Origin of the sequence: Intestinimonas sp. RTP31139st1_F5_RTP31139_211217 (assembly GCF_040226735.1) — a bacterium.
In the GTDB taxonomy this organism is placed as follows: domain Bacteria; phylum Bacillota; class Clostridia; order Oscillospirales; family Oscillospiraceae; genus Intestinimonas; species Intestinimonas butyriciproducens.
The window spans coordinates 1-46869 of the sequence record NZ_JBCOAQ010000005.1 but is presented as its reverse complement, the minus strand read 5'-3'; the positions used below and the strand labels follow the sequence as shown (position 1 = coordinate 46869).

42 protein-coding genes and 1 riboswitch are annotated in these 46869 nt (G+C 60.3%); of the genes, 14 read left to right on the top strand and 28 right to left on the bottom strand.

From position 1 onward, the window contains the following. Positions 1-108: 108 nt before the first annotated feature. A complete protein-coding gene (locus ABUA09_RS05700) occupies positions 109-2103 on the bottom strand; it encodes a fructose-bisphosphatase class III (RefSeq protein ID WP_033117058.1) in 1995 nt (664 codons plus the stop codon). A 291-nt stretch (positions 2104-2394) separates the two neighbouring features. Between ABUA09_RS05700 and ABUA09_RS05695 the strand changes: the two genes are divergently transcribed. From ABUA09_RS05695 to ABUA09_RS05680, 4 genes are all read left to right on the top strand, one after another. Further along, positions 2395-3429, top strand: a complete 1035-nt coding sequence (locus ABUA09_RS05695) for a LacI family DNA-binding transcriptional regulator (RefSeq protein ID WP_195607628.1) — start codon at positions 2395-2397, stop codon at positions 3427-3429. A 133-nt stretch (positions 3430-3562) separates the two neighbouring features. Beyond that, positions 3563-4561 carry a UDP-glucose 4-epimerase GalE gene (galE, locus tag ABUA09_RS05690; protein WP_058117542.1) on the top strand — a complete coding sequence of 333 codons (999 nt, stop codon included), beginning with the start codon at positions 3563-3565 and terminating at the stop codon, positions 4559-4561. Beyond that, entirely contained in the window at positions 4558-6051 is a 1494-nt protein-coding gene (gene galT / locus ABUA09_RS05685; RefSeq protein ID WP_195969856.1) for a UDP-glucose--hexose-1-phosphate uridylyltransferase, read from the top strand. Before galE ends, galT begins: the two co-directional genes overlap by 4 nt. Positions 6052-6260: 209 nt before the next feature. Next, positions 6261-8282 carry an oxidoreductase gene (locus tag ABUA09_RS05680; protein ID WP_227151741.1) on the top strand — a complete coding sequence of 674 codons (2022 nt, stop codon included), beginning with the start codon at positions 6261-6263 and terminating at the stop codon, positions 8280-8282. Positions 8283-8358: 76 nt separating this feature from the next. Here ABUA09_RS05680 and ABUA09_RS05675 read toward each other — a convergent pair whose 3' ends face one another. Genes ABUA09_RS05675 through ABUA09_RS05635 form a run of 9 tightly spaced genes read right to left on the bottom strand, consistent with a single transcriptional unit; the run spans position 8359 to position 18628 of the window. Then, a complete protein-coding gene (locus tag ABUA09_RS05675; RefSeq protein WP_227151740.1) occupies positions 8359-9387 on the bottom strand; it encodes an ABC transporter substrate-binding protein in 1029 nt (342 codons plus the stop codon). A gap of 38 nt (positions 9388-9425) precedes the next feature. Further along, entirely contained in the window at positions 9426-10190 is a 765-nt protein-coding gene (locus ABUA09_RS05670) for an ABC transporter ATP-binding protein (RefSeq protein ID WP_033117064.1), read from the bottom strand. Continuing rightward, entirely contained in the window at positions 10191-11285 is a 1095-nt protein-coding gene (locus tag ABUA09_RS05665; protein WP_227151739.1) for a FecCD family ABC transporter permease, read from the bottom strand. Positions 11286-11298: 13 nt separating this feature from the next. Continuing rightward, entirely contained in the window at positions 11299-13191 is a 1893-nt protein-coding gene (locus ABUA09_RS05660; protein ID WP_349949197.1) for an ABC transporter substrate-binding protein, read from the bottom strand. A gap of 49 nt (positions 13192-13240) precedes the next feature. Then, positions 13241-14263 (bottom strand): ABC transporter substrate-binding protein, encoded by a 1023-nt coding sequence (locus ABUA09_RS05655; RefSeq protein WP_208319032.1) that lies wholly within the window; start codon positions 14261-14263, stop codon positions 13241-13243. 45 nt (positions 14264-14308) lie between these two features. Next, positions 14309-15178 carry a radical SAM protein gene (locus ABUA09_RS05650; protein WP_279203004.1) on the bottom strand — a complete coding sequence of 290 codons (870 nt, stop codon included), beginning with the start codon at positions 15176-15178 and terminating at the stop codon, positions 14309-14311. Next, a complete protein-coding gene (locus tag ABUA09_RS05645; RefSeq protein ID WP_075703684.1) occupies positions 15166-15951 on the bottom strand; it encodes a nucleotide-binding protein in 786 nt (261 codons plus the stop codon). The genes ABUA09_RS05650 and ABUA09_RS05645 overlap by 13 nt, the downstream gene beginning before the upstream one ends. After that, entirely contained in the window at positions 15948-17129 is a 1182-nt protein-coding gene (locus ABUA09_RS05640) for a nitrogenase component 1 (protein WP_195607624.1), read from the bottom strand. Before ABUA09_RS05640 ends, ABUA09_RS05645 begins: the two co-directional genes overlap by 4 nt. Then, positions 17126-18628 (bottom strand): nitrogenase component 1, encoded by a 1503-nt coding sequence (locus ABUA09_RS05635; RefSeq protein WP_033117069.1) that lies wholly within the window; start codon positions 18626-18628, stop codon positions 17126-17128. The genes ABUA09_RS05640 and ABUA09_RS05635 overlap by 4 nt, the downstream gene beginning before the upstream one ends. 135 nt (positions 18629-18763) lie before the next feature. Continuing rightward, a riboswitch (cobalamin riboswitch) is annotated at positions 18764-18950 on the bottom strand. A gap of 136 nt (positions 18951-19086) precedes the next feature. Between ABUA09_RS05635 and brnQ the strand changes: the two genes are divergently transcribed. Further along, positions 19087-20385 (top strand): branched-chain amino acid transport system II carrier protein, encoded by a 1299-nt coding sequence (gene brnQ, locus ABUA09_RS05630; RefSeq protein ID WP_058117552.1) that lies wholly within the window; start codon positions 19087-19089, stop codon positions 20383-20385. Between the two features lie 148 nt (positions 20386-20533). Here brnQ and ABUA09_RS05625 read toward each other — a convergent pair whose 3' ends face one another. The 8 genes from ABUA09_RS05625 to ABUA09_RS05590 all read right to left on the bottom strand — a co-directional run bounded on the left by ABUA09_RS05625 (position 20534) and on the right by ABUA09_RS05590 (position 29804). Then, positions 20534-21214 (bottom strand): dihydrofolate reductase family protein, encoded by a 681-nt coding sequence (locus ABUA09_RS05625; RefSeq protein WP_195614288.1) that lies wholly within the window; start codon positions 21212-21214, stop codon positions 20534-20536. A 136-nt stretch (positions 21215-21350) separates the two neighbouring features. Beyond that, positions 21351-22334 (bottom strand): hypothetical protein, encoded by a 984-nt coding sequence (locus ABUA09_RS05620; RefSeq protein WP_058117554.1) that lies wholly within the window; start codon positions 22332-22334, stop codon positions 21351-21353. A gap of 111 nt (positions 22335-22445) precedes the next feature. Beyond that, positions 22446-23792 (bottom strand): MATE family efflux transporter, encoded by a 1347-nt coding sequence (locus tag ABUA09_RS05615; protein WP_349949196.1) that lies wholly within the window; start codon positions 23790-23792, stop codon positions 22446-22448. A 30-nt stretch (positions 23793-23822) separates the two neighbouring features. Then, on the bottom strand, positions 23823-24632 hold the full coding sequence (locus ABUA09_RS05610) for a hypothetical protein (protein WP_279202993.1): 810 nt from the start codon (positions 24630-24632) through the stop codon (positions 23823-23825). 4 nt (positions 24633-24636) lie between these two features. Next, positions 24637-25161, bottom strand: a complete 525-nt coding sequence (locus tag ABUA09_RS05605; RefSeq protein WP_033117074.1) for a GNAT family N-acetyltransferase — start codon at positions 25159-25161, stop codon at positions 24637-24639. A gap of 5 nt (positions 25162-25166) precedes the next feature. After that, positions 25167-26504: a 2-hydroxyacyl-CoA dehydratase gene (locus ABUA09_RS05600; protein WP_279202991.1), complete on the bottom strand. Its 1338-nt coding sequence runs from the start codon at positions 26502-26504 to the stop codon at positions 25167-25169. 6 nt (positions 26505-26510) lie between these two features. After that, positions 26511-26699 carry a GNAT family N-acetyltransferase gene (locus tag ABUA09_RS05595; protein WP_195614282.1) on the bottom strand — a complete coding sequence of 63 codons (189 nt, stop codon included), beginning with the start codon at positions 26697-26699 and terminating at the stop codon, positions 26511-26513. Positions 26700-26843: 144 nt separating this feature from the next. Beyond that, entirely contained in the window at positions 26844-29804 is a 2961-nt protein-coding gene (locus ABUA09_RS05590) for an acyl-CoA dehydratase activase (protein ID WP_052082574.1), read from the bottom strand. A 332-nt stretch (positions 29805-30136) separates the two neighbouring features. Here ABUA09_RS05590 and ABUA09_RS05585 point away from each other — a divergent pair, with 332 nt between their 5' ends. Further along, positions 30137-30739 (top strand): DUF1700 domain-containing protein, encoded by a 603-nt coding sequence (locus ABUA09_RS05585; RefSeq protein ID WP_058117561.1) that lies wholly within the window; start codon positions 30137-30139, stop codon positions 30737-30739. After that, positions 30736-31344 carry a hypothetical protein gene (locus ABUA09_RS05580; RefSeq protein WP_208319037.1) on the top strand — a complete coding sequence of 203 codons (609 nt, stop codon included), beginning with the start codon at positions 30736-30738 and terminating at the stop codon, positions 31342-31344. The genes ABUA09_RS05585 and ABUA09_RS05580 overlap by 4 nt, the downstream gene beginning before the upstream one ends. 101 nt (positions 31345-31445) lie before the next feature. Here ABUA09_RS05580 and malQ read toward each other — a convergent pair whose 3' ends face one another. Next, complete coding sequence (gene malQ, locus ABUA09_RS05575; protein WP_349949195.1) at positions 31446-32921, bottom strand: 4-alpha-glucanotransferase; 1476 nt, start codon at positions 32919-32921, stop codon at positions 31446-31448. 156 nt (positions 32922-33077) lie between these two features. On the opposite strand from malQ, the gene ABUA09_RS05570 reads away from it, so the two are divergent. Continuing rightward, positions 33078-33332, top strand: a complete 255-nt coding sequence (locus tag ABUA09_RS05570) for a GrpB family protein (protein WP_075703702.1) — start codon at positions 33078-33080, stop codon at positions 33330-33332. Positions 33333-33398: 66 nt separating this feature from the next. Here ABUA09_RS05570 and ABUA09_RS05565 read toward each other — a convergent pair whose 3' ends face one another. Genes ABUA09_RS05565 through ABUA09_RS05555 form a run of 3 tightly spaced genes read right to left on the bottom strand, consistent with a single transcriptional unit; the run spans position 33399 to position 36603 of the window. Then, positions 33399-33923, bottom strand: a complete 525-nt coding sequence (locus ABUA09_RS05565; RefSeq protein WP_116721752.1) for a DUF4358 domain-containing protein — start codon at positions 33921-33923, stop codon at positions 33399-33401. Next, positions 33920-36463, bottom strand: coding sequence for an ATP-dependent Clp protease ATP-binding subunit (locus tag ABUA09_RS05560; protein ID WP_279202511.1), 2544 nt, complete (start codon positions 36461-36463; stop codon positions 33920-33922). Before ABUA09_RS05560 ends, ABUA09_RS05565 begins: the two co-directional genes overlap by 4 nt. After that, positions 36421-36603, bottom strand: a complete 183-nt coding sequence (locus ABUA09_RS05555; protein WP_129868840.1) for a hypothetical protein — start codon at positions 36601-36603, stop codon at positions 36421-36423. The genes ABUA09_RS05560 and ABUA09_RS05555 overlap by 43 nt, the downstream gene beginning before the upstream one ends. A gap of 158 nt (positions 36604-36761) precedes the next feature. On the opposite strand from ABUA09_RS05555, the gene fdxA reads away from it, so the two are divergent. Beyond that, positions 36762-36932: a 4Fe-4S ferredoxin gene (gene fdxA / locus ABUA09_RS05550; RefSeq protein ID WP_033116835.1), complete on the top strand. Its 171-nt coding sequence runs from the start codon at positions 36762-36764 to the stop codon at positions 36930-36932. 113 nt (positions 36933-37045) lie between these two features. Here fdxA and ABUA09_RS05545 read toward each other — a convergent pair whose 3' ends face one another. From ABUA09_RS05545 to ABUA09_RS05520, 6 genes are all read right to left on the bottom strand, one after another. Further along, entirely contained in the window at positions 37046-38383 is a 1338-nt protein-coding gene (locus ABUA09_RS05545) for a GntP family permease (protein ID WP_033116836.1), read from the bottom strand. A gap of 39 nt (positions 38384-38422) precedes the next feature. Next, positions 38423-38857 (bottom strand): MaoC family dehydratase, encoded by a 435-nt coding sequence (locus ABUA09_RS05540; RefSeq protein ID WP_033116837.1) that lies wholly within the window; start codon positions 38855-38857, stop codon positions 38423-38425. Between the two features lie 6 nt (positions 38858-38863). After that, positions 38864-40429 carry an acyl CoA:acetate/3-ketoacid CoA transferase gene (locus ABUA09_RS05535; protein ID WP_279202472.1) on the bottom strand — a complete coding sequence of 522 codons (1566 nt, stop codon included), beginning with the start codon at positions 40427-40429 and terminating at the stop codon, positions 38864-38866. A gap of 42 nt (positions 40430-40471) precedes the next feature. Next, positions 40472-41254 carry an enoyl-CoA hydratase/isomerase family protein gene (locus tag ABUA09_RS05530; protein ID WP_033116839.1) on the bottom strand — a complete coding sequence of 261 codons (783 nt, stop codon included), beginning with the start codon at positions 41252-41254 and terminating at the stop codon, positions 40472-40474. Positions 41255-41267: 13 nt separating this feature from the next. Next, positions 41268-42413, bottom strand: coding sequence for an acyl-CoA dehydrogenase family protein (locus tag ABUA09_RS05525; RefSeq protein ID WP_033116840.1), 1146 nt, complete (start codon positions 42411-42413; stop codon positions 41268-41270). 246 nt (positions 42414-42659) lie between these two features. Beyond that, positions 42660-44045 carry a sigma-54 interaction domain-containing protein gene (locus ABUA09_RS05520; protein ID WP_033116842.1) on the bottom strand — a complete coding sequence of 462 codons (1386 nt, stop codon included), beginning with the start codon at positions 44043-44045 and terminating at the stop codon, positions 42660-42662. 374 nt (positions 44046-44419) lie between these two features. Between ABUA09_RS05520 and ABUA09_RS05515 the strand changes: the two genes are divergently transcribed. The 5 genes from ABUA09_RS05515 (at position 44420) to ABUA09_RS05495 (ending at position 46675) form a co-directional block, all read left to right on the top strand. Further along, a complete protein-coding gene (locus tag ABUA09_RS05515; RefSeq protein ID WP_264464843.1) occupies positions 44420-44551 on the top strand; it encodes a hypothetical protein in 132 nt (43 codons plus the stop codon). Positions 44552-44773: 222 nt separating this feature from the next. After that, positions 44774-45223: a GNAT family N-acetyltransferase gene (locus ABUA09_RS05510; RefSeq protein ID WP_033116843.1), complete on the top strand. Its 450-nt coding sequence runs from the start codon at positions 44774-44776 to the stop codon at positions 45221-45223. A gap of 59 nt (positions 45224-45282) precedes the next feature. Then, the gene (locus ABUA09_RS05505) at positions 45283-45546 is read left to right on the top strand and encodes a hypothetical protein (RefSeq protein WP_033116844.1); all 264 of its coding nucleotides are present in this window, start codon (positions 45283-45285) and stop codon (positions 45544-45546) included. A gap of 55 nt (positions 45547-45601) precedes the next feature. Next, positions 45602-46096 (top strand): ATP-binding protein, encoded by a 495-nt coding sequence (locus tag ABUA09_RS05500; RefSeq protein WP_033116845.1) that lies wholly within the window; start codon positions 45602-45604, stop codon positions 46094-46096. 123 nt (positions 46097-46219) lie between these two features. Continuing rightward, complete coding sequence (locus tag ABUA09_RS05495) at positions 46220-46675, top strand: RNHCP domain-containing protein (protein ID WP_033116846.1); 456 nt, start codon at positions 46220-46222, stop codon at positions 46673-46675. Positions 46676-46869 lie beyond the last annotated feature (194 nt).

The window sequence follows — 46869 nt, the reverse complement described above, 5'->3', positions numbered from 1 at the left end:
CTGCCCTGGCAGCGGCCCCTCTTTGTCTCTTGGCGGCGTTTGAAATGCTTCCGGCGACAAACCGGGCAGCGCTGGAAAGCGCAGGCCCTAAACGTGGGAGGAGGCGTCTCAGCCCTTGTGGTCCTCCTTCACCTCGCCCATCTTGTAGGCTCGGAGGAGGGCCTTCAGGTCGTCCACCTGTCCCTGGAGCTCACTGCCGATATCGGTCTGTGAGATCTTCACGGTGGACTCCATCCGCTCGAAGATCATGGAGGAGGAGGCGATATCCTGATTCTCGCGGATGGCCTTTCCCTTGCCGGAAAAGGGCTGATGGGAGACGATGCGGTAGCAGTTGGAGTTGTAGATGAGGGTGTAGCCCGCGATGCCGGTGGTGGGCTGGTAGGCCCGGCAGAAGCCGCCGTCAATGACGATGAGCTTGCCCCCGGCCTTGAACGGGCTCTCCCCCTTTTTGGACTTGACCGGAATATGCCCGTTGATGATGTGGCAGTGGGGACCCTCCAGGCCGAATTCGGCGAGGAGAGCGTCGCACACCGCAGGATCATGATAGTAGGTGTAATAGGCGTTCTTAGGCTCGCTCCAGGAGGACTCGTCTTTGATCAGCCGCCGTTCGAAGGTGGTCATGCGGTCACGGCCAAAGAGCGGAGAATTGCGCCCGCACCAGAGGAACCACAGGAAATCCATGCCCGCAAGGCGCTCCGGGGAGCCGGGCTTGGCGTAATAGCCCTGTCGGGCCACCTTTTCCGCATGGTCCAGGAACGCGCGCCCGCCAAGATCCTTGCAGCCCACCACGCTGAATTTCATGATCTGGCCGTCAGGGGTGAGGGGGATGCAGCCGTGAAGCAGCAGATTCCCGTTGAATACCTTGTATAGCCCGCCCTTGGAATAGAGAAAGCGGACATGTTTTTGCAGCTTCTCGCTGCGCTGGAAGGACTCGGTGAGCTGGCCGATGACCTCGTCCTCCTCGGGAGAGAGCTCGTAGGGGTGTTCCCGGTCCACGGTGGGGAAATCGGTGTCGGCCAGGTCATATTTGACGTCCCCAATCGTGATGCATTTGTGCGCATAGTCGATCTTGTCCAGCAGCAGCCGGTCCTCCATGCCGAAGCCGGGATTGCGCAGGATCTTCTGCCCCTCCAGCTTGAAGAGAATGACCGTAATGGCCTTGTGCATCCTGGCGGCCAGCGCTTTGTCCTTCTCTGTGTACTGCTCGGCGTCGTCTCCGGCGAATTTGGCGGCAAAGCAGGAGCAGTCGCAATCCTTGTAGATCTCATTGGCAAAAAGGGCCAGAGGCCGCAGAGAAATGCCGTAACCGGTCTCGATGACCTCCAGATTGTTGTAGTGGATGGAGTTGGAGAGTACGGTGGCCACCAGTGTGCGGCTACCGGTGGCGGCTCCCATCCACAGCACATCGTGGTTGCCCCACTGGATGTCCACGGTGTGGTAATCCATGAGGGCGTCCATAATGATGTCCGCCCGGGGTCCGCGGTCGAACATATCGCCCACCATGTGGAGCCGGTCCACCACCATGCGCTTGATGAGATTGCACACGGCCACGATAAAGTCCTCCGCCCGATCGATGTCGATGATGGTGGAGATGATGTTTTCGTAGTGGTCCCGCTTGTCGTGAAACTCGTAATTGGTGTTGAGCAGTTCGTCGATGATGTAAGCATACTCCTTGGGCATGGCCTTACGGACCTTGGAACGGGTATATTTGGAGGTGACCAGACGGCAGACGTCAATAAGGCGGTGAAGGGTGATCCGGTACCACTCGTTCCTGTCCTCGAGCTGTCCGGAGAGTTCGGAGAGCTTTTCCGACGGATAGTAAATGAGTGTGGAGAGCTGATCGCGCTCCGCCCTGGAAACACTGGTGGCAAAGAGCGCGTCCACCTTTTCCCGCACCACGCCCGAGGCGGAGTTGAGAATATGGAGAAAGGCCTCATATTCTCCGTGAACGTCGGAAATAAAGTGCTCGGTGCCCTTGGGCAGGTTCAGGATGGTCTGGAGGTTGATGATCTCGCTGCTGGCCGCTTGTACCGTGGGGTACTGGCGGGAGAGCATTTGCAGATAGCGCAGATCTGGGGCGGCGCAGGCTTGTTTGGAATTCATCCGCAGGATCCTCCTTATGGTTTGCATGGATGCTGTTATTGTATCACTGAATGCGGGGAAAGGCACGATAAATTTTGCACTTTTTGCGCTAAAAGCGTGTCAAAATATAGAGCAAATAAATATTTTAGCAATGAAATGTGAAAGGAATCAAAAGGATACCAGGCAGGCCTTTGAACGTGAAGGAATCCGGTTTCGTGTAAAAGAACCGCACCTCCGCGCCACGATCCATCACTTGAAAAACAGAGCCTGATAGAGTACAATATTTTTAGTAAAAATGAAAGGGGAACAACTATGGCCACACTGCGGGAGCTGGCGGAGCGCACTGGCTACTCTCCGGCGACGATCTCGCGCATTCTGACGGGGGACCCCGCGCTGGCGGTGAGCGAGGAGGCGCGGAAACGGGTGCTGGAAGAGGCGGGGCGGCTGAATTACGCCGCCACCAAGAGCCGCCGCGGACGCTCGCCCAAGCATCTGCTCCGGGTGGCGGTGGCGGAGATGCTCACGCCGGCCCAACAGCTCCGGGACCCGTTTTACCTCTACCTCCGCGGCTATGTGGAGCAGGCCTGCCTGGATCAAAAATATGCGTTTCTTCCCCTGACTCCGAGAGGGGAGGGCTTTGTATCGCCGGAGGGGATGGCGGCAGACGGTGTGGTGGCCATCGGCCGTTTTACACCGGCCCAGGCGGAGTCCCTGCGGAGCGTCAGCGAAAACGTGGTGTTTCTCAACTCTTCGCCGGATGACGCCCGGTTCGACTCCGTAGTCCTCAACTATGAGCTGGGCATCCGGCTGGCCCTGGACCATCTTCTGGGCCTGGGGCACACCCGGATCGGATTTATCGGGCCGGCCTGGAGGCTGGGAGATCGAAAGGAACCAGCGCCGGAGGTCCGCAGGACGTGGTTCCTCTCCCTGATGGAGGCGCACGGCCTTCTGGACCCGGAGCTCCTGGTGGAGACGCCCATGGATGCGCGTTCCGCCGCCGGCGCGCTGCGGGGCTGGCTCGCCGACGGCGGGCGGCTTCCCACAGCCTTTCTCACCGCCAGCGAGGAGACGGCCATGGGGGCGATCCGGGCGCTGGAGGAGGCGGGGCTGTCCATTCCGGAAGACGTCTCTCTGGTCTCTTTTAACGACACCCCCCTCTCCGAGCTGGTGACCCCCGCCCTCACCTCGGTCTCCACCCACGTAGAGGAGATGAGCCGCACTGCCGTCCGTCTGCTGGCGGAACGGGCTCGGGTGCCGGGGCGGCCACCGGTCCGTACCCTTCCGGTCAAGGTGGTGGTGCCGCCCTCTCTGGTGTGCCGGGAGAGCGTGGGCGTCCCGGCGAAATAGACAGGAACGCGGCGCCGGTTCCGGCGATTTTGACAAAGATAAATTTTTACTAAAAATTTGCTTGCCAGAGAAACCGCCGACGGATATACTGGTGTCGGAGAACATCGGCAGCAGTGGGAAAGGAAGGTCATCTATGGCGATTTTGGTATTGGGCGGAGCCGGATACATCGGCTCTCACACCGTGTATGAGCTCATCGACGCGGGCCGGGACGTAGTGGTGGCGGACAACCTCCAGACCGGCTTCCGGCAGGCGGTCCATCCCAGGGCCCGCTTCTATCAGGCGGACATCCGGGACAGGGCGGCCATGGACCGGATTTTTGAGGAGGAGCAGATCGAGGGCGTGGTCCACTTCGCCGCATCCTCCCAGGTGGGGGAGAGCATGACGGATCCCCTGAAGTATTATGACAATAACCTCTGCGGCACCACGGTGCTGCTATCGTCCATGGTGGCCCACGGAGTGGACAAGATCGTGTTTTCCTCCACTGCGGCCACCTACGGCGAGCCGAAACGGGTGCCCATTCTGGAGACGGACCCGACTTCGCCCACCAACTGCTACGGAGAGACCAAGCTGGCCATGGAGCGCATGATGGGTTGGGTATCCCGCGCCCATGGGCTCAAATATGTGGCTCTGCGGTATTTCAACGCCTGCGGCGCCCATCCCTCTGGGGCCATTGGCGAGGGCCACAACCCGGAGACACATCTGGTGCCCATCATCCTCCAGGTGCCCAACGGGCAGCGGGAATATGTGTCCATTTTCGGCGAGGATTATCCCACAAAGGACGGCACCTGTGTGCGGGATTACATCCACGTCACCGACCTGGCCCAGGCGCATGTCCTGGCGCTGGATCATCTGCTCCGGGGGGGAGAGAGCGATGTGTTCAATCTGGGCAATGGTGTCGGCTTTACGGTGAAGGAGGTCATCGACGCCGCGCGTGCCGTGACCGGGCATCCGATCCCGGCACAGGTCTCTCCCCGGCGGGCCGGGGACCCGGCACAACTGGTGGCGTCCTCCGAGAGGGCAAAGGCGGTATTGGGCTGGGCTCCCCGATATGACGAGCTGGAGACCATCCTCTCTACGGCCTGGAGCTGGCACAGGAGCCATCCCAACGGATATGAGGAGGAGAAGGCATGATCGACGAGGCGGTAGATAAGCTGGCATGCTATGCCCAGCGGACCGGCCTGGTGGACCCCTGCGAGCGCATATGGGCGGTAAACGCTATCCTGGAGGCACTGAAGCTGGACAGCTACACCCAGCCCACGGGGTCCCCGGAGGGGGAGATCGACCTTCCGGCTGTGCTGGAAGAGCTGATGGATGACGCCCACGCCCGCGGGGTGCTCCCGGAGGACTCGGTGGTGTACCGGGATCTTTTCGACACCATGCTGATGGGACGGCTCACCCCCCGGCCCGCGCAGGTCATTGAGCGGTTCCGGGCGCTCTACGCAGAAAGCCCGGAGCGTGCCACCGACTGGTATTACCGGTTCAGCCAGGATACCAACTATATCCGCAGGGATCGGATCGCAAAGGATGTGAAGTGGGTCGCCCCGACAGAGTACGGCGAGCTGGATATCACCATCAATCTCTCCAAGCCGGAGAAGGACCCCAAGGCCATCGCCGCTGCCCGGAATTTACCGGCCTCGGCCTATCCGCGGTGCCAGCTCTGCGCCGAGAATGAGGGCTATGCGGGACGGGTCAACCACCCCGCCCGCGGCAACCACCGCATGATTCCCATTACCATCAACGGCAGTCCCTGGTTCTTGCAGTACTCCCCCTATGTCTACTACAATGAGCACTGCATCTGCCTCAACAGGGAGCATGTGCCGATGCGGATCGACCGGGCCTGTTTTGCCAAGCTGCTGGACTTTGTGAGGCAGTTCCCCCATTATTTTGTGGGCTCCAACGCCGATCTGCCCATCGTGGGGGGATCGATTCTGGCCCACGACCACTTCCAGGGCGGACACTATACCTTCGCCATGGAGAAAGCGCCGGTGGAGACCCAGGTATGCATCCGCGGCTATGAGGATGTGGAGACGGGAATCGTCAAGTGGCCGATGTCCGTGCTGCGCCTCTCCCACGAGGACCCTGCGCGGCTGGTGGACGTGGCCGACCGGATTTTGAAGTCCTGGAGGGTGTACAGCGACGAAGCCGTGTTCCTCTTTGCGGAGACGGAAGGCGAGCCCCATAATACCATCACGCCCATCGCCCGGCGGCGGGGAAGCCGGTATGAACTGGACCTGGTGCTGAGGAATAATATCACTACTCCGGAGCACCCCCTGGGCGTGTACCACCCTCACGCGGAGCTCCACCACATCAAAAAGGAGAACATCGGCCTGATCGAGGTCATGGGCCTGGCGGTGCTGCCCGCCCGGCTGAAGGAGGAGCTCTCTGTGCTGGCGGAGGCTCTGGCGGAAGGGGCGGACCTCCGGGCCGATGCGCGCACCGCCAAGCACGCGGACTGGGCCGAAGCGTTCCGCGGCAAGTATGATATCACGGCTGAGAATGCCCTGGACATTGTGAAGAAGGAGACCGGCCTGGTGTTCGCCCAGGTGCTGGAACACGCGGGGGTGTACAAGCGCACGGCGGAGGGCCGGGCGGCATTCCTGAGGTTTGTGGAGCAGATATAAAAACGGAAAAGGGGACAGGGCCCCGGACGGTACCGGCCGTCCGGGGCCCTGCTGCGCTCCCATGCATGGGTCCTGCCGGACTCGCTTTGAATGAATCCGGACAAAGGGCGCTTTTCTATCTTGCATCTTTGGAAGGATTGTTATATATTGATTATAATTATCCGTTTTTTTATGTGGGAATAGACGAGATGGGAAGGGAGAAAGAGCAAGTGGAGTATAAAAGGTTGTTTTCCCCAATTGAAATCAACGGGATGGCGGTAAAAAATCGGATCGTAGAGGCCCCCATCCAGTTGGCCTACTGCAAGGATGGCCATGTGAATGAGCGGATCAAGCAGTTCTACATCGAGCGGGCAAAGGGCGGAGTGGGACTGATCATTGCCGGCGGCTGCCGGATAGACGATTACGGCTACAGTCTGGATATGATGAGCCTGCGCGCCGACGACGATATCCCAGGCTGGCGAGCGTTTACCGATGCAGTCCACGGCGCTGCGCCTGATGTAAAGCTTGCGGTGCAGCTCTACCACGCCGGACGATACGCCAAGCAGAAGAATACCGGGAAAGAGGCCTGGGCCCCCTCTGCCGTATTTTCGAATTATACCAGGGAGACGCCCCGGGCCATGACCGTCGCCGAGATCCACGAGGTGGAGGAGAAGTGGGCGGAGGCGGCGGTGCGGGCCAAAAAGGCGGGCTTCGACGCAGTGGAGATACTGGGCTCGGCGGGGTACCTGATCTGCCAGTTCCTCTCGCCCACCACCAATCTTCGGGAGGACGAATACGGAGGGAGCTGGGAGAACAGGTGCCGGTTCCCTCTTGCGGTCATCAGAAGGGTAAGGGAGGCTGTAGGGCCGGACTTCCCCGTTACCATCCGTATCACCGGAAACGCTTTTATCCCGGGCGCCACCGACTGCTCCGACGCGGTACGGTTTGCCAAGGCAGCAGAGGAGGCGGGGGTAGACGCCATCAATGTGACCGGCGGCTGGCACGAATCCATTGTCCCGCAAATCACCGGGGACCTGCCGCGGTCCGGTTTCTCGTATCTGGCCGCAGCGGTGAAGGCGGCCGTACATATCCCGGTCATGGCATCCAACCGAAACAACGATCCGGATGTCTGTGAAGAGGTCCTGGCGCTGGGCCGGGCGGATATGATCTGCCTGGGGCGTCCACTGCTGGCCGATCCGGAGTGGCCCAGCAAGGCGGCGGAGGGGCGGCAGGACGAGATCAGACGCTGCCTGGGATGCAATCAGGGGTGCCTGGCCCGATCATTTTTTGGCAGGCCGGTGGAGTGCCTCATCAATGCGCGGGCCGGACGGGAGTATCTTTATCAGACGCCGAAGGCCCCGGGGACCAGAAAAAAGATCCTCGTGGTGGGAGCCGGTCCGGCGGGCTGCGAGTTTGCCCTGGAGGCGGACAAACGGGGGCACGAGGTAACGATCTGGGAGCAGAGCGGGCGGATCGGGGGGCAGCTCCACCTGGCCTGCGCACCGATATCCAAGGGCGAGTTCAGGACCCTCATCGACTACTATGAGGCCATGCTGAAAAAGCGGGCGATCCGTGTGGAGCTCAGCCATACCGCTGTGGCGGAGGAGATCAGGTCAGGCGGCTTTGATGAGGTGGTGATCGCGGCGGGCGCTGTGCCCCGCGCGCTTCCGATCAAGAGCACGGGAAAGATCCCTGTGGTACTCTCAGGACAGGTCCTGAGCCGGGAGGTCATGCCCGGCAAAAATGTGGTCGTCATCGGCGGCGGCGCCGTGGGATGCGAGGTGGCGCAGTATCTGGCGGACAGGGGCAGCCTGTCTGCGGAGCTGCTGAAGTTCCTGATGAAGGAGCGGGCGGAAAGCATCGAGACCATTACGGCCCTGCTGAACACATCCAGCCGAAGCGTCTCGATTGTAGAGATGGCGCAGAAGATCGGAAACGGCTTTGACCCCGGATGCGCAGGGCCTGTCTTGCGGGACCTGAAGCGTTTGGGCGTTAAAAAGTATACCTCTTCCAAGGTGCGGGAGCTCACCGACACGGAGGCGGTCCTTGAGACGGAGGGTGAGAGCGGGCCGGCAGAGCTGCGCATCCCCTGCGATACCGTGGTCGTCTGTGTAGGCAGCATCTGCAATCGCGGACTCTATGAGGCGCTTGCGGGCTCCATGGAGCACGTACATATCATAGGCGACGCGGAGAAGATCGGAAAGGTGATGGACGCCATCCGACAGGCGGTGGACCTGGCGGAGGCCATGTGAGGTCAGAAAGAGACAATAGAGCCGCCCCGTCCGGCACAGGCTGGACGGGGCGGCTCTATCTAGACCACAGCGGCGGTCACTTGTGGAGCATCTCGGAGAGACCCTCGATATCCTCGATAGTCTGCATGCTGCCGCAGTAGAAGGAGACATGGGTGATGGTATAGAAATTCTGGTTCTTGATGGCGGTGACTTCCTGTAGGGCGGGATTGTCCAGCAGGCCCTGAATGGTGTCGGCGGCGGGCTTGGTCTCGCGGTCGATGACCAGGATGGCGTCCGGGTTCTTGTCGATCAGGACCTCCATGCTGGCATAGCCGTACTCCTCGTCCAGGCACTTGCCGCCGGCCAGTTCGATGATATTGGCGGTGAGGTCGGTATCGGCCCGGGCAAACCACTCATTGTCCTTGAGCATCTGCACGGTGAGCACGGTGGGCCGCTCATCCTCAGGAATATCGGCCGTGCGCGCCTCCACCGCGGCCAGCCGGGAGCGGATATCGGCCACCAGTGCGTCTGTTTTTTCCTCGATGTCAAAGATTTTGCCGAAGTTCTCAATATCCTGGATCAGGAATTCAAAGTTCCGCTTACCCAGACCGGAGACCGTGTTTTTCATCAGATAGGTGTTGATGCCGCGGGCATTCCAGTCGGAGGTGGCGCCCAGCGCGTCGTCGGCGAAGAGGGAGCCCCAGCCCACGATGAGGTCGGGCTCCAGAGAGAGCACGACCTCCTTGGAGGGATAGTCGTCCATCGCCAGGAAATTGAGGGACTCATATTCCGCGGCGGTCTCGGGCCAGGGGGTACTGGTGCGGTGGGCGGTGGCCACAATGAGATCGGAAAGCCCGAGGCTGACCAGCATTTCCGTGTTGGCCTGCGAAATGCTCACCACCCGCTCGGGACATTTGGTAAAGGTCTGTTCCGCCTCTTCGCCGTTCTGGTTGTAGGTGGTGACCGTGACGGGATAATGACTCTCCTCTGCGGCGGAGGACTCGGTCGGGGCGGGGGTGGTCTCCGACGGAGCGGAAGAGGCGGATTGCCCTCCGGAGCAGGCCGGAAGGGCGAAGAGCATGGACAGGGACAGACACAGTCCCAAGAGCCTGGAGGTGGTTTTCATAGAATCGTTCCTTTCTCTGCTTTTCTGTCATTCTCCGCTCATGCGGACAGGAATACAATGTTTTTGCGCCCCAACTGCGGCATATCGGTGATCAGGGCCTCCACATGGAACACCTGGCGGATGAGCGCGGCGGTGAGGACCTGGACCGGAGGCCCGCTGGCCACGATGTGGCCCTGGCTCATGACATAGATCTTGTCGCAGTACGCGAGGGCCAGGTTCAGATCGTGCATGGCGGCGAAGATCTCGATGTCCAGGGCGCGCACGGTCTGCAGAAGCTGGAGCTGGTACTGGATATCCAAGTGGTTGGTGGGCTCATCCAGGATCATGGCCCTGGGCTGCTGGGTGAGCGCGCGGGCCATCAGCACCCGCTGGCGCTCACCTCCGGAGAGCGTGTTGAATTTCCGGTCGGCATACTCTGCCATGCCGGTTTTCTCCAGGGCTTCGTGGGCCAGGCGGTAATCCTCGGCTCCGTCCTGTTCCATGAGTTTTTTATGGGGCGTGCGCCCCATCAGTACGACCTCCTCCACGCGGAAGTCAAAGTTGAGTGTGCTCATCTGGGTCATGACGCCCAGCATCCTGGCCGATTCCCGCAGGGAGACCTGATCCATGGGCCTGCCGTCCAGCCACACGCTGCCGCCCGAGGGCTTCAGCGCGCGGTAAATGGTCTTGAGGAAGGTGGATTTCCCGCTGCCGTTGGGACCCACGATCCCCACGAACTGCCGGTTGGACACCTCCATGTCGATGTTTTCAATGATGGTCCTGCCGCCCAGCCGGACGGCCACCTGTTCCGCACGTATATCCATCTATTCATCTCCAAATCCGTAGGATTTCGTCAGCATCAGCCACACAAAGAAGGGCCCGCCGATCATGGAGGTGACGATGCCGATGGGCAGCTCGGTATTGCCCAGGATCATCCGGGCCACCACGTCGCACCACACCAGGAAAATGGAGCCCACAATGGCGGAGATCACCGTCACCCTGCGGTGGTCGGAGCCAACCACCATGCGGACCACATGGGGGATGATGAGCCCCACGAAGCCGATGGTGCCGGACACGGCCACTACCACGCCGGTGAGGGCGGAGGAGACCACCAGATAGACCCGCCGGATGGCGGTCACATTAATGCCCAGGGTGAGGGCGGACTCGTCGCCGATGAGCAGGGTGTTGAGGACCCGGAACTGCGTGAGGAAGAAGGCAACGCCCACCAGTACCACCACGCCGGGAATGCCCAGCAGGTTCCAGGAGGCGGAGGTGAGCCCTCCCATGGTCCAGAAGGTGACGGAACGGATCCCCTCGGCGTCCTTGGCCGTGTAGATGATAAAGTTGGTAAAGGCGGAGCAGATGGCGTTGATGGCCATGCCGGCCAGGAGAAGCTTGATGGTGTTGCCCCTGGATTTCCCGGAAAAGGCGATGGTAAAGACGAACAGGGAGGTGAGCAGCGCCCCCAGGAAGGCGCCTACCGATACGCCATAGTTGCCGAACACAGTAAAGGCGCCCAGGAGAATGGCCATGGTGGCGCCCAGGGAGGCGCCGGAGGAAATGCCCAGCACGTAGGGATTGGCCAGGGGATTGCGGACCACCGCCTGCATTGCCACGCCGGAGACGGACAGACCCGCGCCCACGATCACCGCCATCAGGACACGGGGGAAGCGGATGTTCCAGATGATGTCTGCCCGGGAGGAGGAGAGGACCTCCTCCGAGCCGGGGACGCTGTAGGAGAACAGAGAGGCGAACTTGCAGGAAAGAATACGGGCCACCTCTCCGGACTCAATATGTACGGGGCCGAAGGTGATGGAGACCACCACCGAGAGGCCGAGCAGGACCAGCAGCGCCGCGGTGACCGGCCCCAGCGGGAAGCGGCGGCGGAGCGTGGGAAAGGCGTCATCACGCCGGCTCACAGGGCAGCCCTCCTCACTGGAACAGGTCGGGATAGAATCCCTGGGCCAGATGCTCGATGGTGTCTATGGTCTCGTAATTCCCGCCGTAGAAGTCCACATAGTCCAGGCTGACAAAGCGGTCGTTGGCCACCGCAGGGACGGAAGCCAGGGAGGGATTGGCCTTCAAGGAGTCGATCTTCTCCTGAGCAGGGGAATCGGTGCGGTTGATAACCACAATGACGTCGGGATTGAGCTTGATGAGGTTTTCGATGCTCTGCTTGCCGAAAGCCTCGTCCAGGCAGATGCCGCCGGCCTTTTCGATAAGGTCGTGGGTGAAGTCGGTGGAGGTGCGGCCGAAGAACTCATTCTCATAGACCATCTGCACCGTGAGCACCGTCACCTTCTCCTCCTCGGGGAGGGTGTCCACCCGCTCGGCAATTTTGGCGGCGCGGGCCTTCATATCGTCGATCATGGCCTGCGCCCGATCCTCGATGCCGAAAATCTTGCCGAAGTTTTCAATGTCGTTATAGAGCCGCTCCACGGTGCGAGGCTGGGGATTGTCGCCGCCGGAAGCGCTGTTGTCCACGATATAGGTGTGAATGCCACGGTCGTTCCAGTCGGAGACGGGGCCCAGGGTGCTCTCACCGAACGTACTGCCCCAGCCGATGATGAGGTCGGGGTCCTGGTCCAGCACGACCTCCTTGGAAGGACTGTCGTTGTCACTGATGAAGTTGAGGGCCTCAAAGGAGGCGGTATACTTCTCATTGACGTCCCCCACGCTCCGGCAGGCGCCTACGATCTTGTCGCCGAGACCCAGGGCCAGCAGGAGCTGAATGGCCTGGGGCTGGTTGCAGACCACGCGGCGGGGACAGGCGTCAAAGGTCTGGTCGTAAAGGAGCCCCTCTTGATTGTAAGAGGTGATAGTGACGGGATACTGCTCAAAGAGTTCGGGGTAAAAGGAGTGGGCGAACCGGGTCACGGTATCGGCCACACGGACGGATTCGTTGACGTCCTGGAGCACGGTGGTCATGAAGCGGCGATTTTTCACGGCGTCCACGTTGGCCAGGGCCGGATTGGAGGTGATGGCCGCGATCTTCTCTTCCACAGGGGTGGAGCCATACTGGTTAAAGAGGATGACGTCGGGATTCTTATCAATGAGGGTCTCGGCGGAGACATAGAACCACTGCTCGGCACTGTCGCTCTCGCAGACATTGATGCCGCCGGCCAGCTTGATGACCTCGGTCTCCATAGACTTGGCACAGGTGTACATCTCATTTTCCTTCACCGAGTCCATGACAAAGACGGTGATCTTGTCCTCCACACCGGCGGTCTTTTCCGCCACCGCGGCCACCTTGTCCTGCATCTCGCCGATGAGGGCCTCGGCGCGGTCCTCCACCCGGAAGATCTTGCCCAGATTTTCAATATCCAGATAGATGTTCTCGATTTTTTCCTCAGAGGCCAGGGTACCCTCGGAGACATAGGCGGGCAGGCCGTGATCGGCCAGCGTCTCCACGGTGCCGGCCTTGTCTTCTGTGAAGCCGAAGCGCTGTCCCAGAACCAAGTCGGGTTCAGCGCCCAGCAGGACCTCCGTAGAGGGGTACTTTTCGCTCAGCAGGGGAATGGCGTTGAAGGCGTCTTTGATCTGGACCATGGGCTCTGCGTTGGTGTAGCAGGTGTAGATTACCTTGTCGCCCAGGCCCAGCATCAGCATCATCTCGGTCATCTGCATGTTGAGGCAGACCACCCGCTGGGGGACCTCTCCAAAAGTGAGGGTGCGGCCGCCGTTTTCGATTGTGACGGGGCCCTCCGCAGCGTCGGACTGCGCAGGGGACTGCGTGGGGGCGGGACTCTGGGCGGTCTGTCCGCCGCAGGCGGCCAGGCTGAACACCAGGGCCAGGGAAAGGATCAGGGATACCAGTTTTTTCATGTTTCATACTCCTTTGAATCTCTATGAAAGACCGGCTGGAGCCGGTGGTTCACGCGGAAAAGAGGTCGGGATAGAAGGCTGCGGCCAGCGTTTCGATGGCCTCTACCGTGCGGGGTCCGCCGCAGTAAAAGGCGGCATGATCCAGCACGACAAACCGGTCGTTCTGTACGGCTTTGATGTTCTGAAGGGTGGGATTTGCCTTGATGGCGTCGATTTTCTCCTGGGCGGGGGAGGAGGAGAGGTCCAGGATCACCAGCACGTCCGGGTCCAGATCGATGAGAACCTCCATGCTCTGTTCGCCGTTGTCGTTGACCTGGATGCCGCCGGCCAACTCGGTAAGAGCCCGGTTGAAATCGGTGCCGCCGCGGCCCAGAAATTCATTTTCATAGACGTATTGAACGGTGACAACCCGGACCCGCTGCTCGTCGGGGAGTGCGGAGACTTTCTCGCCGATGGCGGCGATCCGTGTCTTCATATCGTCGATCATGGCCTGCGCCGCATCTTCGACGTCAAAGATCTGCCCCAGCGTTTCAATGTCGTCATAGAGAAATTCCACCGTGCGGTTTCCAAGGCCGGACACGGTATTATTCATCAGATAAGTACCCACGCCGCGGTCGTTCCACTCGGAGACAGGGCCGAGGGCGTCCTCCGCGAAGAGGGAGCCCCAGCCCACGATCATGTCGGGTTCTTGGTCCAGCACCACCTCCTTGGCGGGGTATCCCTTTTCTGCGATGAAGGGGATGGAGTTATATTCCTCCGCGAGGGGCTCATAGACCGGACTGAAGCGGTGGGCGGTGGCGATGATCTTGTCCCGCAGGCCGAGGGCCAGCAGGAGTTCGGTATTGGCCTGGGAGATGCTCACCACCCGCTCGGGGCACTGGTCAAAGGTCTGGGTATAGGTTTCTCCGTTTTCATTGTAGGAGGTGATGGTGACGGGATAATGGGCTTCCGCCGCCGGGGACTCCGGCACGGCCGTCGGGGTGGGAGCGGGGCTCTGGGCGGTCTGCCCGCCGCAGGCGGCCAAGCTGAGCGCCAGAGCCAGGACAAGGAACAGGGATATCGTTTTTTTCATATACATACTCCTTCTCTTTACTAGGTCGATTGCTGCCTCTGCACCTCAAAGGGTGCGGGATCTATTCAAAACTGGATGTGATCCAGACGGCGCCTCCTTGGCTTCCAGACCGGGTACGCCGCAGGCGTCAGCGCGGCACTGCCGGCAGTGTGTGAACTGGGGGAGGTGGGCGCCCGCCAGGCGGCGCGCATGGTGCAGCTGGGCGGGGGTGGGCGGAGCCCGCCCGTCCAGAAGTCCGCAGGGGATGAGGGGCGTGATGTTCATCAGTGCGGCTCCGGCCGCTCCGGCCAGGGCCGCAATGGAGGGGATCTCATCCTGATTGACGCCGGGGACCAAAACGGTATTCACCTTTACGGTGAAACCGGCCTGGACCGCGCGTTCCAGACCCTCGCGCTGCCTGGACAGGAGAAGGGGAACGCCTTCTTCGGGAGGCAGGACGGTGCCCCGCCAGCGCACGGAGGAATAAAGCGCCGCCGCAGGTCCGGGGTGGACGGCGTTGATCGTAATGGTGAGCGTGCGCACGCCGCAGTCCGTCAGCGCCTCCACACGGTCCGGCAGCAGCAGCCCGTTGGTGCTCACACAAAGGGTGAGTGCAGGAAAGCGGCGGTGGAGCAGACGAAAGGTCTCATAGGTCTCAGGGTTGTCCAGCGGCTCTCCGGGGCCGGCCACCCCGGCCACCCGGATGCGGGGCTCCCGGGCCAGGGCCAGGGCGGTCCGCTGGACGGCATCCTTCGGCGTCAGGAGAGAGGAGGTCACGCCGGGGCGGGATTCGTTGGGGCAGTCATAGCGGCGGTCGCAGTAGGCGCACTGGAGATTGCACCGCGGGGCCACCGGCAGGTGGATGCGCCCGAACCGGCGATGGGCCCCACCGCTGAAACAGGGGTGCTCCGCCGCCGGACCGGTCAGCCCCGGCACAGGGACTCCACCTCCTCGTCGGAGAGCGGGGTAGGGATGCAGCGGGCGCCGCGGGCATACATATGGCTGGCCAAGGCGCGGAAGCTCTGGCTCACCGGGCTGTCCGGGTACGCCTCCAGAACGGTCCGCCGTTCCAGCTCTGCTCTGCCGATGAGGGGACTCATGGGAATCTCGCCCGCCAGCTCCGTTCCCACCAGGCGTGCAAAACGCAGGGCCACCGACGGGTCATCCCGTCCGCTCCGACCATTGTAGACCACTCCGGAGAGGCGGACGCCGCCGCTTTCCGCATATTTTTTAACGCCCCGGCAGATGTTGTTGGCGGCATAGACGGCCATAAAGTCTGAAGTGGTCACCAGGTACACGTCATCGGCGATCGCTTCCCGCAGAGGCATGCTGAAGCCGCCGCAGACCACGTCTCCAAGGACGTCGTAGAGGACGACATCTCTGTCCTCCAGCAGGCCCCTGTCCTGGATCTCACGAAGGGCGGCCACGATGCCCCGGCCCGCGCAGCCTGTGCCGGGTTCCGGCCCGCCCGACTCCACGCAGAGAATATCCCGGTATCCGGTGAAGGACACCGGAGCGGCAGAGCCGGTCCGAAGCTGGTCGAGTACGGATGGGATCCGGCGGCCCATGAGGCACCGGGTGGAGTCCGCCTTGGGGTCGCAGCCCACCACGGCGACCCTCAGACCCTCCTCTGCCAGCGCGGCCGCCACGTTGGCCACGGTGGTGGACTTGCCGATGCCACCCTTGCCGTAGACACAGATCTTTTTCACTGGTACAGCGCCCCCTTTTGATTCCACGTCCCCATGATCTCGTTGAGCAGGTCCTCCGTCAGACAGAGCGTCCCCTCTGCGCCGACGTAGGGACGGCAGGTCACGCAGAGCCGGTCAAAAACCGGGTAGTCATAGCGGAGCAGAGGGATCTCCAACTCTTCCGCCAGCTCTGCCTCAAAAGACGAACCAAACAGTACGGCGGTCTCAGAGGCGCGGACCCTGTCGAAAAAGTCCTCCAGATCGGTCAGCGCCTCGCGCTCCGCCTGGCAGGCCACCTCCATCCCCAGTTCGCGGATAAGAAAGCGGGCCATGCCCCGGCTCCGGGCGCCGGAGCCAATCAGGGAGACCGGCATGCCATAGAGGGCCTGAAGATAGGAGTAGACCGGGCGAAGTCCCTCGGCGGTCCGTCGGCGGAAGGAGGCGCGCTCCTCGGAAAAATCCAGCCCGAATCGGCGTTCCAGACAATGCCAGAGCCCTTCGGCACCGGTAAGGCCGTAGGGATAGTCCAGCACCTCGAAGGGAATGCCGAACCGCCGCTCCATCTCACGGGCCAGGCCCACGCCCCGGCCCAGGACCACATTGAGCCCTGCCGACGGGGCGCGCCGCAGCTCCTCCAGCGAGCAGCGGGAGAGTACGGTGTTCAGGCGGACCTTGCCATGGAGCAGGCCCCGGAGGGCCTCCAGGTCCGGGCCGGCCCGATGGTCGTCTGCACCCAGCCCCAGCAGGTTTATGGCGGGAATTTCCGCGGTGGGGAGGGGGGACATGAGCTCAGACAAGGAGGTCAGGGCGGCCTCATAGCCGTCCTCCAACCCGCCGCGGTAGCCGGCGGCCTCCACGGTCACCACTCTGGCCCGCCCCTGAAAGGCCTTTGCCGCCGAATGGACATCGTCCTGAATGATATCACTGACGCAGCCGGTCACCAGGAAGATCACCTCAGGGGAGCAGAGCTCCTCCGCGTGACGCAGGGCGCGGGACAGCGACTCCTCCCCGCCGAAGATCACATCGCTGTCGCTGATGACCGTGCAGGTCTGGCGGATGTCCGCCATATCACAGGCCGCATGGAAAGCCATAGAGCCAAAATTACACCCCACCACCGAGTGGAGCAGGACCACGCCGCCCTGGATACCGGTAAGGGCCTGATGCGCGCCAAAGAGTTTGCAGCCGTCCGCCGTTTTCATTGCACATCTTCCTTTCGATAGAGCCACATGCGCTCCCACATCTCTTTGGCCCACAGACTTTCAGAGCCGTCATACAGGGGGTAATAGCGGGTCTGAAAGGGCATCCGGTTCAGAATGAGTTCGTCCCGTGCGGTGCGGGCGGACAGCCGGTCACAGAGGCGGAATACGTTCCGGACATAGGACTCAAAAGAGAGGGAGACGGTCTCGCTCATAGCGGGGATCAGGGGCGCGCCCAGCCCTTCCAGGGTAACGTCCCCCGTGCCCACCACCGCGTCCACAACGGCAAAGACCTCACGCAGTTCCGCCTCGCCGGGATTTAGCAGGATGGGGCTGCCGCCGGCATAAAGCCCCGCGGCGTCCTGAATCCGGTCCATCAGCTGCGCCTCCAGCTCTGGAGTCAGGGCCATCTCGCGGCGCATCTCGGGGGTCAGGATCAGACAGATGTGGCTGATCGGCAGCCCCAGGCTGGCATACAGCTTGAGGCGAAGCGGAGCGGTCTGTAGCCCGCGGCACACCAGAGCGCAGCGGTAGTCCGCCAGTGTGCGGCGGGCCGTTTCGGTCTGGGCCAGCGCCTTCTCCGTTTCTGCGGCGATAAGGGGCTCCATCTCGTCTAGAAGGCCCAGCTTTTCCCCGATATCACGGTAAAAGAGGGCGATACCCTCCAGGCCCGTATAGCGTCCGGCGCCGCCGAGATGGAGATAGTCGGTGCCGAACCTTTCCTTCATCCTCCGGGCCCAGCGGACTCGTTTGACCAGGTTGAGCCGGGCGGCCGGCGCCGTTATCAGAAGTTCCAGCGGCGCGCTGGGGATCCAGCAGTGGACGGTGATGCCGCACTGGCCCAGAAAAGAACCGATTTCCTTCAGAACCAGGGTGCCCTCGCTCCCCCAGCCCACCGTCTCAATATTCACGCTGCGGGGAAGGGGGGGCTGGGGCTCCATCACTTGCTCCACCAGGGCCCAGAGCGCCTCCGTAAAGCCGCACCCCTTAAGCTCCAGTTCCAGACGGTTGTCTCCGGTGATTTTCTGACGGGCCAACTCCCGCACCCGCGTGCGGGAATAGTTTTTGTCCCGGTGAGAGAAGAGCTCCGACTGGACGGCAGCCACCCGAATCCCCTGGGTGCGGGACGCCTCCGCTACAGCGCGGATGTCCTCGTTCAAGATATCGCTCACAGGGGTGGGGACGATCAGAATGAGGGCGGGACGGTAGCGATCCCAAGCTTCCGAGACGGTGCGGCGCAGCGCGTCCGCTCCACCGCATATGATCTCGCGCTCCGTGAGGTCGGAGCACAGCAGAGGGTAAAAGGGCTGGTGCCGGCGCCTGGCGGAGTGCCGGTAGTGAAAGCCGCAGCCCCTTGGGCCGTGGAGTATGACGACCACACCGCCGCCTATCTCTCCGGCCGCCCCCACACTGCCGGAGACCTTCCCGTTGACCCCGAAGGTATGAAGCAGGGCGGAGGGATACATCAGGGTGCGAAGATCGTCAAAGAAGGGCTGGTGCATGCAGAATCACCTCTGAAAAAATAAAAAGGGTCGCATAGCCATTACGGCTATGCGACCCGAATTCGTCGCAAAAAACCAGTATGAGAGCAAAACGGCTCCATACTGAAACTCTGTCCAGGCTCGTTTCCACGCAAGCAGACAAGAGATATACAAGCATGTCTTCTGGCTTACGCGGCGAAACCTCCGCCTTCCCAAGAATGTGAACATTCTCAGTGGCAACAATGGAGGGGCCTGATGCGCATACAGCGGCGGGACCGCGCGGGATTCTCACCCGCTTCCATTTTCACCGGTAAAAACCGGAACTTGTACATATGACAATATACTACTTTCTGATCGAAAGCACAAGAGTTTTTTCATAGAATCTCACGGACAGGCGAAACGGCCTGTTTACAATGGGAGAATACTCCGGTATAATAAATTCCTAAAGATGTGAGATTTCGGTCGGACGGAGGGGCGCGATGAAAAAGCTCAGTGGAAAACGCCAGGCGCTGGTTGGATTCACCCTTTTTTCCATGTTTTTTGGCGCGGGGAACCTGATTTTCCCACCTGGAGTCGGCGCGCAGGCGGGAACGCTCACCTGGCCCGCCATGCTGGGAATGGCGTTCAGCGCAGTGGGACTGCCGGTGCTGGGCGTGGTGGCGGTGGCACGGTCCGGGGGACTTGCCGCGCTGGGGAACCGGGTACATCCACTCTTTTCACGGGTGTTCACCATTTTGGCCTATCTGTCCATTGGCCCGTGTCTGGCCATTCCCAGAACGGCCAGCACCTCCTTTGAGATGGCGGTCCCTCCCTTTGCGGGGCCGGACGCCCCCCTCGGGCTGCTTCAACTGCTCTATTCGCTGGTGTTTTTCGCCGCTGCCCTGTGGGTGGCGCTCCGTCCGGAGAAGCTGACGGATCGCCTGGGCAAGGTCATGTGCCCCATTCTGATCCTGCTGATCGTGGTCACCTTCGTAGGCTGTCTTGTAAATCCGCTGGAGGGCTACGGACCGCCCCAGGATGCGGCCTATGCCGCAAATCCCGTGGCGAAAGGCTTCCTAGACGGCTACCAGACCATGGACACCATTGCTGCCCTGGTCTTCGGCATCATCATTTCCCTGAATATCCGTGCCATGGGAGTGGAGCGGGAAGAGGATGTGGTGAAGAGTACGGTCCGGGCCGGCTGGATCGCCGGTGCCATGCTTCTGGCCGTCTATTCCATGCTGGCCCACGTGGGAGCGCTGTCCGGCGGGGCTTTCCCGGGGGCCGCCAACGGCGCGGTGGTGCTGACCAATATTGTTCCCGCCCTGTTTGGAAAAACCGGCAGCCTGCTGCTGGCGGCGATTTTTGTCATTGCTTGCTTCAATGTCTGTGTGGGGCTCATCAGCTCTTGCGGCGAGTATTTTTCCCTGCTCTGGCCCAGACTCTCTTATCGGGGATGGGCCGCGATGTTTGCGGTGGTAAGCATGGCGATCGCAAATGCCGGGCTGGACCTTATCCTTCGGATATCCGTTCCAGTTCTGGGGGCGATCTACCCGGTGGCCATTGTGCTCATTGCGCTCTCCTTCTTTCAGAAGCGGCTGGCGGAGCATCGCTGCGCCTATTCGGTCCCTGTGGCGGTTACCGGTGTGTGCAGCGTCCTCTTTGCGCTAAAGGATCTGGGAGTCCCGATCCCGCTCTTGGACGCGGTGCCTTTGGCCTCCATTGGCTTGGGCTGGGTGATCCCGGCTCTCCTGGGTATTCTGGTGGGCGTCCTGCTGCCGGAAAGAGGAAAACAGTAAAAAAGGAACGGCGGAAGGGTAAGGCTTCATAAAGAAGTTAAGGGCAAGGCAGACCGCAATGGTCTGCCTTGCCCTGTTTATAGTATGTAACCCACTATGACAATTTCGGGGAAAGTGCTCGTAGGAAAGAGCAGCAAACTGGAAGTTGTCAGTGGATTACCTGGTAACGCAATCTGAGATACGAGTTTTCCAAGACCATACATTCTTGCAATTTCAGCACACCCAATTGGGATAATTCACTTTCTGATAGCAAAGATTTCCCATCAATCAGTGTGGATGTATCCTTGCCGCCAATTAAAATGGGGGCAATAACAATATCAATATAATCAAACAGCTTTTCCCGAAGAAACAGCCCGTTTAATGTACCGCCGCTTTGTATGGTGATTCTCTCACAGCCATATTCTGACCTGAGTTTTGCAAGTGCATCAGGCAAAGACAGCTTGCTCTGACAGATGATATGAAGGTTGTCCTCATTCACCTGAAATGCCGGATGGTCTGCGTTGGATGTGACCAGCACAAATTCTTTTGAGCGGGCGCAAAAATAGCGAATACCTTGTTTGGTCAAATGATTGTTGTCGATGATTACAAAGGAAACAGACGACTTATTCGGCATTCCCTTCGAGTTGACGCCCATCTTTTTCTGTACTCTGCCAGAATTGAGCGACCACAAATCGGTTGTCTGCTCTATCTCATAATACTGGTGCAGTCCTTCTTGAACGCCCACAATTTTAGGGAAATCTCTGTCTACATCTAAATCATCTGTTGCCCCTGTACTGATTTTTCCATCAACAGACATAAGCATAAACAGCGTTGTGATCGGTCTATCCATTTTATCTCTCCTAACTCCGAGTTGTCGGTGAGATCGTTATAAAGAAACACCCGCCGAAAAGCAGCTTCTTCTCGGCGGGTGTTAGCTTCCTTATGGCAGGTCCTCCCAACCAGACGGTTCCGCCCCTTCCTTTCTATTATGCGGGGGCGTCCGCTACAACCATGAAATTGGCCAGGCCGAAGGCGGAGCCGGTAAAGATGACGTCGGCCTGCACACTGCCCGCTTCCACGGAGGGAACGATGTTTTCATAGAAGAGGGAGACACCGAAATCGGCGCGGATGGCGTCGCCGGAGACAGAGAAACTGACGATGCCGTCCCCGCACTGGCCGGTCTGGAAAGCGCCAGGCGTCAGGCCGTCCTGCTGCAGAGCGGGGTCCGGCTGGAACCGGCGGCTCTCCCCGGCGGCGATGGTAACCCCGCCGACCGACGGGTCATGGGTATAGGTCACGATCTGAGACAGAATGGCCTGATAATCCGGCGGGGCAAACCAACAATCCGTCCAGAGCATCTCGGACTCAAATTCAATGATGTGGAGATCCCAGATGCTCACGCCGGTACCAGAGTCTGTGTAGACCAGCAGAGCCAGCTCCAGCTCCAGGTCTCCGTCGAAATCGCCGTAGGCCATGGCGGGCAGGACGGCGCGGGGGGTAAGATAGCCCAGGTCCAGGTTTTTCCATTGGGTGCCCACCCGGAGAATGAGTCCGTAGCCGCCGCTGAGGCCGTAGAGCCAAGTGTCGTGGTCGGGAATCTGGGCAATGAGGTAGAGCGGTTCGGTGCCCTCCAGAACTGCGGTGCCGCTGGTTATCAGTTGAGTTGGAAAGTCATCCAGGGTCAGCGCGTCCGGGTCGAAGGTCTCCTCCGGCAGGGGCGGCTGGCTCACATCGGGAGAGGGCTCCGGAAGAACGGCGGTGTCAGTGGCGGGCGCGGCCGTGGGGGAGACAAGGGGTGTGGACTCCACGGGGAGCGCGGTGGTCGGGGCGGAGGGTGCGGCGGTGGGGGTATCCACAGGGGTAACAGTTCCGGCGTCAGGGGCGGGGGTAGAGGATCCATGTTCAGGGTCATTGGTACAGCCGGCCAGAACCAGCAGGCAGGCGGCACACAACAGAAAAAGCTTTCTCAAAAGGAAGGCCCTCCCTTCCGTTCACAGGCGTACAGAATGGTTCATTTGTAGATTATACCCGCTCTATGCGCGGAAAACAACTACAAAGTTATAACAATCAGGAAACGAAACTCATCTCTCCGACATGGGCACAAGCTTCTCGCGGTAGACCTTGCGGTAGAAAAGCAGCGCCAGCAGGCACGAGAGAAGCTCCGCAATGGGGAAGCACAGCCACATAAAGCGTGGTGAGAAACGGCCCAGCAGCAGCGCTGCGGGCAGGATCAGGACCAACTGGCGGGACAGTGAGACCGCCAGACTCAGCATGGACGCTCCCATGGCCTGAAAAGCGGCGCATAGGATCACGGAGACCCCGGCAAAGACAAAGCCGGAGGAGATCATCCGTAGCGCGGACACGCCGGTGGCGAGGACGTTGCTCTCAGCGTGGAAGAGCTGGAGAAAGCGGTGGGGAAAGAGAGCCAGCAAAAGCGTACCCGCCGCCATGATGACCGCGCCGATCTCCAGGGCAAAGCGGATCAGCGCCACGATGCGGCCCCGGCTCCGGGCGCCGTAGTTATATCCCACCACAGGGGTGAGCCCGTTGTTGAGCCCAAATACCGGCATAAAGATGAAGGATTGGATCTTGAAGTAAACGCCCAGAATAAAGACGGCGCTCTCAGAGAAGAGGGCCATGATTTTATTGAGCCCCAAGGTCATAAAGGTGGCCAGAGACTGCATCACGATGGCAGGCAGCCCGATGCGGTAGATCTCCCGAATGACGTCTCCGCTGGGGCGAAAGCGCCGGGGAGAGAGGGAGAGGTCCTTTCGTCCGGACACGAGAAAAAAGCCCACAGTCATCCCCAGAAGCTGTCCCGACACTGTGGCCAGCGCCGCGCCCGCAACGCCGAGAGGGGGAACGGGGCCGCATCCAAAGATGAGAAGGGGGTCAAGGATCAGGTTGAGCACCGCGCCGATGCCCTGGATGATCATGGGTCCCAAAGGATCGCCGCTGGCCAGCAGAATGCGCTCGGTGGCGAATTGCATGGTGATCCCCACAGAACAGCAGGTGATGATGGAGAGATAGATGCCGCCGTAGTCCGTGATCAACGGGTCGCAGGTGAAAAAGCCCATGAAGGGCCGGGCCAAAAAGAGGCCGAAAAGAAGAAAGACCAGCCAGGAGAGAAGATAAACGAAAACACCGTTCATAGCCACGGCGCTGGCCCCGGCTCTGTCTTGCTCTCCCAGGCGGCGGGATAGAAGCGCGTTGACGCCCACGCCGGTGCCCACGCAGACGGCGATCATGAACATCTGCACAGGGTAGGCCAGTGCCAGCGCTTGAAAGGCCTCGCCGCTCATCCAGGAGACAAACATGGAGTCCACCATGTTGTAAAGGGCCTGGATGAACATGGAGAGCATCATCGGCCAAGCCATATGGAGGAGGAGGCGGCGCGCCGGCATGGTCCCCATCTTGTTTTCGTCCAAACCTAGACCATCCTTTCAGGAAGGCGGAGGTCACACCACGGTGGTGGGCTCCACCCGGAGGTTGCGGAGGGTGAAATCCGCCCCGTCATATTCGATGTCCGCCAAAACATTGGCAAACCACGCGCCGGTGGACTCCGCTCTGGCGCCCAGAATAACGGTAAACACACCGTTTTGTTCCCGAAAAAAGCTGGTAGCAAAGGATATCCTGCCCGGGGACTGACGGTACTGCTCCGGGAAGCGATAGACCGCGCTGGTGTCCCCGTAAGAGAGGGTAAGGGTACCGCTGCCGGGATCGTAGTCGCTGGTCACCGCTGCCAGAGCCCTGTCGGCACAGGCATCCCTAGTGACGGGGAGATCGGTACAGGTCTCGTCCGACCAGTCGTAAATATGCAGGTCGTAAACGATCTGATCGCCCTCCGCCTCCATCAGGTAGCGCACCGCCAGCTCGTCCAGGCCGTCGCCGTCGTAATCCCATTGGTAGAGCTCGGGAAGGGATAATGAGTCCTTTGGCGAGAACTGCTGGCCAAAGTGGGAGAGGCGCCCATTCCGCAGCAGGAGGATGCCGCTGTCACCGCCCAGAACATAGAGGGAGGTGACGGCGGTGCGGCCCAGCAGCAGGACCTCCTCTTCCCCCAGCGCTCCCAACTGGTCTGGGGAGGCCAGCCCGGTTGGGAGGTCCTCCTCCACCAGGCCCTCCCACCAAGCCGATTCCGGCTCCGGCGAGACGGCTGCGGAGGGGGTGGGAGATGCGGGAGAGGGCGTCCAGATGCGAGCGGGCTCCTCTCTGGTGCAGCCTGCCAAAAGAAACAGGGCAGTCAGCAACCAAGCGCATTTTTTCATTGTGTCACAGCTCCCTTGCATACCTGAGATCAATACAGACGGTGTCCGGCGGAAAGGGGATCTCCACCTGGGTGCCGTCCCAGGCAAAGCCGTGGTCAGAGTAAAACCGCCGGGCGTTCTCATTCTCCCGGAGGACCAGAACATAGCACCGGGAGAAGCCGGATATCCGCAGGCGGCGGAGCGCCTCCTCCATGAGCAGCCCGCCGTATCCCTTCCCCTTTTCCGCCGGATGGGCGTAGAAGGAAATGATTTCGCCCCAGCCGGAATAGGCGCCGTCCTCCGCCCTGGCCGGGCCATAGTTGCAGCAGACCACAGGGGTGTTCCCGTTGTAAAGGAGAAGACCGTGACAGCGCCCAGATTCGTAATTGTCGCGGAAGGAAGGCACCCAGCGATCGTCCGTGATTTCCCGGGCCATATACGCCGCCGGCACCGCATCCTGATATGTGGTCCGCCAGCCCAGCGCGTGGATACGGGACATGGCGAAAAAATGCTCGCTGGTACAGGCGTCGACGAAATGCAGGGACTCCATCCGGCTCAGCCCACTGCCCCTGCGGTCTCCCGGGCGGGGGAGGCTCCCTCCGCCCCTCCGGATGCCTGGGCCTCATGCTGGCGGGCCAGGGTGCGGGCGTTGGCCAGCATCAGCTTGATGCGGTTTTCCTGATTGATCTTGGTGGCGCCCGGGTCGTAGTCGATGGCCACGATATTGCTCCAGGGGTAGTCATCCTTGAGCTTGCGGATCATGCCCTTGCCCACGATGTGGTTGGGCAGGCATCCGAAGGGCTGGGTGCAGACAATGTTGGGTACACCGGTATGGATGAGTTCCAGCATTTCAGCCGTAAGGAGCCAGCCCTCGCCCATCTTGTTGCCGTCGCCCAGATAGCCCTTGATATAGTGGTGCAGTTCGTCGAAATCACCAGGCGCCCGGAAACGTCCGGAGCGGTTGAGTGCGTCGATCATAGCGCGCTGATACTTTTTGATGTAGCCAGCGAATATTTGACAGAACTTCTGCTTGATCCACTTGCCGCCGTAGAGGTCCACATCCACGTCCCGGTTGTAGATCTTGAAAATGACGAAGTCGGTGAGGCCGGGCACCACGGGCTCAGCGCCTTCGGAGAGGAGAAACTGCTCCAGATTGTTGTTGCCTAGCGGAGAGTATTTGACATAAATCTCTCCCACCACGCCCACCCGGACCTTTTCCTCCCCGGTGACGGGGATTGCCTGAAAGCGGTCGATGATGCGGTCAAAATTGGTGACCATGGACTTGTAGCTCATGCCCTTGCCGCGGCCCATATCGTCCAGGAGGAAGTCCATGCACGCCTGGATGGCCCGTTCAGTATCGCCGGGAGTGATCTCATAGGGGCGGACCTGATTGGATACGTTCATGATGAGGTCGCCGTAGAACACGGCGTAGAGGGCCTTGCGGATAAAGGGAAGGGTGAGGGTAAAGCCCGGGTTTTTTTCCAGGCCGGACATATTCACCGAGATCACGGGAACATAGGCAAGGTCGGCCTTTTCCAGGGCTTTCCTGAGCATATGGATGTAATTGGAAGCCCGGCAGCCGCCGCCGGTCTGGGTGATGACCAGGGCCACCTTGTGGGGGTCGTACTTGCCGCTCTTCACCGCGTCGATCAACTGGCCGATGACCAGGATCGCGGGATAGCAGGCGTCGTTGTGGACGTATTTCTGTCCATAATCAACGATACTCTTTCCCGAGGTGTTGAGCATTTCTACCTTGTAGCCCATGGTCTGGATGACCCGCACCAGCATGGCGAAATGCATGGGGAGCATCTGGGGTACCAGGAGGGTGTACTCCTCCTTCATCTCCTTGGTAAAGAGGAGGCGTCCGGTTTTGTCGTAGACCAATTCTGCCATAACAGTTTATCCTTTCGTCTGCGCGTATAGATATCCGAAGGCCGGGCGAAAACCGGCCCGAATTGCTACATTCCGGGAGATAATATGGCTCTCCGCCGTGCCGTAGAAGGGGACGATGCCCCGCCGGAGAAGCGTATCCTTCAGCAGGAAAGGCAGTCCGGCGGCATAGCCCCGGCCGCGGAAGGGCTGGAGCACGTTGACGCTGATCTGCCACAGCCGCTCACCGTTCCGGCGGGTCGCGCCACTTCGTCACGATATTCCCGGACTGTCAAGGAAATTCACATGACAGCCTAGGTCCAGGGCGAGCTGTCTCCGGGCCTCGATCCAGACGGCCTCCTTTCAGGAGGCTGCCCCGTCTTGGGCGGAGGGCCGGACCTTTCGGGCATCCATGGCCGCCATCAGGGAGCGGATCCGGATCTTTACCGCGCCCAGGTTGTTGATGTCATCGATTTTGAGCTGGGTGTAAAGCTTTCCGCCCTCCTCCAGAATGGAGCGCATCTCATCGGTGGTGATGGCGTCGGTACCGCAGCCGAAGGAGACCAGCTGCACCACCTGCATATCCGGCTGGGTGCAGACGTACCGAGCGGCGTTATACATACGGCTCTGGAAGGTCCACTGGTTGAGCACCTTGCGGGGGGCATAGTCCTCCAGATAGGAGAGGGCGTCCTCCGTAACCACCACAAAGCCGAAAGAGGTGATGAGGTCGTTGATGCCGTGGTTGATCTCCGGATCGATGTGATAGGGGCGGCCGCAGAGCACCACGATGTTCTTCTCATGTGCCCGGGCGTACTCGATGTACGCCATGCCCGTCTGGCGCACATCCTGAACATAGGCGTCATAGGCGCTGTAAGCGGCGGCCACGGCCCGCTCCGTCTCTTGCCTGGGGATGCCGAACTCCTCCTGCATCATCCGCACTGCGCGCTTCTTAAAGTCCTTGTGCCGCCACAGGCCCACATAGGGGTCCAGAAAACGGGTCTCTTTCAGGGCGGGGACATTGGCGGCCAGAAGCTCGGGATAGTAGGCCACCACCGGACAGTTGAAATGGTTGTCGCCGATGCCCTCGTCATTGTTGTAGGACATGCAGGGATACCAGATGGCGTCCACCCCGGCTTCTACCAGGGCCTCCACATGGCCGTGGAGGAGCTTGGCGGGGTAGCAAACCGTGTCGGAGGGGATGGTGTGCTGCCCCTTGAGGTACAGCTTTCGGGAGGACTCGGGAGAGAGGACCACATTGAAGTTAAGGCGGGTGAAGAACTCATACCAGAAGGGGAGGTTCTCATACATGTTGAGCCCGAAGGGAATCCCGATCCGTCCCCGGGAGCCGTCCCCGGTCCCGGTGCCCTCCATAGCGCGGAGCTTTTTATATTTATAGTGCATCAGGTCGGGCTGCTCCACCCTCTCCTGCCCAAGGGGGCGGGAGCAGCGGTTGCCGGAGATGAAGCGGCGGCCGCCGTCGAAGGAGTTGACCGTGAGGGAGCAGTGGTTGGTGCACAGGTTGCAGGTGACGGGTCTGGCGGTATGGGTGAAGGACGCCAGCGCCTGCTCGCTGAGCAGGGCGCTCCGCTCCAGGTGGAGATCCCGGGCGGCCAGAGCGGCGCCGAAAGCGCCCATCAGTCCGGCGATGGTGGGGCGCGTCACGTTTCGGCCCAGCTCCTGCTCAAAAGCGCGCAGTACGGCGTCGTTGAGGAAGGTGCCCCCCTGGACCACGATGTGCCGGCCCAGGTCGTCGGCAGAGGCGGCCCGAATGACCTTGTAGACGGCGTTTTTCACGATGGAGATGGAGAGACCGGCCGAGATATCCTCCACGCTGGCCCCGTCCTTCTGGGCCTGCTTGACCGAAGAGTTCATAAACACGGTGCAGCGGGAGCCCAGATTCACCGGATGGGGCGCGAAGAGCCCCAGCTTGGCGAAATCGGCGATGTCGTACCCCAGAGCCTTGGCGAAGGTCTCGATAAAAGAGCCGCATCCGGAGGAGCAGGCCTCATTGAGCATGATGGAGTCCACGGCCCGATTGCGGATCTTGAAGCACTTCATGTCCTGGCCGCCAATGTCGATGATGAAGTCGACGTCCGGATTGAAATGGGCGGCGGCGTTGTAGTGCGCCACCGTCTCCACCAGCCCTAGGTCACAGCCGAAGGCGTTTTTGATGAGATCCTCGCCATAGCCGGTGACGGCCGCGCCCTTGATCCGAATGCGCGTTCCGCAGAGGCGGTAGATGGCCCTGAGCTGCTCCAGCACGATGGCCACAGGGTTGCCCTGATTGGAGTGATAATAGGTGTAGAGCAGTCCGCCGTCTGGGGAGATGAGGGCCATCTTGGTGGTGGTGGAGCCGGCGTCGATGCCCAGCCAGGCGTCCCCGCTGTAGGCGGCGGCGTCCACCTCGGGGGGATGGTTGGCATTGTGCCGGGCCAGGAAGGCGTCGTACTCCGCCTGACTGGTAAAGAGGGGGGGCATGGTGTCTACCAGCCCCACGTTGTCCACACTCTCTTCCAGAAGTGTCAGCGCCTCGTCAAAGGGGCGCTCGGGGTAGTCGGAGGAGCACAGGGCCGCGCCCATGGCGGCGAAGCAGTCGCCGTCCTCCGGGAAGACGGCATGCTCGCCGTCCAGATGCAGGGTCTCCACGAACCGCTCCCGCAGACCGTAGAGGAAGTGGAGGGGACCGCCCAGAAAGACGATCTTTCCCTTGAGCTCCCGGCCCTGGGTGAGCCCGGCCACGGTCTGGTCCACCACGGCCTGAAAGATAGAGGCGGCCACGTCCTCCTTCCGCCCGCCCTGGTTGAGGATGGGCTGAATGTCGCTTTTGGCGAATACGCCGCAGCGGGAGGCGATGGGGTAGATTTTCTCGTGCTTGAGAGAGAGGCGGTCCAGCTCGTCGATGGAGACGTTCATCAGGGTGGCCATCTGGTCGATGAAAGCGCCGGTGCCGCCGGCGCAGGAGCCGTTCATACGCTCCTCCAGCGCACCGCCGAAAAAGATGATCTTGGCGTCTTCGCCACCCAGCTCGATGACGGCGTCGGTGCCCGGTATGTAGGTGTTGACGGCGGCCGCAGTGGCGTAGACCTCCTGCACAAAGTCGATGCCGGCGGCCTTGGCCACGCCCAGTCCGGCGGACCCGGTGATGACCAGGCGCACGTCCTTGCCCGTCAATTGATCCTGAATGGTATGGAGGGTCTCGCAGGCCCGTTCCCGGGCCTTGGAGTAATGCCGCTCGTAAGAGCGGAAAAGAAGCTGGTTCTGCTCATCCAGCACCACAACCTTTACAGTGGTGGAGCCGATGTCGATGCCAATGCGAAGGCTCATAGGTTCACCTCATATGCGCCGGATAGGGTTTGGAAATTCCGGTGGTTCATTTTATTCGTGCCCTACATAATATAACAATTTGGCCGTTTTTACAACCCTAAACCTGTAAACAAAATACAGAAAATCCTAGTGAAATTCCATGATATTTCTGGTGGCTATGTGGCCTTGCGCATGAAAGGAAGAGCGTCCTTTTAGAAAATTTTAATGATTTCTGACAGTGGAAATTAAGGCGTGGCTGGTAAAATGGCAATGTCAAAGGGACAGCACCGCGTCCGACACGTGCGGAAGGACGCGGAATTGCTGAAAAGGCGGCGGAAAGGACAAGAAACGTCATGACGAGAGAGGACTATCTCAAAGAGCTGCGCCTGCGTCTGTCACATCGGATGACGATGCCGGAGCTGGAACGGATGATGGGTTACTATGGGGCGTATTTTGAGGAGGCCGGCCCTCAGAGAGAGGCGGAGATCATCCGGGAGCTGGGAACACCGGAAGAGCTGGTGCGGCGCATCACGGAAGGGCGGATAGAGAAGGCGCTGGAATGCCCGGATGCTGGTTCTGGGGGACGGAAAAGCAGTGCCGGAGCGCTCTGGGGCGTGATCCTGGCGGTCTGCGCAGCGCCCATCGCCATTTCTCTGGCGGTGGGATTGACGGCCCTGACGGTTGCGTTGGGGCTGGTGGTGCTGTGCGCTGCGGTGGGCGCAGGCGCCGCAGGAGTGGGCTGTATTGCGATGGGTGCGGTGGCGGTTTGGGCCGGATTTGCGGCTCTGCTGGGACATGGGATCGCCACCACCATGTACTTTGTAGGGGGCGGAATGCTGACGGCAGGCATCGGACTCCTGCTGTTGGGCGGCGTGGTATTTCTGGTGGGAGCGGCGCTGCGGGGCGCGGCCTGGCTGCTGGAGCGTGTCCTGCGGAGAGGGGAGGCACGGGCATGAGGAGGCTGGGGAGAGCCGTCGCGGGACTGGGGATCTTGCTTCTTCTGGCGGGAGCCACCATGTCCTTTGCGGGATGGCGCATGGGCGGGGAGAGTTGGCTGGAGATAGAGGCCGCCGGACACATCGTCTCCATGACGCCATTCGGTATCCGCAGCTGGAATGAGAAGGGGCGGCGGGGAGCGGAGAGTGCGGAAGAAAGGCGGGACGTATCCTCCTCGGAGCCGGGGGAAGTTGACACGCTGGAAGTGGAGCTCGGCACTGGAGATGTGACGGCAGAGCAGGGGACGGACTTTGTCGTGGACCTGCCCCGGGAACTCCGCATGGTCTGTCCGGAGTATCCGGATAAAGACAGGGGGTTCTATGCGGGAGAGCTCAGCTACGACTTTTCCGTGGAGGCGCCCACTGCCGTGCGGATTGAGGTGGAGCATATCTCCGGCTCTCTGACTTTGGGCATACGGAGGCGGAGCGGCTTCGGCTGGGCCTATGAGAGCCGGACATTCGAAACGGAGAGCGACAGTGTGGAGCTGGAACCGGGCCAATACCGGGCGGTATTCACGGCCGCCGCCTTTCAGGGGAGCTGCCATATGACGGGAGAGTCGGTGTGACAGATCCGCCGAGGGCGGTGAAGGGACAGAGAAATAGAAAACGTCTGAGCCGCCTGGAAATACTCCAGGCGGCTCAGACGTTGAAACGGTCGCATGACGGATCAGCCCCTCCGGTAAGTGCGGGTGATTTCGCGCAGGCGGCTGGAGACGTCGGAGTTGAGAGCCGCTGAACGGACACGCCAAGACCAGTTTTTCGGTCCCATGGTACCGGGGGCGTTGATTCGGGCGTCGGCGCCCAGCCCCAGCACGTCCTGAAGCGGCGCCACCGCCAGACGGCAGGGGGACATCCACGCGCCGCAGAGGGCCCCCCAGCCGAAGCCCTCGTCGGCCCGAAGCCGCAGGTAGCGGGAGGCGAACTCACGTTCCGCCGGAGCCGCCTCATCAAAGAGCCACTGGACAAAGGTGGGGGTATCGTGGGTGCCGGTGTAGATCACGGCGTCCCGGGGGCAGTTGTGGGGGAGGTAGGCGCTCTCGCCCACAGGGTCAAAGGCGTAGACCAGGATCTTCATGCCCGGGAGGCCGGAGCGGGTGATAAATTCCCGGGTGCTTTCATCCAGATCGCCCAGGTCCTCGGCGATGAGCTCCAGCTTTGGGACTTCGGCGGAGAGATAGTTCAGCAGGGCCTGCCCGGGGCCTGGTTCCCAGTGGCCCTCCAAAGCATGTTCCGCTCCGGCGGGGATGGACCAATAGGTGTGGAAACCGCGGAAGTGATCAATGCGGACCATATCATAAAGGAGCGCGGCGTTTTTCATCCGCTCCCCCCACCACAGAAAGAGCGCCTCCCGATGTCCGGCCCAGTCATAGAGGGGATTTCCCCAGTGCTGCCCCACCTCGGAAAAGGCGTCCGGCGGTACGCCCGCAACCGCGGAGGGCAGAAAGTCTTCGTCCAGCTGGAAGAGCTCGGGGCGGGCCCACACTTGGGCGGAGTCGGCAGAGACGTAGATGGGCAGATCCCCCAGGATAGAGATATCCCTGTCGTTGGCATAGGCCTTGAGGGAGCGCCACTGCCGGAAAAAGTGGTACTGAAGGAAGATTTGAAAGTCGATCTCATCGGCCAGGTCTCGGCGGCAGCGGTTCAGCGCGTCGGGCTCTCTGCGCCGGATTACATCCGGCCACTGATCCAGAGGCTGGCCGAGATGGTCATGGAGCGCGCAGAAGAGGGCGTGGTCAGGGAGCCAGTCCGATTGGGACTCCAGGAAAGCGGTGCGGGACGCTCTGTCGCTGTCGCGGGTCCAAGCCCGGCGGAGAAGGGGCAGGCGGGTGGCGTGGAGCCATGCGTAGTCCACGTGGTCCGGATCGGGGCAGCGAGCGGCGGAGAGCTCCTCCCGGGTAAGCAGCCCCAGCGCCGCAAGGTCCTCCAGATCCAGAAACCAAGGGTTTCCGGCAAAGGCGGAGGGCGACATATAGGGGGAATCGCCGCTCCCCGTGGGAACAAGGGGAAGAATCTGCCACACGTGCTGATGGGCGTCGGCGAGAAAGTCGATGAAACGCCGGGCTTCCCCACCCAATGAGCCGATGCCGTAAGCGCCGGGGAGAGAGAAGATCGGAAGTAGAATACCGCTGGAACGTCCCTTCATGCAGGTGCCTCCCTTTTGTCTGGTAAGGCCATTATACGAGTTTTTACCATCCTTTACAATCCCGACCGGCGAGGAAAATAAAGGCGGGTGCCGGTGCTTGCGGCTGGCACGGAGCTGTGGTAAAATCACAGGAAATGGCAAAGGGAGGGGAACGCCGTGGCACAGTACGTGGAGGTAGTGGCATATCGCCCCGAGTGGAGGGCGGTCTATGAGAAAGAACGGGAGAGGATCGCAGCGATTCTGGGCCGGAATCTGCTGGAGATCCATATATTTGAGAGGGGGAACCGGCGGGACATTATCCGGCACTTGGCGGTCCGGGATTATCTGTGGGCCCACAGCGGCGAACAGGAGGCCTATGGTGCGCTGGAGCAGCGCGCGCTGGACTGGTATCATGCATGCCAGGCCGTATAGCACCGGAAAGAAACACGGGCGGCCGGACCATTGGTCCGGCCGCCCGTGTTTCTGCGGAAGGGATGATCACTGGCTCAGGGCATCTTTGATGGAGTCAAAAATGGCGTCCTGACCCTCGCTCATCACAAGGAGAATGGTGCCGTCCTCCAGGGTCTCCACCTTGGCGGCGTTGGCGATGTCGTATTGGTCCGCAAGATACTGCTCAAAGTTCTGCTTCTGCTGGTCCACAAAGCCCTGCACGCCCTCCAGAACCTCGTCGCTCTTCCCCTCGGCGGGCAGGATGGCGGCGATGCCATAGGCTTTTATGTTCATGGGGGAGACGGCCACCGCATAGGCAGTGGTATTATCGTCCGTGATGCCTAGCATGGGCAGGATCATGTCCGCCATGGAATTGCTGGAGGAGGTGATGACAGGCACAGCCTCATTCATCTCTTGGTCCCGGGCGGCCTCGATGGCGCTCTGATAGGCCTCGGTATACGCTTCGGGGGTCTTGGCGGGGGCATCGCTCTCCTGCGGCTTCTGGCCGGAGCAGCCCGCCAGGGCGGCGATAAGCATCAGGGAGGCAAGGGACAGTGTTGCAATTCGTTTCATGGGTGTTGATTCTCCTCTAGTTCGAATAAAGATGGGGTACACTCTTCTTGGACGGCGACAGCGGAAATTTGTTCCCCGGGGAGCGGAATTATTTTTAAATCTTTTTCTTCGGCCTCCACCACGGCGCGGTCGCCGGCGCGCAGCGCGCCGGTGAGCAGCAGCTCGGCGGCAGGGTCTTCTACCTGGGAACGGATGGTCCGGCGCAGGGGGCGGGCACCGTACGAGGGGTCGAAGCCCAGCTCGGCCAGAAGGTCCAGGGCGGGCGGGCTGATCTCCAGCGAGATCCCCAGCCGCTCCATCCGCTCCCCCACGGCAGCGAGCATCCGTTGGGCGATCTCCCGAATTTCTGGACGGGTGAGCTGGCGGAATACGATGGTGTCGTCCACGCGATTCAAAAACTCGGGGCGAAAGACTGTCTTGAGGTCATCCAGAACGGCGGCGCGGAGCTCTTCGACCGGGCGGGTCTCCCCTTGGGAAGAGGCCCGGGCGGAAAATCCCAAACGGCTTCCTTGGGAGGTGATGCGCTTGGCGCCCACGTTGGAGGTCATGACCACTACAGTGTTGCGGAAGTCCACCCGGCGGCCCTGCGCATCGGTGAGGACGCCGTCCTCCATGATTTGCAGGAGGATGCCCCATACGTCCTGGTGGGCCTTCTCGATCTCATCAAAGAGAACGACGGAGTAAGGGCGGCGGCGCACCTTTTCCGTCAGTTGTCCCCCCTCCTCGTGGCCCACATAGCCGGGGGGAGAGCCGATGAGCCGGGAGACGGTGTGCTGCTCCATATATTCGGACATATCAAAGCGCAGCAGGGCCTCCTCCGTGCCGAAGAGTGCGGCGGCCAGAGCCTTGCAGAGCTCTGTCTTGCCTACGCCGGTGGGGCCCAGAAACAGGAAGGCTCCGGTCGGACGCCCCGGGTCCTTCAGCCCCACGCGGCCCCGGCGAACGGCGCGTGCCACCGCGCCAACGGCCTCGTCCTGCCCCACAAGGCGCCGATGGAGCTCCTGCTCCAACAGCAGAAGCCGGTCGGATTCCGCCTGGGTCAGCGTGGTCACCGGGATGCCGGTACAGTCGGAGACCACGGCGGCCACATCCTCCGCAGTCACGGCGCGTGCGGCGTGACCCAAGTGCCAGCTCCGGCGCTGGGCCGAGAGCTCCAGCCGGAAGTCCCGCTCCGCGTCCCGCAGCATGGCGGCCTTTTCAAAGTCCTGGCCCCGAATGGCCTCCTCCTTTTCCAGGGCCGCCCGGTTGGCCTTCTCCTCCAGGCTGCGGAGGGCGGGGGGAGTGTCCAACTGGCACATGCGCACCCGCGAGGCGGCTTCGTCGATGAGGTCGATGGCCTTATCCGGAAGGAAACGGTCCGTCAGATAGCGGCAGGAGAGTGTGACGGCAGCCTCCAGGGCCTCGTCCGCAATGCTCAGGCGATGGTGGGCCTCATATCGGTCCCGCAGGCCCCGGAGGATCGCAAGCGCTGTGGGGCGGTCCGGTTCCTTGACCATGACCTGCTGGAAGCGGCGTTCCAGGGCGGCGTCCTTTTCGATATATTTCCGGTATTCGTCCAGCGTGGTGGCGCCCACCACCTGAATGTCACCGCGGCCCAGGGCGGGCTTGATGATGTTGGCGGCGTCGATGGCGCCCTCGGCGCTGCCCGCGCCCACAATGGTATGCAGCTCATCCAGAAAGAGGATCACGTCCCCGGCCTTGCGTACCTCGGCGAGGACGTTTTTCACCCGCTCCTCAAATTCTCCCCGGTACTTGGTGCCCGCCACCATGGCGGAGAGATCCAGGGCGATGAGCCGTTTGCCACGCAGGTCGTCCGGCACCTCGCCGGAGACAATGCGCCTGGCGAGCCCTTCCGCCACGGCGGTCTTGCCGACGCCGGGTTCGCCGATGAGGGCCGGGTTGTTTTTCTGTCGTCGGGATAAAATTTGGATGACCCGGCGGATTTCCGGGTCTCGCCCGATGACCGGGTCCAGCGCCCCCGTAGCGGCCTGGCGGGTCAAATCTTTTGAAAATTGATCCAGCAATTTTGTCTCTCCACGTTCCATATAGTCCCGTTCCGGTCTGGTACGGCCCGCTCCTGCACTCCGGGGAGGGGGAAGCGGACCGCCGCCCAAGGCGTTCAGGGTATCTGTGTAAAGCCGGTTGAGCTCTGCACCGCTTCCAGTCAGGACCCGGATGGCTACTCCGTCCCCCTCCCTGAGCATGCCTAACAGGAGGTGTTCCGTGCCCACCCGGCGGCTCCCCATGCGGGAGGCCTCGGCGGCGGCCAGCTCCACCACCCGGCGGCAGCGGGGAGTCAGCCCTTGGGACGGCATGGACGCCGGCGCGCCGGAGCCGACCAGGCGAATGATGGATTCCCGCGCAGTGCCTACGTCCAGGCCGGCGTCCCGGAGCACGCGGCAGGCCACGCCCTGTCCCTCCAGCAGCATGCCCAGCAGGAGGTGTTCAGAGCCCACATAGCCGTGCCCAAGCTGAGCCGCGGACTCGTGGGCCAGTCTCAGGGCCGCTTGGGCGCGCTGGGTAAATTGGTTTTCGCTGATGGGGAATCGCCTCCGTCCTTGGTGGTTTGCTGCGGCGGAGGGATCCGCCGCGTGTGGGCACGGCTGTGGGCCGCTCCCTCCAGTTCCGGGGCCAGAGCCCCGGCGATCTCGGCGTCAAAGCGCCGCCTATCGTCTCGCATGAATGCTCACCTCGCTTTCCACGTCATGCTATTTTATCCACTCAGGGGAAATATACCCACATCAAAGAAAAAATAGGACGGGAATTTTGCAGAATGGGCATTGCAATTTTAAAAAACTGTGTTAGAATAGGTATACATTGAATTTGGAGGTGTTTCCAATGGCCTATGTGATTAGTGACGCTTGTGTCAGCTGCGGTTCCTGTGCTGATGCCTGCCCCATGGGTGCCATTTCCCAGGGCGATTCTCAGTACGTCATCGACGCCAACACTTGCATCGATTGCGGTTCCTGCGCCGATACCTGCCCCACCGGAGCCATCTCCCAGGGCTGATTCGGACAATCGCATACATACGCAACAAAAACAGCGGCGCCCGTCGGGCGCCGCTGTTTTTTCCGGAGCAGGGGATATCCCACTTCCCGGCGGGAAAGGACTGGGCCGGGGCCTTACAGGCCCCCGATAAAGGTGGCGACGAGGCCGATGAGGCAGGACGTCAAAATGGGAGTAATAACGGTGAGGACAAACATAGGCCGATAACCCACCCTGGGAGGGAGCTTGGCCATAGCCAGCTCGTTGAGCACCGTGCCGTTACAGGGCAGCGAATCCAGGCCGCCGGAGCTAATACAGGCGATTCGGTGGACCGCTTCCGGGTTCAGATTCAGGACGTTGAGGAAACGGTCGCTCAGGGAATCCAGCGCGATACTCAGTCCGCCGCTGGAGGAGCCGGTTACTCCGGCGGCCAAATTGACCGCGATGATGACTTGGAAATAGCCCAGGCTGTCGGGGATCATGGCCAGGGCGTCGAGGATGACCTGGTAGCCCGATGTAGAGGCCACCACGGATCCGAACCCCACGACCAGGGCTACGGTGCAGGCGGAGGTGATGGCCTGGACGGCGCCGCGCTGGGCCGTGGCCACTTTGGCGTGCAGACGGTTCCAGAAGAGGATGTAAGCCGCGAGGATGGCGACGAAAGAAGCGATATAGACGGGCAGACCCACCAGGTTGAGAAGGATGATGAGGAGGATGGAGGGGGCCAGCGCCAGGAAAATATTCATTTCCTTAAAGTTATCTGAGGCGCCCGCCTCGCTAAGAAGGTCCACTTGGGCGATTTGGGTGCCCGTGGGCAAAAAATGCTCGTCATCGCGGCGCACGTTGCGCAGCTCCCAAGAGAAATAGAGATGGCCCAAGAGGATGGCGATGAGCATGGCCAGGAGGGAGAGGCCGGGGGCGGCCATGGCGGTGGTGCTCAGGTAGTTGCTGGCAATGTTGTTGTTGACAGAGGGGGAACCGGGAGCCATGGTCAGCGCCAGCGCAGAGACGCCCAGAGAGCCGACCCCATAGAGACGCCAGGGAATGTCCATTTTTTCAAAAAGCTCCTTGGCGATGGCGATCACCGTGAAGAACGCGACAAAAACGCTGATCCCGCCATAACTGAGCACAAAAGACAGGATGGGGATGCACCAGATGGCGGCGATCTTCTCATGTCCTTTGAACTTTGTAGCTAGACTGCTGAGTTTCAGGCCGATGGACCGGGCGGCGCCGCTGTCCGTCATGACACAGCCGAAAATGGCGCCGGTGAACAGGGTGAAGAAATAGCTGCCGACCCAGTTCCCGAGGCCGTTGAGGTAGGTGGTCCCCATGCCCATGGCCAGGTCAAGACCGCTAGTCAGGCAGACGAAGATGCCGCATAGAGGGGCGACCAGGATGATCGGCGTGCCGCGGTAGCCAAAATACATCATGGCGGCAAGTGCGATCAGAATGCACACTAAGCTTATGATTTCCATATAAGACGAGCCCTCCTCAGTTCCCGCAAGATGGGGATATCAAGACTTTTTCTTCTTATCCATGATTTTTACGGTATTGGTGCCGTCCAGGACCACCACGCCGTCCTGGCGGGTGACGGTAAGCTTCAGGATCAGATCATGCTTTTCTTCCACCTTCTCCATCACCTCGATGGTGGCGGTCAGGGTATCGCCGAGCCGGGCTGGAGCAGGGAAGGTAAAGCTCTGCCCCATATTGATGGAGGCGCTGCCGCACAAGGGAGCGGCCACAGCTCCGATCAGGCTTGCCACAAACATCCCCTGGACCAGTCTGGTGCCGAAGAAGGACTTTTTGGCGTACTCCGCATCCAAGTGGATGGGGTTAAAATCGCCGGTCAGCCCGGAAAATAGGACGACGTCCGCCTCTGTTATCGTTTTTGACTGGGAGGCCGTGTCTCCCACATGGAAGCTGTCGAACGGTTTGAATTCAATCGGCATGCCCGTTTACTCCTTTGTCATGTGCGCCTTGAGCCCACCCCAGGTCTCAAAAAAGATCTCGGCAGGCATCGGTTTGATCTCATCGCTTAGAAGTGGGGTGAACTCCATCTGGTCCAGGATGTCGCGCTGAAGATCGATGCCCGGCGCGATTTCCGTCAGCATCAGCCCCTGAGGCGTGAGTTTGAAGACCACCCGTTCGGTGACATAGGTGATGTCCTTGCCCTGATCCAGTGCGACCTCTGCACTGAAAGAGATCTGGGCGATCTGACGAATGAACTTTTTCTTTGTGCCGTCCCGGATGATGTGCAGTTCTCCATTTCCAAGCTGATATTCCGGCTTTCCGGCGGTGAAGGAGCTGATGAACACCACGTGCTTTGCCCCGCCGGCGATGTTCATAAAGCCGCCGACGCCGATGCCAAGCCCCTCCTTCTTGCTGGAGTTCAGATCTCCGTTGGGCCCCACTTCCAGAAAGCCCAGGCAGCCGGCATCCAGGCTGCCGCCGTCATACATGTCAAAGATACCGGCCGTTTCTATCATGGCCTCGCCGTTCCAGCAGCAGCCGAAATCGTTCCCCACGGTGGGGACGCCGCCGATGTTGCCAGCCTCCGTGCTGAGTGTGAACAGGGCGGAACAGCCCTCTTCGCTGGCCACGGCGCTGATGTACTCCGGCGTGCCGATCCCAAGATTGACGATATAACCTTCGCGGAGCTCCATCGCCGCGCGGCGGGCCATCACTTTTTTTATATCGAATTTCACAGGCGGGATGCTCTCCAGCGGAACCTTGTAGTCCCCGGCAAACACGGGATTGAACTGAGAGGCCGCGGTCTGCCAGTGGTATTCAGGCTGCGCCACATATACATAGTCCACCAGAACGCCAGGCACCTCCACCAGGCGGGGATGCAGCGTGCCGGATTTGACAATGCGCTCTACCTGGCAGATCACGATGCCACCGGTGGCTCTGGCGGCCTCCGCCGCGGCCAACTGGCCCAATTTGTAGCCCTCCTTGGTCATGGCGATATTGCCCCGCTCGTCGGCCACGGTGCCGCGGATCAATGTGACGTCGATCTTTTTGGGCGCCTTGTACAGCAGCCATTCTTCGCCGCGCAGGGTCACAAGGTCGATGAGATCCTCTGTAGCGGCCGCGTTCATTCGGCCGCCCCCATAACGGGGGTCCATAAAGGTTTTCAAGCCGATCTTGGTGACGACGCCGGGAGTCTTGGCCGCAATGGCGTGCAGCATAGCCACACAGACCCCCTGGGGCCAATTGTAGATGGCGGCCTTGTTGTCGCGGCAAAATTCGGTCATGACCTTGCCGCAGCCGTTGATATGGCCGCCCACGCCTTTGGCGAGAAGACCTTCGTGGCAGATATGACTCAGCCCTTTGGTGGCCATATCGCCTACCGAAGCCTGCCAGTAGAGCGTGAGATCCCGCGGGTGGCCACAGTCCAAAAACGAACGCTCGATCTGTAAAAAGGCCTCCTCGGCGTAGCCGCCCAAGGTGATGCCGGTGAGCAGTACGCTGGCTCCGTCGGGGATCAGACGGCCCACTTGGGATGAAGGTATGATTTTCATGGATAGTTTCCTCCTGATGAATGCAGATGATGGGCAGGACCGTCAACGCTGATTTTGGAAGCGGGGTTCTCTACGCTCCAGAAAGGCGTGCATCCCCTCCACCTGGTCGCTGTTGGAGAATGTGAGGGCGAAAAGCTGCCGCTCGAAAAGCTTGCCGCATCCCACGCCGAAATTCTGTCCGGTGACGATGGCGCATTTGGCCTGGGCCAGGGCATAGGCAGGCTTTTTGCACAGCTCCGCGGCCAGGGCCAGCGCTGTGTCCAGTGTCGCTTCATTTTCCACCACCTTGGTGACCAGGCCGCAGGTCAGCGCCTCGTCGGCGCGGAGCTGGCGGCCCAAAAGCACCATTTCCCGGGCCACCGCCGGTCCGGCCAGAAGGGCCAGGCGCTGTGTGCCGCCGGCGCCGGGCAGGATGCCCAGTCCCACCTCCGGCTGCCCGAATACGGCACTTTTCCCGGCCACGCGGAAATCGCAGGCCATGGCCAGCTCGCAGCCGCCGCCCAGCGCCATGCCGTTTACCGCGGCGATGACGGGCAGGCCGATACTTTCAATGAGTTCATTGATCTGCTGCCCCTGTTCGGCGGTCCGAGCCGCCGTCATCGGCGTGGCATCGGCCATCTGCTTGACGTCCGCGCCCGCTGCAAATACCTTGGGGCCGCCGGTCAGGACGATGGCGCGCACCGCGGGATCTCCGTCGGCGCGCCGGATGGCCGATTCCAGTTCCGTGTTGAGGGCGCCGCACAGGGCGTTCCATGCTTTGGGACGGTTCAGCGTGACGATAGCAGTCTGATCGCTGACGGTATAGAGAAGGTGTTCGTATTCCATCGTACAGCCCTCCTCAGTGGGCAAGGCAGCCGGAAATGACCATACGCTGGATCTGATTGGTGCCTTCAAAGATGGACCACAGCTTGGCATCCCGCATCAGCTTTTCCACCGGATACTCACGGCTGTAGCCATACCCGCCCAGCACTTGTACGGCGCTGGTGGTGACCCGCATGGCCATTTCGCTCAGGAAGGTCTTGGTCACGGAGCCCAGCTTTGTGTCGAATACGCCTTTGTCCACCATCTGCGCGCACTGCCACAGCAGCGCCCGGGCGGTGGTGACATCGATCTCCATGTCGGCCAGCAGGAACTGTACGCCCTGGTGACCGATGATGGGTCTCCCGAAAGTCTTGCGCTGCTTGGCATAGGCAACGGCCTCGTCCAGGGCCCGCTGGGCAATGCCAAGGGCGCCGTAAGAGTTCACGCCGCGGCTGCGGTCCAGGCACTTCATGGCCAGACCGAAGCCCTTGCCCTCCGCGCCCACCAGGTTTTTGGCCGGGATGCGGACGTCCTCGAAGATCACGTCGGACGTACACGACAGGCGCATGCCCATCTTGTCCTCATCCTTGCCCACGGAGACGCCGGGGCGGTCCCGCTCCACGATAAAGCAGCTGATGCCCTTGGTGCCAAGGCTGGGATCTACTGTGGCAAAAACGCTGTAGACATTGGCCACAGGGCCGCTGGTAATAAAGCATTTTCTGCCGTTGAGGATATAGTCGTCCCCGTCGCGGACCGCCGTGGTGCGGGTGGCGGCGGCATCCGAGCCAGCGTTTGGTTCCGTCAGGGCAAAGGCGCCCAGGCCGCCCTGGAGGATAAAATCCATGTAGTACTTTTTCTGCTCCTCGGTTCCGGCCACCAGGATGGGCTCAATGCCGAATTCTCCCGTGCTGGCGCTGCAAATGAATCCGGCATCCACCTTTGCAAACTCTTCATAGACCAGCACCATGTCCATGGCGCCCAGCCCCTGCCCACCATAGGCCTCCGGCAGGAACATGCTGTTGAAGCCGACCTCACAGAATTTGCGGAATACCTCCATGGGAAATTCGCCCTTCCGGTCACATTCCTTGACGACCGGGGCCAGCTCCTTGGCGGCAAAGTCACGGGCAAAGGCTTGGAGGTCCAACTGTTCACCGGTCAGAATGTGCTGATGAAACTGTTCCATACAATCATAACGCTCCCTTCTGTTTTGAGTGGAATGGATCCACCCTTATCATCAAGCAAGGGAGATGCCAACTTTAAAAAGCCTGATATGGCGGGAAACAGAAAGCAAAACGCAGCAAATATGCAACAGAAATACTGTTGCATATTTGCTGCGTCTCATTATTGCGACAGAGAGGTATTCGAGGGCGGCGGCGCCGCGCTGCAGGGATCCGAGCCGGGGATCACGGCAATTTCCAGCGGGAGGTAGTCAAAATTCTTTCTCCGCCAGCTTGCGGTAGAGCTGCGTCCTATGCACGCCCAGCAGGCGCGCCGCCTGCGTCATATTTCCTCCGCAGGTCTGGATTGCCCTTTGGATATAGGTTCGTTCAAAATCTCTGACCACCTCACGGAGGGGGAGGATACGCTCCTCTTCCGATCCCAACGCCTCCTGACTGCGCTCCGGGCCGGGGCTCTGATCGGGCTCTCCGGGCTTTGGCGCGGTGATCACCGTGCGCTCGATCAGATTGCGCAGTTCCCGGATGTTGCCGGGCCAGTGATAGGCAAGCAGCTTCTCTTGAAATTGAGGGGAGAGGCGCAGGCTCCTCTCATATTTCCGGTTAAACTGCTGGAGAAAAAAGGAGGCCAGGGGGAGAATGTCCTCACGGCGGTTCCGAAGCGGGGGAATATGGACGGGGAGCACGTTGAGGCGGTAGAAGAGGTCCTCCCGAAATTTGTGCTGCGCCACAAGCTGACGCAGGTCCCGATTGGTCGCGGCGATGACGCGCACATCCGAATATGACAAGCGGCTCCCGCCGACCCGCTTGATCTCGCCGGTCTCCAGGAAACGCAGCAGCTTGGGCTGTACGTGCAGGGGCAGCTCGCCGATCTCATCCAGAAATACGGTGCCGTGGTCGGCCACCTCGAGCATCCCCATCCGTCCCTTGGAGTCGGCCCCGGTAAAAGCGCCCTTTTCGTAGCCGAAGAGTTCCGCCTCCACCAACTCGGAGGGAATGGCACTGCAATTGATGGGAAGAAAGGCGTCGCCGGCCCTTCGGCTGTTTTCATAAATGTAGGTGGCGCAGATTTCTTTTCCGGTGCCGCTTTCGCCGGTGAGCAGCACCGTGCCGTCACTGTCCGCGATGCGCTTGCATATGGACAGCACACGGCACATTTCAGGACTGGCCGCCACGACGCTGCAGTGTTTGGTCCGGTTCCGGAGATAGCCGGCGATCCCTTCATATTTTTTCTGGCTTTCCCGCCGCTCCTGAATGAATTGATCCAGGACATCTCCGCCTCTGGTGTTGGTCACAACAAAGCGGATACGGCCGTCCTCCCCGAAAACGGGATTAGCGGTGGAGAAGAGATAGTGGCCGTGACGGTCCTGCAGCAGACCGTTCACCTTTTTGCGCAGGGTGATGCACTCTCGAATCACCGAACGGTCGTAGTAGCCCCGGGCCACCAGATCGTCCACCCGATAGCCCAGGATGTCCTCCGGTTCAGCGCCCAGGTTTTCCAGCATGGTATGGCCGATGCCGCAGATCACCCCGTTGCCGTTGGTGATCATCACGTTGTCGGAGGCCTCTACCATGGCCTCTTCCAACGGGATGTCACTGAGCAGATTGGAGACAAAAAACTTTTGAAACGTCGCTTTCAAGGATACGCACCGTCCTTTCCCATGGCCTCTGCCGCTTTGACGGGACAAGCCGTCGTCAAGGTCCATTATACTTTATGGACCGGTGGTTCGTCCAGAGATAGAGAAAAGAGGACATTTTTTCGGCAGACCCGGCGGCGTCCGCCGCTGTCATGCTGTGGAACGGGCCTTTTGGAGTCGCTGGTCCGGCCGGTTTTTGTGCGCAGAAGTACAAAATGAACGGAGGACTTGACTATATATGCGGGATTTGCTATAATCCCTTTCGTTCACTCGGAGGGTGAGCCATTCGTTGGAAATGGCGAGCTGGATAAGGTGACAGGCTGGAATGCCTGTTGTCTTGTCCGGCTTTTTGCTTTTTAATAGGGAGTGGAGCCAAAATGAATCTTATGGAAGAAAATGTAAGAATCGTATACTTCAAATACCTGGGGGCGGCGTTTGGAAGCGCGCTGATCAGCTCCATCTACGGCCTGGTGGATATGGCCATGGTGGGATACTATCAGCGCCTATAAATGAGGGGTGAATGTCATTCCCAGTTGTGGTATACTTGGCTCGTGACAAATCGACAAACTGGAATTTGCAGCGATACAATTACACGTTTGTGTTTATATAGATATACTGAACCGAAAGGAGATGTTCATTATGAATAGAAACTATCATCTTATGACGATTGAAACATTAAATTTGGAGGGAGATTATATGCTATAATCCCTCCACAACAAACAGGAGGAATTATGAGTAATATTGAATTAGTGAGAATTGACGAGAACAACTTTATGCAGGCGTTTAACTTAAAATTGGCTAAGGAACAAGAGCAATTTGTTTCAAATCCAATCAGGAGTTTAGCGCAAGCATATGTATATTATAACCAATGTATTCCTTTTGGAATATTCAATGATGATACAATGGTTGGTTATGTGATGGTGATATATGATTATGACCTCACAGAGTATAATATTTGGCATATGATGATTGATATTGCATATCAGCATCAGGGATTTGGAGAACTTGCTTTAAGAAAATGTCTGGATTATATTGCATCCAAACCATTTGGTCAATCTAACAAAGTAGCTTTAACGTGCAATAAAGATAACTCCATTGCACTGCATCTATATTATAAATTTGGTTTTAGGGAAACTGGAAATGAAGATGAGAATGAAATTGAGCTTGCTTTGTTACTATAAATAAAGATTGATAAATTCCAGTTTATCGGGGGGATTTCATCTTTTGGGTGAAATCCCCCTTGACAAATGTTCTCTTGCTGCCCCTTAATATTTTTTCCACCTATTATTTTCAATCACTGATGAAGCCGGGGGCGTCCTTTCTGGTGTCTGTAGTCCGGGGCCTGGTCTTGAGCGGGCTTCTGATCTATGCGCTGCCCCTGCTTCTTGGTGCAAACGCCATATGGTTGGCCATGCCGATCACCGAGGCAGCCGTGGCCTTTCTGGTCGTATTTCTGATGTACAGATATACGAGGGAGCTGTCCGGAGGGAAGGCGTTGGGTTGACTCTGCGGCCGGCATACGGTATCATAGATGAAACTGGCGGAACGGGGCGAACGGCATGAAAACCCTCTATCTTGTAGGCGGCACTATGGGGGTGGGCAAGACGACGGTCTGCAGGAGGCTGAAAGTCCTGCTACCCAACAGCGTATTCTTGGACGGCGATTGGTGCTGGGATATGCACCCCTTTCAAATCACGGAAGAGACCAAGGCGATGGTACTGGACAACATCTGCCATCTGCTGTATAATTTCCTCGGCTGCTCTGCCTTTCAGAATATCATCTTCTGCTGGGTCCTGCATGAGCAGTCCATCCTGGACAGTATTCTTGCGCGGCTGGATCTGAAGGACTGCTCTGTGAAGAGCGTATCCCTGGTCTGCGACGCGGCGCATCTCACGGCGCGGCTGCAGAGGGATGTGGAGCGCGGAATTCGAATGCCGGATGTGATCGGGCGAAGCCTCAGCCGCGTTCCGCTCTATGAGGGGCTGAGCACAGTCAAAGTCGATGTATCTGAGATGACCGCCGAGCAGGCGGCGGAAGCGATCATGAAATTGTGAGGAGAATTAATTTGAAGCATTTGTGTGATTCGGAGATTGCGGCAGACCGGGAGGTTTGCGCAAACTAAAATCTCCGCAAAACCTCCCGAAAAGTGTTTCTGAGCTTTTTAGGAGGCATTTGAATTGAACCGGGAAAACAAAAGAATTCGATATACCAAGGGCTACTACCGTGACCATCCCTGCGCCGACAGCTTTACCTGCAAAGTTTGCGGGCGGCTGGTTGTCCCGGAGGGGGCGGGGAGCGGACATCGGAATCACTGCCCGAACTGTCTTGCAAGTCTCCATGTGGACGAAGCGCCCGGGGACCGGGCGGCGGACTGCGGCGGGATCATGGAACCGGTGGGCGTGTGGGTGCGGAAAAATGGGGAGTGGGCGGTGATCCACCGCTGCCGCCGGTGTGGAAAGCTCAGCTCCAACCGCGTGGCCGCCGATGACAACCCCATGAAGCTGATGTCCATCGCGCTGAAGCCCCTGGCGGCTCCGCCCTTTCCACTGGAACGCATTGAGGAGCTGACCGCCCTGATGGGTGGAGAGGGCTCCATAAGGGCAGCGAAAGGGCAGAGGCCGGAATCGATATGAGCGGCGCGGCCGGCCATGTCGTCCGGAGGCCGGTCTGCCGGTTCCGGTGGGGCTGTGGAATTTGAAAAGACCGGCAAGGTAGGCCCTAGGCCCGCCTTGCCGGTCTTTGGTACGGAAACCACCGGCTAAGCCGGTGAAGGAGCCCCGAAAAAAGCTTTCGCTTCAAGCATCGAGCGAAGTGATCTGCTAACAGC

Bases quoted from the DNA above. Each gene is read 5' to 3' on its own strand.
- ABUA09_RS05700 (WP_033117058.1), bottom strand. From the start codon at position 2,103: ATGAATTCCAAACAAGCCTGCGCCGCCCCAGATCTGCGCTATCTGCAA.
- ABUA09_RS05695 (WP_195607628.1), top strand. From the start codon at position 2,395: ATGGCCACACTGCGGGAGCTGGCGGAGCGCACTGGCTACTCTCCGGCG.
- galE (WP_058117542.1), top strand. From the start codon at position 3,563: ATGGCGATTTTGGTATTGGGCGGAGCCGGATACATCGGCTCTCACACC.
- galT (WP_195969856.1), top strand. From the start codon at position 4,558: ATGATCGACGAGGCGGTAGATAAGCTGGCATGCTATGCCCAGCGGACC.
- ABUA09_RS05675 (WP_227151740.1), bottom strand. From the start codon at position 9,387: ATGAAAACCACCTCCAGGCTCTTGGGACTGTGTCTGTCCCTGTCCATG.
- ABUA09_RS05670 (WP_033117064.1), bottom strand. From the start codon at position 10,190: ATGGATATACGTGCGGAACAGGTGGCCGTCCGGCTGGGCGGCAGGACC.
- ABUA09_RS05660 (WP_349949197.1), bottom strand. From the start codon at position 13,191: ATGAAAAAACTGGTATCCCTGATCCTTTCCCTGGCCCTGGTGTTCAGC.
- ABUA09_RS05655 (WP_208319032.1), bottom strand. From the start codon at position 14,263: ATGAAAAAAACGATATCCCTGTTCCTTGTCCTGGCTCTGGCGCTCAGC.
- ABUA09_RS05640 (WP_195607624.1), bottom strand. From the start codon at position 17,129: ATGAAAACGGCGGACGGCTGCAAACTCTTTGGCGCGCATCAGGCCCTT.
- ABUA09_RS05635 (WP_033117069.1), bottom strand. From the start codon at position 18,628: ATGCACCAGCCCTTCTTTGACGATCTTCGCACCCTGATGTATCCCTCC.
- brnQ (WP_058117552.1), top strand. From the start codon at position 19,087: ATGAAAAAGCTCAGTGGAAAACGCCAGGCGCTGGTTGGATTCACCCTT.
- ABUA09_RS05625 (WP_195614288.1), bottom strand. From the start codon at position 21,214: ATGGATAGACCGATCACAACGCTGTTTATGCTTATGTCTGTTGATGGA.
- ABUA09_RS05610 (WP_279202993.1), bottom strand. From the start codon at position 24,632: ATGAAAAAATGCGCTTGGTTGCTGACTGCCCTGTTTCTTTTGGCAGGC.
- ABUA09_RS05605 (WP_033117074.1), bottom strand. From the start codon at position 25,161: ATGGAGTCCCTGCATTTCGTCGACGCCTGTACCAGCGAGCATTTTTTC.
- ABUA09_RS05600 (WP_279202991.1), bottom strand. From the start codon at position 26,504: ATGGCAGAATTGGTCTACGACAAAACCGGACGCCTCCTCTTTACCAAG.
- ABUA09_RS05590 (WP_052082574.1), bottom strand. From the start codon at position 29,804: ATGAGCCTTCGCATTGGCATCGACATCGGCTCCACCACTGTAAAGGTT.
- ABUA09_RS05585 (WP_058117561.1), top strand. From the start codon at position 30,137: ATGACGAGAGAGGACTATCTCAAAGAGCTGCGCCTGCGTCTGTCACAT.
- ABUA09_RS05580 (WP_208319037.1), top strand. From the start codon at position 30,736: ATGAGGAGGCTGGGGAGAGCCGTCGCGGGACTGGGGATCTTGCTTCTT.
- malQ (WP_349949195.1), bottom strand. From the start codon at position 32,921: ATGAAGGGACGTTCCAGCGGTATTCTACTTCCGATCTTCTCTCTCCCC.
- ABUA09_RS05565 (WP_116721752.1), bottom strand. From the start codon at position 33,923: ATGAAACGAATTGCAACACTGTCCCTTGCCTCCCTGATGCTTATCGCC.
- ABUA09_RS05555 (WP_129868840.1), bottom strand. From the start codon at position 36,603: ATGCGAGACGATAGGCGGCGCTTTGACGCCGAGATCGCCGGGGCTCTG.
- fdxA (WP_033116835.1), top strand. From the start codon at position 36,762: ATGGCCTATGTGATTAGTGACGCTTGTGTCAGCTGCGGTTCCTGTGCT.
- ABUA09_RS05545 (WP_033116836.1), bottom strand. From the start codon at position 38,383: ATGGAAATCATAAGCTTAGTGTGCATTCTGATCGCACTTGCCGCCATG.
- ABUA09_RS05540 (WP_033116837.1), bottom strand. From the start codon at position 38,857: ATGCCGATTGAATTCAAACCGTTCGACAGCTTCCATGTGGGAGACACG.
- ABUA09_RS05535 (WP_279202472.1), bottom strand. From the start codon at position 40,429: ATGAAAATCATACCTTCATCCCAAGTGGGCCGTCTGATCCCCGACGGA.
- ABUA09_RS05530 (WP_033116839.1), bottom strand. From the start codon at position 41,254: ATGGAATACGAACACCTTCTCTATACCGTCAGCGATCAGACTGCTATC.
- ABUA09_RS05525 (WP_033116840.1), bottom strand. From the start codon at position 42,413: ATGGAACAGTTTCATCAGCACATTCTGACCGGTGAACAGTTGGACCTC.
- ABUA09_RS05515 (WP_264464843.1), top strand. From the start codon at position 44,420: ATGAATCTTATGGAAGAAAATGTAAGAATCGTATACTTCAAATACCTG.
- ABUA09_RS05510 (WP_033116843.1), top strand. From the start codon at position 44,774: ATGAGTAATATTGAATTAGTGAGAATTGACGAGAACAACTTTATGCAG.
- ABUA09_RS05500 (WP_033116845.1), top strand. From the start codon at position 45,602: ATGAAAACCCTCTATCTTGTAGGCGGCACTATGGGGGTGGGCAAGACG.